We start from the raw sequence: 57,671 nt of genomic DNA, 5'->3' as shown, positions 1-57,671 counted from the left end.
GGACATGATAAAGGGCGAAATCGATCTGGCCCGAATGCAAGAGAGGATTCCCGCGTGAATCAAGTTTTGCTTACTGTTTCAGGCGTAATACCAGACAACCTTGAAGCTGAGATCGCTGCCGGTCGCCGTCCGCGCGCCGACTATCTCGAACTGGCTCGTCATTTTGAAGCCGATCTGATCGATTATCGGATCGCGCGCGCCACCAGTGGGCTGGTTGGCCGTCTCTTCGAGCGCATTGGCGGGCCTAACCTGCTGCTGGCCTGGGCCTGTTTTACCCGTCGTCATCATTACCAGGCAATCTTTACCGACGGCGAACAGGTAGGTCTGCCGCTGGCAGCGCTGCTCAAGTTCTTCAGCCCTAACCGCCGCCCACGCCACCTCATGATTACGCACATCCTCTCGGTGCCGAAAAAGATGATCTTTCTCGACCGATTCGGTGTTCATAGCCACATCGACCGCTTCATTGTCTATTCGACATGGCAACAACGCTTTATTACCGAACGCTGGCAGTTACCACAAGAGCGGGTGCCGTTTACACCCTTTATGGTTGATGACCAGTTCTTTCACCCACGCCATGCCCCGCCTCAACGCGCCTCGCGGCCACAGATCTGCGCTGTCGGTTTGGAACGGCGCGACTATCCAACCTTGCTCGAAGCCGTTCGCGGCCTTGCTGTTGATGTCGTTGTTGCCGCAGCCAGTCCCTGGTCGAAGCAACGCGACAGCACTCAGGGACAGGTCATCCCAACCAATGTGCGCGTGCAGAAGTTCAGTCAATATGAGTTGCGCCAGCTCTACAGCGATAGCGGGTTTCTGGTGATGCCACTCGAACCGGTTGAGTTTCAAGCCGGCGTCACTGCCATTCTCGAAGCGATGGCGATGGAACGGGCCGTGATCTGCACCCGCACTCCTGGTCAAACCGATGTGATAGTCGAGGGTGAAACTGGCTTGTATGTGCCACCACGCGACCCGATGGCATTACGTGCCGCTATTGAGCGACTGCTGGCCGAACCAGAAACCGCGACGCGCATGGGTAAGGCAGGCCGCCGGCTGGTCAGCGCGCATATGAACCTTGACCATTATGCGGCGCGCCTGACCGGGATCTTGCGCGAGACACTGGCCGAATCAAGCGTGGCCCGCGCCCCGGCGCAGTAGTAAGGAGTGACTCAGATGACGCTTGCCTGGCTTGTGCTCATTACTGTCTGCTGGATCGTTGGTGGCGCGCTGGCACTAATCGTCGCCTACCTGCTGCTACTGACTATTGCTGCGTTCTTTGCGCGCCGAACCACTCCGCTGCGCGATCAACCTGGCACCCGCTTTACCATTATGATCCCGGCCCACAACGAAGAGCGGTTGCTCCCCGATCTCCTGACTAATCTTAACCAGCTCGATTACCCGCGTCATCTTTACCAGATACACGTGGTGGCCGACAACTGCACTGACCGTACCGCCGCGGTTGCAACTGCTCACGGGGCCATTGCCCACGAGCGGTTTGATCCGGTGTTGCGAGGCAAAGGGTATGCGCTCGAATGGCTGTTGCAGCAGATTTGGGCCCGCAACGAACCAGGCGACGCCTTCGTCATTCTCGATGCCGATTCGGTGGTGTCAACCAACTTTCTACGGGTCATGGATGCCCGCCTCGCGCGCGGTGAGCGTGTCATCCAGGCCTACTATGCCGTGCGCCAGCCGGAAGGAGCCTGGAGCGCCGGCATTCGCGCCGTAGCCCTAATCGTACTGCACTATTTGCGTCCACTGGGTCGGATGGTACTGGGGGGATCGACCGGTTTGAAAGGCAACGGCATGGTCTTCGCAGCCGATATTCTGCGTCGCCATCGCTGGACAGCTTCGCTGACGGAAGACATTGAGTATCATATGACGCTCATCCTGGCCGGTGAACGGGCCATGTTTGCGCCTGACGCGATTGTCTGGGCCGAGATGCCCGACAACCTGCGCTCGGCGCAGAGCCAAAATGAGCGCTGGGAGCGGGGTCGCCTCGAGATGGTGCGTCGCTATGTGCCGCAACTGCTCCGCGAAGGCTGGCGCCGACGCAGTTTCTTGCTCATCGATGCCGCCATCGAGCAACTGATTCCACCCTTCTCGGTCGTAACCGGCGCCAGTGCCCTCGTTGCGCTGGCAGCGCTGATCGCGCGCGATCCGGCGACACTGGCCCTGGCCGGGTTCATCATCGGCGGACAAATCATTTACATTCTTAGCGGACTCTTCCTGGTTGGCGCGCCATGGTCGGTCTATCGCTCGTTGCTGTTTACTCCTTTCTATCTGGTCTGGAAGCTGTGGCTATATGCGCGCCTGCTGCTTGGTATCAAACCGCGCGATTGGATCCGCACGGCGCGCAACCGCGCCCCTGGTCGTAGATGATAGCAGGCCAACCGGTCAAGAACGTTATGGCTGGTCTCGCACCAGCCACTCGATTTGATCGATGTAATATTGTGGCACCAGATCGCTGCTCGTTTTGAGATAAAAGCCGGTGACGTAGGTATATTCTGGTTCGTAGATCAGATCGTCGAGCCAGACATAGATCTCGGCCCATTCACCCGGCGCAATTGCCCGATTCAAACCAAGAAAATAGAGTCGAGTTTCGGGGAAGAGCGGCTCGGTGCTGTTCGTAACACGACCTTCCAGGGTGACCGAATCGTCATCAGGCTGCCAGTACGGTACCCGATTGCTACCCACGACTGCAACCGTCATGGCATCATTTGCAATTGGTGTGTCACCACCACTCAAGCGAAACCGCAACGCCGCCACCTGATCGCGACGCAATTCGATCCCGCTATTCGGAGTTATGGTAAAGAAGAGAATGCCGGTACTTTCGCTGGGCGTAACAGCGATAGCTTCCCGCCCCAAAGCCACCACGCCGGTCTGGGTCAAGATCAGACTGTTCAAGAGAGCGCTGTTGTCTACGCTCCAACCTGCGCTCAACGCATCGCGGTAAACCGGCACAACCCGCAGGCTGCTGACCTCATTGGCGGCAATCGTGGTTGGAGTCGCGGTTGGACGCACCGGCAACGGCGCGCGGGTTGGCGGTGGCACAAATGGAGTCGCCGTTGGACGTTCCTGGAAGAAGGGGGCGATGGTAGGAGTTGGGACACCCGCTGCGGCAGTTTCAACCGACAAACGGCGGCTACAGCCGGTGAGCGTCATCAACACAAACAAGCAGAGGATGAAACTAACGAGCTGCGCGCGCATATGATCCTCATCTTAATGTATGTGCGGTAAGGGGCGAGCGTGAGAGTACTATCTCTCACTATTCAAACGCGCGGCAGGACGAATGGGTCGCAGCGTATGAAGGCGCGGGAGAGATAAGATCAACCGCGCGTTGAGGTTACTCAGGTTGCAATTTATCCTCACTGCTGATTGATCGAGCTGCCAGCAAGCGCCAACAGCGCAGTTGCTCGCGATACGCTATCCCGATGGTTGATTGTCGCGCTGAGCCTGAAACACCCGCCAGCGATAGACTAACGGCTCTTCGCCGGCGGCAATCTGTGGCAAAGCGTTAATCACGCCCATCATCGTGCCGACAAAGACCATGCTACCACCTTCCCAAGACATATCAACGTAAGCGTAGACAAAATGGGTGAAGATGTAGAGCGTCGCGGTGAGGGCAAACACGCGCAACTGGCCATGCGGCATGAGGCGAACCATTCGCGCGCCGTAGAGCATCGTCAATGCCAGCAACAGAATGAAGGCGAAGAAACCGATCACGCCGATCTTCATCCAAACCCACATGATGGAGTTATGAGTGATGTATTCCCACCATTCGAAAAAGCTAATATCGGGCATTGGCACAACCATATAAAACTTATTGCCAAACCCGATACCGGTTAACGGCGCGCTGCGAATGGTGAACATGATGTTGATATTCTCTAAATCACGATAAATATTCGAAGCAGCATCGCGAGCGCTCGGTTGACCGATCACCGAACGCACTGCGCGAGCCAGAATGCCGAGTGGGCCTTGATTGTTCCAGAAGACAACCAGGTAGGCGACAAATGCCGCAGCGCTGGTCGGGGCGATGAGAAAAAAAAGGCGACGATTTTCGAGGTAGAGCAACAAGACGATGAGACCGATGGCAATCCCCAGCGTGAGAAAACCGGCGCGGCGAAAATTTGCGATCAGGCTAAAGAGCACAAATGGCGCCATCAAGATCAGCGAGAAGCGCCGGGCAGCGCTATCGCGGTAGAGCCAGGCCGCAATTAAGAGCACAAAGAAGAAATTGAAGTGGATCGACATTGCATGCTCAGCAATGCGTTCGACGCCGGCGAGATCCCATTTCAGTACGTCGTGTACGTACCATACACCGGCCACACCTTTAGCAAACAAGGCCACCGTCGCCACCCAAAAGAGAGTATTGAGCTGTGACCGGGTCTCGATCAAATTGCCGGCCAGCAACAACATCAGCGGCAGGTAGAAGATTGCCCGCACTTCCCACAGCGCGATGACTCGATTGCCACCATTTGCCAGCCCATACGCCAGCCCAATAGCGTTGAAGAGCAGAAAGATTGTCGCCGGCCAGAAGAGAGGGCCAAAGTGGATCCGTGACAGGCGTCGTTCCGCCGCCACGCGCACAAACCAGACTACCAGCGTCCAGACGATCGTCAGCTCTTGAGGGCTGAAGGAGAACGAGTCGGACATATACATGATCGACTCGGGACTCGATAGATTTTTGGTAAACGGATACCAGGGATGGAGCGAGCGATCGCCGAACAAGGTCAAGCCAAGGATGGCGTAAAGACCGAAGCGAGGCTGGATGGCGGTAGCCACCAACACGCCGCCGAAGATTAGAAATGACAACACCGACTCGGGCGCCATCTGGCGACGTAACAGCAGCATCACCGCGCCGGTCAGCGCGCACACTGCCAGGAAGAGCAGCCACCAGCGCCGTTCGTTACGGCGAGCAACAGTAGCGGCGTCAGGATAGCGGGGAACCAACAGATCGAGCATAGGAATATCCGGCGCGCCGGTCAAATCAGGTTAAAGAAGTAGTACGCGGCTACGACCAGCGCACTTAAAGCAATCGCAATGAGAGCAACATCGCGCATGCGCCAGTGTGGCGTCAGTACACCAATGAACAAACAGATGACCAGAAAACCGACGAAGAATTTCATATTCTACTCCTGGGGGATCAGGCGATGAATCCAGCGGGGAGTAGCAATGTGCGCCTGATTGAGAATCACGCCCAATACCGGGACGTGTTGCAGGTCATTCAGCGCGCGTCGCACCTCTGTGACAGGAGTCACACCGTGACGGACAACCATAGCGTAGGCGGTTGCCAGCGCAGCCAGGGCCAGGGTATCACTCGTTTCGAGCACTGCCGGAAGATCGAGCAACACATAATCAAAGTGTGTGTTCAGGTGATCAAGTAAATTCCGTAACTCGGTGCCACGCGCCAGCAAGGGCCGCTGTTCGAGCGCGGCAACGCCGGCGGGCAATAACCGCAGACCGGCATAGTTAGTCGCCAGCAGCGTTTCATCGAGCGTCGCCTGTCCTCGCAACACATCGGCCACGCCTGGCAAGACCGGCAATGGCGGCGCCACCTCTTCCGGTTGAGCTGCTTTGCGCTTAGACTTGACCTCTGGCGTTGCCAGCGGCCTGAGATTAGCCAGCATACCCGGCGCCACCCAGTTGAGTTCGACAACGCACACCCGCTTGCCGGTATCGTGCGCCAGTGTGACAGCGCTGGCCAGGGTAATGCAGGTGACACCCTCATTGCGCAGAGCTGAGGTAAAACCGATCCGATTGGGCAAACGCTGTCCAACCAGCAGATCGGTCAACATGCGTCGCAACTGGCCGATCTGCTCACCGGCAAAAGCGCGACGCAGTGCGCCATCGGCGGTTTCGATCACCAACGGTGGATCAGCAACCGTCGTATTAGTCTTGTTTTTAAGCCATCCAAACATGACACGTCCTTACGGTAGATAATCGGTTTTGTCAGGTCGGTAGCAACCCAACCGTTTGACACCGGCTGCGTGGCTGCGGGAAGCAACAATTTTCATACCTGTGGTTGCAACGTTGGTTGATCCACTTCCACAGTCGCTGCCACCAGTGACGTTGACGGCACTACCTGCTGACTCAGCGGCACAATCGCCAGCAACGGCAGATTAAGGGCCTGTTGCACATCAACCGGGAAACGCAGGCTCCGATCGAGTAATGCGCCACCGCCGATCAGGCTGGCCGAAAGAAAAACACCAATCGCGACAAAGATGATCATATTCTTCACGAAGCCGGTGAGCGAAAACTCGGCTTTTTGCGGGATTTCGGGCTGGTCGATGATCTGGTAGGTCTGGCGGATCAAACTTTCATTCTTCACCAGCGCCAGACGAGCGCTCTCTTCGTTCTCTTGAGCGGCGCTCAATCGCTCTTCGGCTCGCGCCAATGCTGCCCGCAACTGATCAAGCTGGAACTGCTCACCAGGGGGACGCTCGCCACGCACCGGTTCGGGATTGGCGCTAAGGAAATCGATCAACGCCTGACGAGCCGAATCCACTTCGGACTGGTAGGGTGCGATCAGATCTTCAAAAAATCTTTGGGCAGCGACACTCTCTTGAAAATCGGTGTTCATCTTCCACTTGAGGTAGGTATCCATCGTTGCCACCACCAGTTGATACGAAAGCTCCGGATCATCGGTCGTGGCTCGAATCTCAACCAGTTTGTCGCCAAGTGGATTAATACTAACCTCTTCGCGGAAGAAGGTGAAGGTCTGCCACACCACTTCCGGGCCGCCAGCCATCAACGGCTCGAGTTTCGTCTGCTGGATCGCCGAGCGCACGAAGGCATTGGTCGCCAGCAACTCGTACAGCTCATTTGTTGTCGCCTGAGCCGGTGTTACCCACCACGAAGCGTCACTGTTCGATGAAGTCAGCGAGGCGAGCAGGCTATCTTTTTCGATGTAGATCTTGCCACTTGAGAGATATTCCGGCGGCAAGAGCAAGATATAACCGCCACCCAGGATCAATGCCAGCACGAATGGCGCCAGACTGAGGAAAGGGCGACGGAAAAAGCTTTCAAGCAGCCGCAGAATGATCAGGCGAACCATACTGCCAAATCCTCTCATAACTAAAAAGGTGGAGGTCGATTACATCGACCATCAACAACATCATACCAATAAATACTCTGCCATAGCGTGAATGCAAGCTTTTCAATTCGTCATTCACTTCGCGAACTGTTCAGAGATCCATCAACCAGCAATGACGCATCACAATGACCCATAACGCACAGCAGGCCTCGTTCATACCATTTGTCTACGACCTTCATTTCGGTTAACAGTTTCGTCAAACTAGATCCATCCTATAGCATCAACCGAACCGATCTGGCACAATAGAACCGGTCAATAAGCCATTGAGTGAGGTCAATGTGATGCCAAAACTACCCTTCAGCAAACTTTCCCGCATTATTGCCGAAGAGTCAGGCGCTCTGCAACCGCGCTTGTTACTCATTAACGGCATGTTGGGACTGCTGCCACGCTACGTTGCCGCGCGATTGCGTCCCCGTATACTGCGGTTGGCCGGGTTACCGATTGGCGACGGTACCATCATTATGGGCCCGCTCCGTCTACACGGCTACGGCCCGATCAGCAAGCGCCTGCGCATTGGCCGCAACTGTGTCATCAACACCGACTGCTTTTTTGATTTGAACGATTGCATCACCATTGCCGATCACGTTGGCATCGGCCATGAAGTGATGATCCTTACTGCGTCGCATGAGATGGGCCAGGCAGCGCATCGAGCCGGGCCGCTTACCACTGCGCCGGTCACCATCGAGAGCGGGGCATGGATCGGCGCGCGAGCGCTGATATTACCGGGTGTGCAGATTGGCGCCGGCAGCGTGGTAGCTGCCGGCAGCGTTGTTACGCGGACAGTGCCGGCCAATACGCTGGTTGGCGGAGTGCCGGCCAGGCCGATCCGTCAGCTCGATTAAGGATCTTCCGGTCACCGCAACACAATCGGCACCCAGTATTTAAGCGGTGAAAAGATCGTGACCGTCGTCCCGCGTTCAGACTGCTCTTTGGGATCGCCATTGCCATTGGGATCTGGATCAAGCCCGGGCAATGAAACGTCGGTAACAGTGACGTTACCCGAGCGCGCGCTCAGATTGACAATATTTTGGAATACTGTCGGTCCTGTTGGCGGGCGCACCCAAATGATCAAGCGCAACCGCGCGCGCTGACCCTCATCCAACACCTGATCGGAGGCCAGTAATTCCAGGTTTGTTCGCCCATCGAAGGCGGGATTGACCGTTAACGCAGTAAACCCACTTTCGGTCAACGCGCTGAGTTCAACCAATTCCCAATCTTCAGCAGCGGCAAACACCGTTGCCAGATCATCAACCGCTTGCAAGTCAGAGACCGGGTCAGCGCCGAGATTGCGGAAGGTTATCCAGTATTCAAGCCGAAAACCTTCCCGTCCGTCGCGAGTTTCAGCAACAGGTGGCAGCGCATATTTTGCCACACCCACACCACTGACACATTGTTTAAGATTGATCTGGGTCATGACAAAATCATCACCGAAGGAACTGTTTGTCAGACTATCGATCCGTAGCGTAATACTGGTCACACCACTCCCGGTGGTAAATGCGAATTGGATTAGCACCCACTGATCGGGCGTTTTTGGCACCACTGTTGTGCCGACCGAGACATTGTTGACGCGCAATTCGATGATCGGATCGGCGGCGCCATTTGCGCTCTTCACCGGGTCGAGCAGATTATCGAAATAGGCAAAGAAGTTGTACGTCGTATTCGGCGCAACCGTTACCGTCTGCTGCCACAACATAACCCGGCCATTGCCAGCTTCATAGTTCGCAACGCTTGGATTGGAATAGAAGTATGTATCAGTAGCCGGAACATCGCGCTGCGGATCGCCGGGAAATGGACGACCGTAAAGATAAGGATTGGTTTCAAAGGGTGGATACACCACCGACCCGGTCTGGATCGAAAATCCACCACCATTCGCATCATCAGGATAGACACCGGCGCCGCGATTGGTTAAGGCAGTGGTGAAGCCGACTGCGCCCTGGGCAAAATCACCGTTCTGCACCAGATTATCGCCGCCAACGATGGTGTTGACGGGGCAACCGCCTGCTCCGGGATCAAGGATCTCAGCGCGCGCCGGCTGGGCCGCGCTGAAACTGACAAGCACGATAACAGTCACTGTTATCAAATAAAGCCATCGCTGCGCCATAGTGCCTCCTGTGCGATCATGAGCTGGTGAAGGTCAGTAATGTGATAGCGAAAGGAGTAAACGTGAAGGGTTGTTCAAGTGGCACCGGCGACTCTGTCTGAACCAGCGAAACCGTTTCAGCCAGCAGATCATCCGCGCTGATGATGGTTGCCGATACCTGCCATGAACCTTCCGGCAAGCCGAATGTAGCCTCAAGTGGTTGTGCGGTCTTGTTAATTGCCAGCAGTGTCAATGTGCCGTCAGACCGACGGCCTGCATACAGACTCAACGTTTGCGCGGGATCGAACGGTGACTGCACCTCCAGCAGCTCATCACCGAAGCGACTCCAGAGCATCAGAGCGTAGTACGATGGGTTGGGGTCAAAGGTATCGGCGTCAAGCAAACCGTAATCGGTGCCATTGGCTGCGCGTCCATTTGCCAGATCCCATTGATTGGCGATGGCAACACCATGAGTGGCCATCTGGCCAATCGAATCGGCGATGAAGAGCAGATTAACTGCTCGCCGCATCAACTGGCCATTATCGAGATCTTGAAACGAGACCAGGTTGTATTCAGTGACCGCCACCGGCACTTGTCGGCCCACATGTTGTTCGAACGCGGCCCGCAGATCAGACATAATCGTGGCCCAGCTCCGCTGCGGTTGTAGCAATGCGCCGGCAGGGTTTTCTGGCGGTTGAAAAAACGGATAGTAGTGAACAACATAAAAATCGAGCTTCTCGCCGGCGCCGGCAATAACGCGATGCCCCCAATCTGTCCACTCATCAGGCTTTTCGATCCCAACGGCGCCAATCTGGATCGTTGGATCAACCGCCTTCATCGCATCGTAAAAGGCAAGATAGCCATCATAGGCAATGCCATTGACGGTAGCGCCGCGCAGATATTCATCGGCATCGCACGTCCAGACATCTTCCCAACCCCACTCTGAACAATTCGGGCCGACATCGCGCTTTGCGCCGTACACCTCATTACCAATCTCCCAATAGCGCACCGGAAACGGATCCGGACTAACCAGATCGGCGCGCAGCCGCGCCCAATAGCCAACCGTCTGCCAGTCGCGCCCGCGAGCATCAACGCCGATGATGCGGGTGTCATCAATCGATCCGTTAAAGAAGGCAACCAGCGCTGCTGCTTCCTGGGCTGAACCGTTGATTGAGACTGTCCAGATAATCTCGGCATTGACTGCGCGGGCAAAACGCAGGAAATCAGATGGTTTGGCAGCCCATGGCCAATAACAACCATCGCCACCAGTTTCGCAATCGGCCCAGGCATACGAATTACTCCAGCTACCGCCGGGCATTCGTAGCAAGGTTACACCTGCCTCGGCGGTGCGATTGATAAACGTCTCATCGCTCAGGCGATAGGGGTTCAACCATGCTGGCACATTCGTGCCGAGCAGGTACCGGCTGAAAGGACGGGCCTGCGCTGGATTGATCACGATGGTTGGGCGATTCGCATCATGTGGTGGAAGTCCAGGCGCAGTCGCCACGGTGGTTACAACAGGCTGAACGGTTGGTATCACCGTAGGAGCTGGCACAGTAGTCGGTGTATTACAGGCAGCCAGAAGCAGTGCCATTGATAGAGCGAAAACTCGTTTCAAAAAAATCATAAAAAAACCTCTGCAAACTGTATATGCCAATCTGAACACTCCGAGATAGTCTCACGCACGATACATGATGTGCGACATATCTGACAAATCAATGGTTATACTTCAGCGCCAACCTCTTCGAGCGGAAACAGCTTGCTGATGCAACAAACAGACGTAGCTAAGGATCGCCAAAATAACCTTTCGTTTAATTATTTCGGTCGTCAGGATGACAGTTTGCACGTACTGAGATCGAGGCAAGCGCCTGAGAGGGTTGCCACACTGGCCGCAAATACAGAGACAGAAGAAGCAGGTCGATTTCATAACAGAACGCCAGCTTGAGAAAGCTCTGGACAAAGGGACACGTAAGGGCGTGCAATAGATGGAGTCTGGAAATAACGATAGCCGGCTTTATTCTCAATTGCTCTACACTGAAACGGGTAGCCACTGCCGGACAACCGGTGCCTCAGCCTGTTACAGTCAGCGCGTATGGCGTGACATATTCTTAACCGGCAAGCAATCACCTGTAAGGTTTTTGTTCGCTTACTGGTATATAGTAAAGCGCAGAGAGTTTTAGGAGGTACCAGGATGATGAGCGCACCAGAATTATCACCACTTGACGAAAAGAGCCGACGCATGCTGGAAATTTTTGCCGAGCGCCGCTTTCAGCGCACCCGCGCAAACCAGCGCCTGCGATTCACCCTCTCACTATGGGTTATCCGCACCAAGTTGCTCGCTCGTCTCAAGCGGGTATTAGATGTTACCGTCGCCTCAATGGCGATTGTGCTGACTTCGCCGATTATGCTGATCACGGCAATTCTCATCAAGCTTGAGTCGCCGGGACCGGTGATTTTCAAGCAAGTGCGCGTCGGCAAAGACGGTGAACATTTCTATTGCTACAAGTTTCGTTCGATGTACGTTGATGCGGAACAGCGACAGCGCGAATTGCAGACCAAAAACGAAGCTGACGGTCCTGTCTTTAAAATGAAGCACGATCCAAGAGTGACGCGAGTAGGCCGCGTGATTCGCAAGCTGAGCATTGACGAATTGCCCCAACTCTTTAACGTATTGAAAGGTGAGATGAGCCTGGTTGGGCCCCGTCCGGCCCTGCCGAGTGAGGTAGCCCGCTATACCTACGAGCAACTGGGTCGCCTGCACGCAATTCCAGGGATTACCGGATTACAGCAGGTCTCAGGGCGAAGCGATCTCGACTTCAAGCGCTGGGTCGAACTTGATTTGCAATATATCGCCGAGCAGAGCATCTGGAAAGACATCGAAATCCTGTTGCGCACGATTCCGGCGGTGTTGTTGGGGCGTGGGGCATATTAAGGGTAGCAACCATGCGCAAACTGCTTGTCATTCTCGGTGTGCCGGTTGACAACCTGACGATGGCCGAAGCGCTTGATCGCTGCGACGAGTTTATTGCAGTGGGGCGAGCTACCGGTCGTCTACATCAGATTGCCACTGTTAATGCCGATTTCGTTGTCAATGCGCTGCATGATCCCGAACTGCGACGCATCCTGCAAGAAGCCGATATGGCGACAGCCGACGGCATGCCGCTCGTCTGGGCCTCACGCCTGCTCGGCGGACCACTGCCTGGCCGGGTAACCGGCGCCGACATGGTACCGGCGCTGGCCGAGCGCGCTGCCCAACGAGGGTATTCAATTTTCTTCCTGGGCGCGCGCGAAGGTGTCGCCGCCAAAGCTGCGGCTATTCTGCAAGAACGTTATCCCGGTTTGCGCGTGGCCGGCGTGTTGTCGCCGCCACCCGGATCGGTGCTGGATATGGATCGCTCAATCGTTGAAACCGTCAAAGCAGCCCGGCCAGACATTCTGCTGGTGGCGTTTGGCAACCCCAAACAAGAGAAGTGGATCAGAATGTACGCGCATGAATTGCGCGTGCCGATTGCGATTGGGGTCGGTGGCACATTTGATATGATCGTGGGAGTTACCAAACGGGCGCCGGTGTGGATGCAGCGAGTCGGCCTGGAATGGGTATACCGGTTAGCGCAAGAGCCGCGCCGATTGTGGAAACGGTACGTTCACGATTTCATCTACTTCGGGTACTTCTTTGCCCGACAATGGTGGGCAATGCAGCGGGGAAGAGCGCTCACCATTATTCCCACTGCTCCTGCCGCACCATCGGCTGCGCCGGAAGCTCCCGCTGTGCCGGAACCTCCCGCAGCATCATTGCCATGGCCTGTGCTGACCGTTGAGCCACGGCTCGAAGTCGCTAACCTGGAACCATTCACCGTTCGAGCCAATCAATTGTTGGAAGCACACCCTTTTTTGATCCTTGATCTAAGCGCAACCCGGTTTCTCGATAGCTCGGCCCTGGGCGCATTAGTCGCACTGGCCAAACGCGCCCGCACAAAGGGAGGCGACCTCTTCTTGCTCAATGTGCAAGAGCCTGTGCGGCAGATCCTTGATTTGCTCAAACTCAATCGCTTTTTTGAGCAATTTTCCGATCTAGCGGCAATTGCCGAATGGATGGAACGTCAACAACAACCAGCGCCAATCCAACCCGCGCCAACACTTTCCGGCTGGACGATCATCCCGGCGCCGCGAGTGTTCGACGCCACTACAGCGCCAGCACTGCTAGAGCAGACTGGCGCTGCGCTCGCCAGAGGTGAACAGGTCGTCATCGATTGTAGCCAGACAACATTTATGGCCAGCGCCGGAATGGCTGCACTGGTAAAACTCGACCGGTTGGCCCGTGAGCAGGGGAGCGCGCTACGTCTGGCCGGTTGCGCACACGATGTCTTGCGCACCCTCCAACTGGTACGCCTCGACCAGGTATTGGCGATCTTTCCCGATGTATCGGTGGCGACTGCTACGCCAACAAAGCCAGCTCCGATTGCAACTGAAGGGGGCTTAACTCGATGACCATTGCGTTGCTGATTGCGACTGCTGAAGAGCGTCATTTGCCGCCATTGACCGATGTCTTGCCGGATGTCTTGTTGCCGATCATTGATCGACCGGTCATGGCAGTTGCGGTCGAACTGCTGGCCAGGGCCGGTATCAAGCGCATTCTGATCGCGCTACACGAACAGAGCGCCCCCATTACGGCAGCCTTCGGCAGTGGCAAGCGATGGGGTGTTGATATTGAATATGTCACGTTACAAGAAGCCTGGGGTGATGGCGGCGCCTTGCGTTGGGCCGGGCCACTGATAAATGAAACCTGTCTGGTATGGCCGGGCAACGCGATTATCGACCTGCCAATTGAAACGGCGCTGGCACACCATCAGGCTCATGGCGGGCCACTCACGGTCATTACTCACCCGGCGCGCGAGTACGCCCACCCGGAGGCTGCTATTGCTGAAGATGGAACCCTGCGCGCCGTGTTGCCGGCTAAGAGCGATGGCAATGTTGTCACTCTCACCGGAGCCTACCTCATTGAACCGAGCTTGATCGCACAAATTCCGCTGCGCAAGCGATGCCAGATTGTCACCGATCTGTTACCGCACTTATTGGAACAACACATACCGATACACAACTTTACCTTTAGCGGCTACTGGAATCCTTTGACAACACTGGCCAGCTACCACGAAGCGCAGCAGGTCTTTTTGTACAGTGCCTACCGGACTGCCGACCCGACAGTCACCGATGGCCCGCGTGCCACCGTGCGATACCCTTCAATCCGGGGTCGCCAGATCGCACCCGGAGTATGGGTAGGACGCAATGACTCCATCCATCCCAGCGCGCGCATTGCGCCACCCCTCTACATTGGCGACAACTGCTGGATCGGGCGCGATGTTGAGCTTGGTCCGGGCACGGTAATCGGCGCCGACTGCATGATCGATGACGAAGCTACCGTAACAGCCAGCACCGTCTGGGCAGATACCTACATCGGTCAACTGGTCAATGTTGATCGGCGTATTGTTTACCCAGGCATGATCATCGATCCAGAGAGTGGTGAACAAACCGCAATTGTCGATCCGTTCCTGATCGGACGAGTCTCGGCAGCAACGGTGAATACAAACCGGCTGACCAGCGTTTTGAATCGGATCGGCGCCCTGCTCATCCTCATTGCGCTCAGCCCACTCTTTTTGTTCACCGGACTGCTGGCCGCGATCGGCAGCGGCGGTCGGCCACTCGTTCGGCTACCGCGCGTTGGCGAGCGCGTGACGCTGGCCAACGGGCAGACCACATTCCGCCCATTGAATCTCTGGCGCTGGCGCACCCGTCATGCCGATGGACGCCCGCTCTGGTTTGGGGCATGGCTCGAAGCCTGCGAATTTCACCGGTTACCAGAACTTTTGAATGTCATCAACGGCGATCTACACCTGGTCGGTATTAAACCACTCTCGCCCAACGAAGTCGAACTGTTGCACGAAGCGTGGCAGCAACGTCGCTATGAAGTTCCACCCGGCATAACCGGTTTATGGTACGTACAGGCCGCCGGTGATCTCGATTCTATTGTGGTTGCCGATGTATACTATAGTGCAACGCATACATGGCAAGATGACCTGAAGATACTGTTGCGCACACCGCGGGCCTGGTGGCATCGGATGAAGGCAACGAAAGTGACATCTGAGATCGGCGTAGCCGTAAAAGCCGACCTTGCGCCACCCAGGTAAAGATAACGAGGTGTGATCGGGGCAGTATCACCAGGTGCCTGGGTTAAAGGAGGATTATACCTATGGAAATCAAGCCGCGAACAGTCGGCAATGTGGCAGTGCTGGCGATTGAAGGTCGGTTCGACGCGAATACCGCGCCTCCCGTCCAGCACTGGCTTGAACAGGCAACTGCCACCCCTGGCGCGCGTGTTTTAGTCGATCTGACCGAAACCACCTTCGTCGACTCAACCGCGTTGGCGACGCTGGTATCGGCGATGAAACGCTGCCAGCAAGGGAAAGGTGAATTTGCGCTCTGCGGTTTGCGCCGACCAGTGTTAATGATTTTCGAACTGACCCGACTCGATAAAGCGTTCAACATCTTTGTTGATAGCGAGCATGCGCTTGCTGTTTTGAATGCCTGAGACCACAATGATGCTTGTTTCGTTGCTCAGCTCACAATACAACCGCATTCAGGCATTAGCCGAAGCATGGCTGGCGCAAGGCGCGCAGGCATTTGGAGTTTTTGAACAGGGACGGGCGCTTGCCTACTGGCCGGCTGGACAGCGACTGTTGCCAGCCGATCTCAGCGCAGCCATCTACTGTTACAACGAAGTCGTCGGCGAACTTCGTCTAAGCGGCATTCGGCACAAAGCAGCGCAACAACATCTGAAAGCCGAAGCTGAGCTTATCGGTTACATGTTGCAGCTCGAATACGAGTTGCAATGCATGACCGCCGATCTGGTTGCCAGTCAGGATCAACAACTCGCGCTCTACCGATTAACGCAGGCGATGCGCGATCTGGTAACAGTGCGTGAAACGTTGACGGCTGTTGTCCATGAAGCGCAGCGTATGTTGAGAGGGCGAGCCGGCTTTGCAACCTACGTGTCAACAAACGGTGGCGATCCGATCGTTGTGCAATCGGAAGAATCGAGGCTCAACGTCGAGACGATCTGGCGACTATTCTGGCAACTACAAACAGAAGATCGTCCGCTCTTACTCAGTGAAAATGATGGCGATCTGCGCCGGCCACCCGGCGTGCATAACCTGTTGGTGGTTCCAGTCCGGGTGCGGGGGATGGTAGTAGCCAGTATCGGGATCATGGATCGGGCAGAAGGTTTCGGCACTCCTGAGCTGAAACTTGGGCGAGCGCTCGCCGATCAGGCCAGCGCACAGATCGAGCGGATCTTACTCTACCAGGAGATGGTAGAACAGGCGCGTCTACGCAGCGAAATGGATCTCGCTCGACGAGTGCAAACCGATCTGCTTCCCCGCGTCCTGCCAGAGGTGACCGGTTTAGAGATCTTCGCCTATTCGCGTCCGGCATTACAGGTTGGCGGCGACTTTTTCGATTTCATCAACCTGCCCAACCATCCATTCATCTTTACCATCGGTGACGTGAGTGGGAAAGGCGTTTCGGCGGCGCTGTTAATGTCGATGACACGCACTGCCTTGCACAGCAAAGCGCAGTTTATGCCATCGCCGACACCGGCACTGGTGATGCGCCAATCCAATGAAGATCTCTACAACGATTTTACCCGGATCGGCGTCTTTGCAACTGTCTTTGTCGGTCAATACGAGGTCGAGCAACAGACTATCACATATGCCAATGCGGGTCACGCGCCGGTCATTTACCGACCGCGCAACGGTCGAGCTGAATTATTGCTGGCCGATAACACGGCTATCGGTATCCTGCCAACCAATCACTTTCAAAATCGTTCGCTCGCGATGGCAGCAGGTGATCTCTTGATCGTTGCCACCGACGGTTTCAGCGATGCCCGTAACGAACAAGATGAATTATTTGGCATCGAACGATTATTGAACGCGGTCGATGAACTGTCCAAGCTTTCAGCGCGCGAAATTGCCGATGGTTTGTTTGATGCAGTGGATCGATTCAGCGCGGGCCATCCGCAAGATGATGATCAAACGCTTATCGTGCTCAAAGGAGTAGAGCCGTGAGCAGGCAACCCAGCGAAGTGATCCGGCTGGATCTACCGGCCCGCCATTCCTATCTGCACCTGCTGAGTGAAACTATTGCCGAATTACTTCGGCAGGTAGGAGCAGACAATGAAACGTTGATATACAATGTGCAGTTGGCTGCGCATGAAGTCTGCACAAATATCGTCAGTCACGCTTATCGGAATCGGCGCGATGGCGAAGGACGCATTCATATCACCTTAACGCTCTACCCACAACCACCCCGCATCGAGATCGAATTGCACGATACGGGAGAGACGTTCGATCCAGAACTGGTGCCGCAACCCAACCTTAGCGAGGCCCAAATCCACGGCTATGGTTTGTTTCTCATTCGCCACTTGATGGATAAAGTCAGCTATACATCGCTTCCTGATGGAAATCGCTGGCACCTGGTCAAGCATTTAAGCTAAAGGAGACTCTGAACATGACCACGATCATGATCGTCGATGACTATATACCGAGCAACCGGTTGATGGGGTTCGTGCTCGAACAACACGGCTATAAAGTGGTTACTGCCATTGATGGCGAGCAGGCGTTGCGCCGACTCAACTCTGCGGAAGTCGCTCTTGTTGTCACCGATCTTACGATGCCGCGGATGGACGGGATTGAACTGGCTCGCGCAATTCGCGAGCATGAACGCTATGCCGACTTGCCAATCATTATGGTAACCGGCAGTGTCAAAGAGCAAGACGAGGTCAAAGCAGCCGGCGTTGGCGTCAACGCTTTTCTGACCAAGCCGGTTGACTCAGACGATCTGATTTGTGAAGTTGATCGGCTCTTGCGGCGCCGCGCGCCCAACCAAAAATTCGCTGCCAGGTGACTGTCTCGTTAGATGAAATCTATGCGTATTTCAGCATAGTTTCAACAAAGGATGATACGCTGCTGACATAAGCTGGTTATTCAGACAAAATGGGCAGCAACTGTATGGATATGTCGGCAGTCGATGTTGTGATTTCAACATATGGACGCGGCGCTGCTATCGACGCTACGATTCGCAGTCTCCGCCAGAACACGTATCCTCACTTTACGATCTGGGTGCTTGACCAAAGTGAAGACGATCGCACTGAACAGTGTGTTCGTCACCATGCGTTAGAAGACGAACGGATCTGTTATCTGCGGCAACCGATACGCGGTATATCGGCCACACGCAACGCCGGCGCTGCTCTGGGCCATGCGCCCTACATTCTGTTCACCAACGATGACTGTGTGCTCGATCCTGGCTGGATCGGCGGGTTAGTCGCGGAATTGCGCGACGAGCGGGTCTGGCTGGCCTTCGGGGCAGTATACCCGGGGCCACAAGAGATGAAGGTCAATGAATTGGTTTTGGGCACGTGCAATGGCTCGCGTCGTATTTTTCGCCACAATCGGTTTAATCTTGCCTTCGGTCACGGCCATAACATGGGCGCGCGGCGCAACGCTTTCGAACAGATGGGAGGATTTGATGAACTGATTGGCGCTGGCGCGCCATTAGGATCGTGGGAAGAGCGAGATCTAGGCTATCGGGTCTTGAAAAGCGGTGGCTGGATCGCCTTTACCCCACAGGCTATTGCCTATCATCACCACTGGCAGAACTGGCAAGGCGTTCGCCGCAGCTTTCGCGCTTACGGCATTGGCGCCGGCGCGGTTGCCGGTAAATACCTGCGCTGCGGTGACCTCGGTGGCCTGGTATTGTTGGGTGAATGGTTATTTAGCCAGGGATTGCGCCAGATTGCTTCGGGTGTGATCAAGTGGCATCGCCTAGATAAGATATTGCTGGGATTAGATCAACTGTATTACCCCTTTGTAGGTTTGCAAAAAGGCTGGAGTTATCAACTTAACCGCGAATTGTGTTGTTATATTGCGCCATTTCGCCTGACCGACCCATCACAGAGAGGAGTAGCGCCGTGAGCGCCCAAGGAGCGCCCAACCCCATAACGCCGCCACCCATTAGCGGGGCGCGGCTGGCCCGAAATGCAAGCGCGATGATGGCAGCTCAGTTGCTCACATGGGCAATGGCTTTTCTGGTTGCCATCTTTCAGCCACGCATCCTGGGGCCGCTCGCGATTGGTCAACTGTCCATTGCGTTGTCGATCTGGATGATTGCCGGCGTGTTGATCACGTTCGGTATGGACACACACCTGACCAAGGCGATTGCTCGTGAACCGCACCGCACCGGTGTATTGGTCGGCACCAGCCTCATTGTTCGGATCGGCTTGTGGGTGATTAGTTGCCTGGTCGTCTTTGGCTACGACCTCCTGGCCGGCAGTGCCGATCCAACGCAAATTGCCCTGATCTGGATTATCGGGCTGATGACCCTCTTTGCAACACTTAGCGGCGGCTTAATTGCGGCGCTGAATGGGCTAGAACAGGTACATTATGTCTCGCTGGTTACGGTTGTCAGCAAGCTGGCGCTGACAGTGTTGAGCCTGAGCCTGCTCTTCGCCGGATTCGATGTCATCTGGATCGGTTGGGCAAATGTGCTGGCTGCCCTGGTGGCACTCTTAGGCGATGCTTTTTTCCTTTTCCGCCAGCATCGACCGCGCTGGAGTTTCGATCTGGCAGCGGCACGAAGTATGCTGCTTGACTCAAAGCAGTATCTGGTGACGGCATTAACGCTGATGGTTTATCAGCAAATCGACCGGTTGTTTATCGCCCTCTTCGCCTCAACCGAAGCTGTGGGCTGGTATGGCACTGCCGTAAACCTGTTTGGCACCTTGATGTTCTTCCCGGTAGCGATTGGCACTGTCATCTTTCCGACATTCACGCGCCGCTTTGCTGCCGGGCAAGATTACCTCTCACAGGCGGCCCGGCCAATCTTCAACATTATGGTTGTGCTCAGCATGCCGATTGGGCTGGGGTTGCTGGCGCTAGCCGAACCGATCACGCTCCTTCTGTACGGCGATGCCTTTCGCCCAACCGGCGCTGTTCTCGCCGTGCTGGGATTGGTGCTGATCTGTACCTACCTGAATACGGTGCTCAGCCAGTTGCTGATTGCCGCCGAGCGCACTGCCATCCTCAACACGATTATGATTGTGGCGACGGTCGCAACGCTACCACTCGACTTTTTCCTGGTACCGTGGACTGATCGCGCCTTTGGCAACGGCGCGCTGGGTGGGGCGCTGGCATACACGATTACCGAGCTAGGCATTCTGATCGCGGCTATCAAGGCCTTACCCAAGGGCACATTTGGCGCTCAAAACTGGCGCACCGGTTTGCTGTCCGGCCTGGCCGGATTGGGTATGGCAGGATCGATCTGGTGGCTACGGACATCACCATTTTTCTTCCTGGCCGTGCCATTAGGCGCTGTTGTGTACATTGGTCTGGCGCTGGTATTGCGCGCGCTGCCCAACAATGATATGGCACTGGTGAAGGAAGCGCTGGTTAAAGTGCTGGAAAAGATACCCTTTGTGCGCCGCAAACTGACAGCAGTGCAACCTGAAGGATAACTACAGCGAGGCAAACCATGCCTACCATCGCGCTGTAGACTCTCAGCATTGTCGCGCAGAGCGCCGTCAATCTTTCCGACTCTAACTATCAGTGTCTCGCTCACAGCACTTCATGCCCGCTCAAGCCGGGTTTCTCAGCACACGCCAGAACATACCTACCATCACGATACGGCCTATCATCGTCATCGCGAAAAGCACTGCCAGCCCCTGCAATGCCACCGGCCCTACCATCAGCGTCACGCCGGCAGCAGCCTGACCTAATGCGCCACCAACCAGGGATGCGACCAACGTGCCAAGACCGGTGATCAGGCTGTAGATCGCCACTGCTGCGCCGCGTTGAGCGACCGGCGCCCGCTCCATCAACAAATTGCCCAACCCTTGATTGACACCCGGCCAGAAGACGCCAGAAAAGATCGAGGTTAACCAGAGCGGCACAATATTGTCAGGAGTAGAGAGGATCCAGCCCAATGGCAACGGTACGGTTCCAAGCACACACGCGGTGATCACCGGACGGTAACCGTAGCGATCCATCAGCCAGCCAACCAGCGGTGAAAAGAAGAGCGCAACTGCACTGGTTACAACACCGGTCAACGCCAGCAGTGAAAAATCAAGCTGAAGCGCGGTCAAGCCGTAGGCGTTGAAAAAAGGCGCCGCGATACCGGTAACCAGTGCCCAGGCGGTAGACAGCACGGTAAAGTGCAGAAATGAAGGATTGCGTAACGGATCCAACAACAACGAACTCATCCCGTTCCAGGGACGAGGGGTGAGAGGTGGTTCTGGTTGACGCGCAATCAACCAGGCTGCGCCAAATGCGGCCAGTGCTGCTACCCCAAAGATGAGCGCATAACCTTGCGCTTCAGCGCCTCTGGCGCGAAAATGGTCAAGCGCGAGACCGGCGGCAAAGACACTGATCATAGCCGAGATCCCACCGACAGTATTGCGAACACCGAAATAACTGCCCCGCCGGTTGGCCGGCACCAGATCGCTCATCCAGCTTATCCAGGCATTGCCCGCCATACCGTTAAGACCGTAGGAAAAACCGAGCGCGATGAAGAAGATGGTCAGTTGCCACGCCGATGGCCAACCGGTAAACGGCAGACAGAGCAACAAGGCCCACACCAGCCGACCGACCAGCGCCGAGTAGAGCACTATCGCGCGTCGGTTGGCAAACCGCGCTTCAAGATAGGCGCTGAGAAACTGAAAGAGCTGACCGATAAACGGCAGCGCTGCCAGCAAGCCAAGCTGAAAATTGTTTGCGCCAAGTAACAGCGCAAAGCCGCTGAGAAAAACACTGCCGCCGACGGCCCCGGTAATACTGATATGAACATTGGCGATGGCGCCTTCCCAGATTGAGATGATCATGCCGCGGCGCGCTTCAGAGGGTAACAATGGCGCCATTGTGGCCGGATCTGCGGCGGAGCGTTCAGACGCAACTGTGGCAAGACGAGAAGTACTGGTACTGGTCATGATGCAAACCTCATTCAGACATTAGCGGGGTTGAATTGCGTTGCGAGACAGGCGAAGAAGCGATCCTTCCGGTTTCAACAACCTTACAAAACACATGCATTACCCCAACGATGCACGTTTCAGCAGAACCAGTATGCTATAATCAGGTAACTTACGGATCTGTCTTAAGATTGAGAATGTTTGCGCCGGGAGATTGGTTATTATGAACGTCATAGACTTCCTCTTCGTTGTGCTCTTCTTCGGCGCGCTAGCGGCAGGTTTTTTTCAGGGAACAGTGCGGATTCTACTGATCATCCTCTCGTTCTACCTCAGTACCGTCCTGGCCAGTCTGTACTACCAGAGCCTGGCTAACGTCTTCGTGCGCGAATTGGGCGGCGAGCGCTTCGTCAGTCAATATGTAGCTTTCGCGCTTATTCACCTGCTTTGTTTCATCGTGCTGACATTTGTCGGTATCTACACCTTCCGCTACGCGCAAATACCACACCACTTTGAAATGATTGATCGGATCATCGGCGCTGCGCTCGGCCTTATCATCGGCGGTCTGGCGCTTGGATTGGCCGCAGTGCTGCTCTGGAATCTCTTTATTGTGCGTGGTTTTGCCAATATCGAGTATCCGATAACGCGCTGGCTCGGCGGCCAGATCGGCACCTCATTGATGTTGCGTTTTTTCGCCAATGCTGTCTTGCCTGGCCTGTACGACTTAGTAGACCCGGTGCTCCCTGACGCCGCGCGCATTATTTTTAAGGTACAGTGATCAACCTTCCGGCTGATGACAACACCCGCGCACTGGTGGTAGGCTGAGCGAGGCAACCATTGGTTTAAACGGTACGAGTATGTCTATCCCGGAATCATCCCTGCACACGCTCGAGTTCGACGCCATTCGCGAGCGTCTGGCCCGTCATACTGCGTTTTCAGCGGCGCGTGAACTGGCTTTAAGTCTGACTCCGGCCACCGATCTGGCTGAGGTGCGCCGGCGCCAGGCCCTTACCGCCGAGTCGCGTCTGCTGCTGGAAGAGTGGCCGGAGATCAGCATCGGCGGGGCACGTGACGTTCGCCGGGCCGCGCAACACGCGGCGCGGGGTGGCATCCTTGATGGCACAACACTGCGTGACATCGCAGCAACCTTGCAAAGTGCCGTTCTGTTGCGCCAGCGTCTTGGCCGGCTCGACGCGCGCTTCCCGCATCTCATTGAGCTAGGAAGCAGTCTACCCGCCCTGCCTCACCTGATCGAGGCTATTGAGCGAGCCATCGCTGATGATGGACAGGTGCTGGATAGCGCCAGCCCGACGCTGGCCCGCCTGCGACACGAGGTACGCATTGCGTTCAATCGCTTGCAAGAGCGATTGCAGAGTATGATCCACTCCAGCGCGCTGGCCGATGCGCTGCAAGAGCCGATCATCACCGTGCGGAATGGTCGCTACGTCATCCCGGTCAAAGCCAGCCATCGACGTGAAGTGCGCGGCCTCGTGCATGACCAGTCGGGTTCAGGCGCAACCCTCTACATCGAGCCGATGGCAATCGTCGAACTGAATAATCGCTGGCGCGAGTTGCAATCCGCTGAAGCGGAAGAGGTGCAGCGCATTTTGGGCGAGCTATCAGATCAGGTGGGGGCGGCGGTGAGCGCAATTACAAGCGCTGTCAACCTGCTGGCTGCAATCGATCTGGCTTTCGCTATGGCCCGCTATGCAATCGCTACCCGCAGTATTGCCCCGGAGATCGTCGATTGGCGACCCGACGATCCGCCACCGGTTGAACCGCCACTGCGCCTGACACGCGCCCGCCACCCACTCTTGCCAGCCGAGACGGTCGTGCCCATTGATATCTGGTTGGGTGGCGAGTTTTCTGTCCTCTTAATTACCGGTCCCAATACCGGCGGCAAGACGGTGGCACTCAAAACGACCGGCCTGCTGGCTCTGATGGCGCAGGCTGGAATGCAGATACCAGCCGACCAGCCCTCTCGGCTGCCGGTATTTCTGTATATTTTCGCCGACATCGGCGACGAGCAGAGCATCGAACAGAGCCTGAGCACCTTCTCTTCGCATATGGCGAATATTATCCGGGTCTTGCAGACGTTGACGGCGGCGCAAGATCTGCCACCGGTGGCCGATGATCAAGCGCTCTTTGACTATCGCCGACCGGCAGCGCTAGTGCTGTTTGACGAACTGGGCGCTGGAACTGATCCGGTTGAGGGCGCGGCTTTGGCGCGGGCAATTATCGGACGGCTGTTAGAACTAGGTGTGCTCGCGGTAGCCACCACCCATTACGCCGAGCTGAAGGCATTTGCCTACTCAACGCCGGGTGTGCAAAACGCTTCGGTCGAATTTGATGTCGAGACTCTGGCGCCGACGTACCGTTTGAGTATCGGCATCCCTGGCCGCTCGAACGCGCTGGCCATTGCCGCGCGCCTGGGGCTGGATCCGGCATTGATTGAGCAGGCGCGTTCGTTTATCGACCGCAAAGAGGCGCAAGTCGAAGACCTGCTGGCTGGGATCCAGCGCGAGCGCGATGCGGCAGCGGCGGCATTGCAACGAGCCGAAGAGCTGCGCGCCGACGCTGAAAAGTACCGCAATCGACTGGCCGCCGAACAGCAGGCCTTTGCCGCCGAACGGGAAGCGGCCCTGGTCGCTGCCCGTCAGGAGATTGAAGCCGAACTACGCGAAGCGCGCCAGCAGTTGCGCCGGTTACGCGAAGAATACCGCTCGGTGAACATCTCGCGGCAGTGGCTGGAAGAAGCCGAAAAACGCCTGGCCGCCGCCACCGAGCAGGCGCAACAGGTGACCGAACGTTTGCGCCAAAAGCATGCGCCGGCCACCCCGCCCCCCCCCGCTGAACGTCCGTTGCAGGTGGGCGACCCGGTACAGGTAACGTCAATCGGTCTCAACGGCGAGATTGTGGCGATTGATGAAGAAGACGACACCGCTACTGTGCAGGTAGGTGGGTTTCGGATGACGGTGAAGCTGGCCGAACTGAAGCGCGTCAAAGCAAAAGTGGAAGATGAGCGCCGTTATACGCCACCCGAACGCAGTGTCACATTGCCTGCCGTCGCTGACGTGTCGATGAGCTTCGATATGCGTGGTTGGCGCGCTGCCGAAGTGAGCGACCGCCTCGACCGCTACCTTAACGAGGCCTATCTGGCCGGTCTCCGCCAGGTTCGCCTGATTCACGGCAAAGGCACCGGCGCGCTACGCCAGATTGTGCGCGATATACTGGCTACGCATCCGCTGGTAACATCATTCAGCAGCGGTGGACGCGATGGCGGCGATGGCGTGACAATTGCCACGCTGGTGGAGCGGTAAGCGCCGGCCAGAGGTCAATAAAACGCGTCGTGACGGAATGCAACTGATGCGCAACGTTTACGTTGTCGCTCACAAACTCGCCAGGACAATTCGTTAGAGCAGCGAACGTTCCACTGTTCACGTTCGCCCTGACGGTCTTGCAACCTGCCACAGCCCTCGTTACAATAGCAATTGTTCATTCTGCCCCGTCAGAGAATATCTATGAGCGAATCAACCATTCTGGAACAAATACTGGCCCACAAACGGATCGAAGTGCGTCGCCAGCAGGCAAAGATTCCGCTTGCGGCACTCCAGGACAAGATTCACCGCGCTCCGCCAGCGCGTGATTTTGCGGCGGCGCTGCGCCGAGCGCCGGCAACTGCGCTGATCGCTGAAGTGAAGAAAGCTTCACCTAGCCGCGGTGTCTTGCTGGCTAATTTCGATCATCTGGCCCTGGCGCGCGCGTATGTCGCCAATGGCGCTGCCGCAATCTCGGTGCTGACCGATCAACGCTTCTTCCAGGGCAGTCTGACCTATCTGGCCGGCATCCGCGCTTTGCCAGAGGTAGAAGCAAGCGGAACGCCACTGCTGCGCAAAGATTTCATCATCGACCCGTATCAGGTATACGAGGCCCGCGCTTACGGCGCCGACGCGATCTTGCTCATCGTGGCAGCGCTCGATGATCTGACTCTGGCCGAACTCTTTGCGCTTACCGGTGAACTTGGGATGCAGGCATTGATCGAGGTGCATACCACTGCTGAACTGGAACGAACGCTACGCCTGCAACCGCCGATCATCGGCGTCAATAATCGCGATTTGCACCGGTTTTTGACCGATCGAACGACGACCAAAGCGATTGCCGAACGCCTGCCTGCTGAGCCGCAACGTCCACTGCTGGTAAGCGAGAGCGGAATCTTCTCGCCCGAACATGTGGCTGAAGTGCGTGCTTACGGCGCCGATGCTATTCTGGTTGGCGAGGCATTGGTTACAGCTCCTGACATTGGCGCACACGCGCGGGCATTGGCGAACGCTTGAGCGGACGAGCCAACGCAGGAAGGTATCGGATCAAAAAAACCTGACAGTAACTTTGGATCTTGCTGTCTGACATCAAGGAAGGTCTGTTGTGCAACAGTGCCCTACCTGCAAGCATATCATTACTGGTACCGAACGATTCTGTCCTGTTTGCGGTCAAGCATTAGCCGTTGTCGCCTGGCAACCAGCCCCGGCGGTAGAGACGACGATACCGGTGATGCCGGCGCAGAATAGCCGCCTGGCAATTGCCAGCCTGGTCTGTGGAATTGTCGCCTGGATACTCTTCTTCGTCCCGTTGTTGCTGGCAGTGCCGGCCATCATCTGTGGGCATCTAGGTCATGGCGCAGTGAAACGCAGCAATGGCGCGATCAGCGGCGGCGGTCTGGCATTGACAGGACTGATACTCGGATACGCCCACCTCGCACTGACAGGTGTAGCCCTTTGCATCGGCGCGCTGATCCTGGCGCTAACCGTGTAGAAGTTTTAATGGCTAGAAGCCGCCAGGAGGGCTTTAAGGTTCTGTCGATAGAACTACATCTATCCACAGCCCTTGCGCGCATTTCCTTGCAACCAACCAAAATAAACGGGGTGACTGCCTTGCAGTCACCCCGCGAACGTCAACGGTGCTTACCGCAGGCTGCGGCGCATCACCATTCCACCGAGCGCAACCAGCGCCAGCGCCATCAGAGCGAGCGCCGCCAGCGGTAATGTTTCACCACTGGTCGTTGGCAGTGCCGCCGGCGCCGCAGTGGTCGCCGGCGCGGTCACCGCAAGCTGCGGTGTGATGCTGGCTACAAAATTCGTAGCAAAGACGCTGTAGATTTGGCCGGCGTCCACGCGTGTGCCTGGCAGATCGATCACTACCGCGCTGCCACCAGCCGGAGTCACCTGAAGATCATACGTGCCGGCGTCAACCTCAAGATAGCCGCTCGCATCGGGGAAAGCCAGATTGCTAATCAGCGTAGCGCCACTCGCCAGCTTCACATCAACCGCCGGCGCATCAGGCGAGAAGTGATAGACACGCACCTTTGCCTTGCCAGCCGCAGGCGCACTCAGATCGTCAACGATCACCTGTGGGCGAATGCTGGCTACCGGGCCAACCGCTGCAATCGTATAAGCGCGGCCAGCTTCGATTGTCACATTGGCATCGATCACCGCTGAACCTGCGCCAGCACCCGTTGGCGCCACCTGCACCCGGTATGTTCCCGCCGGCAGATCGAGGTAGGGGCTGGCAGCAAAGAAGCCAACATTGGTCAGAGCGGCATTGCCGTTAACAAAGACATCAACCGCCGGCGCGTCGGGTGAAGCGTGAATGACACGAACCTTGGCCGAACCACTCTGGGCGAAGGCAGCCGGCACAACCAGCAAAGCGAACAACAGAGCCGCAGTGAGAGCAATCGACAGCTTGCGAATCACGGAACATTCCTCCCTACTGATATAAACGGTTCCTCTTGCACCGGAATTGGCAGCTATTTGCAAACTTCTTGCACAATTTCCGGCTTCATCTCTCTTTACGCGCGGGAGGAACGAGTGGATGTATCGAGCCAACAATTTCAACTATTCAGAACTAAAGATATGGCGACCGGCAGAAATAGTGTGGTGATGGGCAGACCTGCTCAGTGCGTGCAGGGCATAGCGAGACTGATGGCGCGGCAACCGGGGTACGGCACCGCGCCCGGCCTTAATCGGCATGGGCCTGACTGCCCCAGAACATTGCATCTTGCTCGGCACGCAACTGATCACTCAGCCGCCCGGCTGGCAGACGAACATCAGCGTAAGTGATGATCCCGTCTTTGGGAATATCGCGGAGCAGGGTGCAGCCTTCGGCCAACCCGATTGGCAGCAGACGTTCAGCCTGGACGACATCAGCATTCTCGGCCAGTCCGTAGGTCATGTATCCGCCAAGACCGTCGATAACTTGCCCGGCCTTGAGATCGGTCTTAGCAGCAGTAATAACTTCGACTGCAGGTCGGCCAGCCGCTGCCAGTACGGTATCGCCAAACAGAGCTGCCCGCGCAATCGAGTTCGGCACTTCAAAGTGGCAGAGGTGATAAGGGGTATAGAAGAGGTAGAGCGGCCCTTGACCAAGCTTGTACAGATGGAGATAGTGTTGCATGCGCGGATGATCGTGAGTGCCGAGCACAAACACTCCCGGCCCTGGCGTGGCGCCAACGACGTAATCAACGATGCCAGGCCCAGAGAGTAGTTCTTCCAGCGGATAGAGTTGATGCACAACGTCAGACAGCGGCGTTCCAGAAGGCACCGTTGGCCCGAACATACCGCGACGCGCTACCCGCATACCGGTAGCATTGGCCACAACCGCCTGCTCGAACGAGATTTTGGTGCCATCGGCGAAGCTGGTCACCATATACGGATTTTGCCCCCACTGACGGGCGAAGTTAGCCTGGGTGGTCGGATTACGGTACGGGTCATGCAAGCCCTTAATATTGCCGCACAGCACCGGCTTCACCCCCAACCCGCGCACAAAGCGATAGAGGTTCATCGTCACGCCAGGCTGATCGCCATCAGAGAGGGTGAAGATGACGCTGTGGCGGCGGGCATACACCTGCAAGATAGCGCCGAGAGTGCCGTCAAGTTCAGCATTCATTGTCACGACATGTTTGCCATGACGCATGGCAGCTAATGCCACCTGCGCGCCAAATTCTACCGCGCCGGTCACCTCCAGGATGACATCGATCCCATCGGCAGCGCAGAGGAGTAAGGCATCGTCGGTCACTGCCGGCGCGCCGGCGGTGAGGGCAGCATCGAGCGCCGTAGTCGAGTCAACGCGGCGAATTGCCTCGACCGGCACATCTGCTTCGGTGTAGGCCTGAATCGCCCGGTCAAGTGTGCGGTTGGCAATCGCTACGAGCCGCATGCCCTGAGTGTAGCGAATAATCTGGAGCGCGATCCCCCGCGCCATGAAACCGGCGCCAACCATGCCAACCCGAATCGGGCGCCCTTCGGCTTCAGCGCGAACCAGTGCGGTATCAACGAGTATCATATCGGTGCCTTTACGTATTGTCTTTGGTTGTGTTGCCGGGAACGATCCTGTAGCGATCCGGTTGCTTGCTGATTGGATTCCATTGGGCCGCAAAAGATAAAAGGGATCAGGCAACTGGAAAAGCCTTTTCCTCCCACACGATATGGGTGAAATGACAGAAGATCGCAACTATACGCTGAAGGTATTAGCTCAGGTGTATATCGTAGGATGCCAGGCGTTACCAGAATTCACTACTACCCACATTCTATTGTTCGGTAACTGTTGCGCGCGACAATCGCGCGCAACACCGCTATGCCAGATCGCTCCGGTAGCGTCTGCGCATCACTTCCCTGATCGCTAATAACACTGGCTCCAGTATTACCCGTTAAACAACGGCCAGCGCCTGTCTTTCTCGCTCATCTCGGTCACCGGTAGCGGCCATTCGATCCCGAAAGCCGGATCATCGAACCGCACACCTCCCTCAGCAGATGGCGTGTAGTACTGAGAGACCTGATAAAACACCTCAGTCTCATCTTCCAGAGTCTGGAAACCGTGGGCGAAACCTTCGGGCACATAGAGCGCCAGGCGGTTGGCCGCAGTCAGTTTGACCCCAATCCACCGCTTGTAGGTTGGAGACTCAGGCCGCAGGTCGATAATCACATCGTAGATCGCGCCGCGAATACAGCGCACCAGTTTGGTTTCAGCGTAAGGAGCGTGCTGAAAGTGCATTCCGCGCAAGGTACCGGCCAGCCGATTGTACGAAAGATTCATCTGCACTACCCGGTCAACCAGGCCGTGCTCGGCGAATTCATCTTTGGCCCAGACCCGCGCAAAGAAACCTCGATTATCCTCGCGCGGCTCCAGCTCGATGATGTACGCATCTTTCAACTCAGTAGGAAGAAACCGCATTGTCTAACTCCTCCAGAATAGCTCGGCGTCAAGCTGATTGGTCGCGATCAGATGGCGCAACATCTTAAGGCGGGTATAGGGTGGCGCCTCGAAGATTTCGCGCGTCATGCCGATCCGTTCAAACACAGCGCGTAGTTGCCGAGCGCCGGCAACAGCGTCATACCGGCAGGCAAAACCGGGCAGACGAGTGGCAATTTTGGTGAAGTCAACCCGGTAGCTCCGATTATCGCCATCGTTGCGACCGAAGGTCAACTCGCACCCGGGAAAGACCTCGGCGACAATCTCAGCAATCTCGCGCACACGGTAATTGTACCGGCTATCGCCGACGTTGAAAACCTGGTTGTGGATGGCATCGCGTGGCGCTTCCAATGCGCACGCTACAGCTTGCGCAATATCGAGAATATGCACCAGCGGTCGCCAGGGCGTGCCATCGCTGGTCATCGCAATCTTCCCGGTTGTCCATGCCAACCCGGCCAGATTGTTTAAGACCACATCGAACCGCTGTCGCGGCGATGGCCCGAAGGCAGTTGCGTTACGCAGAAAGACCGGTGAGAAGTCATCATCGGCCATCTGAGCCAGATCGCGTTCGACGAGCACCTTGCATTCAGCATAGGCAGTCTGCGGGTTAACAGCCGACTCTTCGGTTTTGATTTCACCTTCAACACCGATCCCGTAAACCGAGCACGACGACATATAGACGAAACGGGTGACACCGGCAGCTTTGGCAGCCTGAGCCAGCCGCACGCTGCCTTGATGGTTGATCTGGAAGGTCAGATCACGGTTGAGTTGACCGAGCGGATCATTCGACAGCTCAGCCATATGAACGATAGCGTCAAAGCCGACCAGGTCTTCCGCAGTTAACCGACGAATATCTTGCACTATCAACTGCGGTTGGCGCTGACCGCTGTGATAGAGCCAGCCGCTCTCGTAGTAGCCGGTATCGACTCCTACCACCTCATGGCCGCGTTCCATCAGGTAGGGAGCAGTGACGATGCCGATGTAACCGCCGCTACCGGTGAGGAGAACTTTCATGCCTGGACTCCTGTGCAGTATATCTGAATGAGATCATTTGACATCAAGCAGGTCACGAGCTGCATTTCCGCCGGCCTGCTCCGGTCGCTTCGGCGCTTACCAGATCTTCCACGGGGCATTACCGCTCTGCCACAAGCCTTCAAGATAGTTCTTGTCGCGCAGAGTATCCATCGGATGCCAGAAACCGTGGTGGCGATAAGCGGCTAATTGACCGCTCCGGGCCAACTGTTCGAGCGGTTCACGCTCCCACACAGTCTCATCACCGGCAATGAGATCGAACGCTGCCGGTTCAACGACGAAGAAACCACCATTGATGTAGGCGCCATCACCGCTCGGTTTCTCTTTGAAGCTATCGATTAAGGTCTGATCTTCACCCAGCGTAAAGGCGCCAAAACGACCTGGCGGCTGAACGGCGGTCAGGGTGACAGTGACGCCTTGTTCGCGATGATAGGCGATCAGCGCGCCAATATCGACATCGCTGACGCCGTCGCCATAGGTGAGGCAAAATGTCTCGTTACCGATATATGGTTGGATGCGCTTGATCCGACCTCCCGTCATCGTGGCTTCGCCGGTATCGACCAGCGTCACCTGCCACGGTTCGATCTGAGTTTGATGGACGGTCATCTGGTTAGCGCGCATATCAAAGGTCACATCGGCATGATGCAGGTAGTAGTTGGCAAAATACTCCTTAATCATATGGCCTTTGTAGCCGCAGCAAATGATGAACTCGTTGATGCCGTGAGCCGAATAGATCTTCATGATGTGCCAGAGGATCGGCTTACCGCCTATCTCGACCATCGGTTTAGGGCGGATTGCGCTCTCTTCGCTAATCCGAGTGCCGTAGCCGCCAGCCAGGATGACCGCTTTCATACTCAGATCATGCCTCCCGTGAAATTAGAGTTCGCCACGTCGTTGCAACTCTTGCCGAAACCAGGGAATGGTCTGTTCCAGCCCTTCGCGCAGGGTAACTTTTGGCTCCCAATTGAGAATGCGGCGCGCCTTGCTGATGTCAGGCTGGCGCACCTGTGGATCGTCTTTCGTGCGGAGATCGCGGTAGACAACGCCGGCTTTATTGCCAGTTATTTCGTTGACGATCTGGGCAAACTCGGCAATCGTGAACTCGCCTGGATTGCCGATATTGACCGGCTCAACTTCATCGCTGAAGAGCAGACGGTAGACGCCCTCTACGAGATCAGAGACGTATTGGAACGATCGAGTCTGGCTACCGTCACCGTAAATTGTCAGCGGTTCACCACGCAGAGCTTGCGAGATGAAATTCGGTACGACTCGCCCATCGCGCAGACGCATGCGCGGGCCGTAGGTATTGAAAATGCGCACAATCCGCGTCTCGACGCCGTGGTAGGTATGGTACGCCATCGTCATCGCCTCGGCGAACCGCTTGGCTTCATCGTATACACCACGCGGCCCGACCGGATTGACGTGACCATAGTAGCTTTCCGGCTGCGGATGCACCTGCGGATCGCCGTAGACTTCCGAGGTTGAGGCGAGCAAGAAGCGCGCTCCTTTTGCCCGCGCCAGGCCGAGCGCCTTGTGAGTGCCCAGCGCGCCGACTTTGAGCGTTTGAATCGGTAGTTCGAGATAGTCAATTGGCGATGCCGGCGAAGCAAAGTGCAACACGGCGTCAATCGGGCCATCGATATAGATATAGTTCGTCACATCGTGATGAATGAACAGGAAGCGGGGGTGACCGGCCAGGTGTGCGATGTTATCGGTGCTGCCTGTGATCAGGTTATCCATCGCGATCACCGTGTGTCCCTCGGCTAGAAAACGGTCGCACAGATGGGAACCGAGAAACCCTGCTCCGCCGGTAATTAGCACGCGCATAACTGATTTCTCCTTTCAGCTTGCATAGTAGTCGGTATTTGTGAAGGTCTGATGAATCTCTGACTGAGATTTTTTAAACTGTCTCAGCCGCACTCTCCCAGTAATGCTTATGGTGTTGACGGTAGAAGGCAATGGTAAGCGCCAAACCGGTACGCAGATCGATGCGCGGTTGCCAGCCTAGCAGGCTGCGGATCCGACGATCATCGGCGTAGTAATCGCCAATATCGATCGGCTTGCGGTCGGCAGGGTAAGGAATGATCTCAAAACTGCCTCCACCGGCGACTTCGACGGTAAGCGCGGCCAGATCGCGCAGGCTGATCACTTCCAGCCCGCCCAGATTAAAAATTTGTCCTGCGGCAGCCGGATGGACGGCGGCCAACAACATCGCTTCCACACAATCGTCAATGTAGGTAAAATCGCGCACTTGGGTGCCATCGCCCCAGACCTGGATCGGTTTGCCTTCAATGACCTGTCGGATCCAGATACCGAGAAAGGTCTGGCGCGCATCCTTCACGCGCATGCGCGGGCCGTAGGTATTGGTCAAGCGCAAGGCGCAGGATCGAATGCCGTAGACGTTGTTGTAGAGGATGTGATACCACTCGCCAGCCATCTTGTTGATACCGTTCACATCAACCGGATGCAACAGATGCCGTTCGTCAACCGGCAGATAGTCAGGTTTGCCGTAAATCTGGCGAGTGGAAGCGTAAACAATCGTAATCCGAGGGTTGTTCTTGCGGCAAGCCTCGAGAATAGAGAGTTGCGCCCGGCAATTGATATCCAGATCGATATACGGATTGCGCATCGAGTCGAGATGACTGGTCTGACCGGCTAGATTGAACAGGAAATCCTGCCCTTGCACCAGATAGTTCATCGAGTATTCATCACGCACATCGGCGATGTTGACACGCACTCGTTCCTCAATCCCGGCGATATTGTAGAGATTGCCACCGTATTCGGGAATCAGTGAGTCGATTAATGTCACCTGTGCGCCAAGTTCGACCAGGCGACGAGCCAGGTTTGAGCCGATAAAACCCAGCCCGCCAGTAATCAGCACGCGCGCGCCCGCAAAGGTTTGCCCGTTGATCATACCAATCCCATTCGTATGGTTTTAGCGACAAGCGCCACCTCATCGGCGCTCAATTCAGGGTACATCGGCAACGAGAGGATTCGTCCGGCCAACTCTTCGGTCACCGGCAGACTGCCCGCCCGATAGCCGAGATTGGCGTAGGCTGGCTGGAGATGGGTTGGGACGGGGTAGTGAATATCGCACCCGATACCGTGGGCAAGCAGGTGTTCGCGCAGGCGGTCGCGCGTCGCCCGATCGGGCAGCGTGATCACGTAGAGATGGTAGACGTGACCGGGTTCGTCGGCGGGCAAACCGAGCGGCAGATCGGTCAGCGCAGCGGCATACCAGCCGGCTCGCTCGCGTCGCGCAGCATTGGCAGCGGCGAGGCGAGTTAATTTCACCCGCAAGAGCGCAGCCTGTAACTCATCAAGTCGTGAGTTGCGCCCGCCGCTTTCGGTAGTGTAATACTTCCGCTCCCAGCCGTACATCCGCAAGCGGCGCAGACGTTCGGCCATAAAAGCGTCGTTAGTCACGACTGCCCCCCCATCGCCGAGCGCACCCAGGTTCTTGCTCGGGTAGAAACTGAACGCTGCCAGGTGCCCCCACTGACCGGCCATGCGTGGTTGACCGGCATTATCCAGACACCAGGCGCCGTGGGCCTGCGCCGCATCCTCGATGACGATGAGGCCGTGTTGTTCAGCTATCGCCATAATTGCCGGCATCGCAGCCAGCCGACCAAACAGATGCACCGGAATGACCGCTCTGGTGCGTGGCGTAATCGCGGCAGCCAGCGCCGCTGGATCTATATTCTGCGTCACCGGATCGACATCGACCAGCACCGGCTGTGCCCCGGCCTGCAAAATAGCCGCCACGTCGTACATACAGGCGTTGGCGACCGTAATCACTTCGTCACCAGATTCGATGCCGGCGGCAACCAGCGCCAGATAGAGCGCTTCAGCGCCGCTGGCAACGCCGATACAGTGATCAACGCCGCAGAGCGCAGCAAATTCGCGCTCGAAGGCGCTAACCTCCGTGCCCAGAATGTACCAGCCACTCTCGATCACCCGGCTGGCTGCGGCGAGCAATTCGGCTTGCAACGCTTGATGGCTCCGTTGCAAGTCACCAAACGGCACTCGCCATTGTATGTTCATACTGGCCTCCTTGAAATGAGCGAATACGCCAATACACGAGTCACGCCCGGCAGAGCGCAATCGTGTCTAGCGGTACTATAGCGTAATAGTACCTGATCCGTGTTGCGCGCCGCCAGGGTATACGATACAGTAGAACCATCAATACCAATCAGAAAGGAGGTGAAATGCTGATGATGGCAATCCAATTAGCAATCTTGCTGATAACGGGAAGACAATACCGCGAGCGCGGACAAGGCCTGGCCGAATATGGATTGATCATTACTCTTATCGCACTAGTTTGTGTTGCAGCTATTAGCGCAGTTGGTGGCTCTCTGTCTGATATGTTCAATACGGTCAGGGCAATCTTCCCGAACTAGGATCCGGGTTCATTTCACCGTCCAAACGCAAAGATGTAAAGACTTAAGCGAGCAAGCCTGAAACCTGCATTCTCAGCTTTACATCTTTGCGTTTGCCTCAACTATTCTTCAGCCACTTGCGCCAGCCGCGCCCGATCAAGCACGATGACTCGTCCTCGCTCCAGTTTCACCAGCCCTTCTTCCGCCATGCGGCGCAAAGCGCGCCCGGCAATTTCACGCACGGTACCGGTGCGCTCGGCCAGTTCTTGCTGCGTAACCTCGGCGGCGCCTTCGGCAGCTTCGGCCAGCAATAACCGCGCCAATCGCGCTCGCACCGAACGAAAGGCCAGATCTTCAACCAGCGTGACCAGTTCGCGCAATTGACCGGCCAGATCCGAGAGCGCCGCCAACGCCAGATCGGGATGATTACGAATGAGTGCCAGTAAGTCTTCGCGGGCCAGTAACAGACAGGTGACGTGACTCATCGCGCGCGCCGTTGCCGGGCTTAGCCCACCATCAAAGATCGGTACCGCATTGAAATATTCACCGGCCCTAACCATTGCCAATACCTGTTCACGGCCATCTGGCGCAGTGCGTGCCAGCCGGACACGCCCGCGCGTCACAAAAAAGATTGCCTGCGCCGGCTCATCTTCGCGTATGATATGCTGACCAGGTCGATAGTGACATATCTTCACGCGCCGGGCAGTTTCGGACAGTGTTGCCTCATCGAGGCTGGCAAACAACGGGAAGGCGCGCAGATCGGCGATGGTCATCGAGTCTCTCACAATGGTAAAAAACTTTATTAGCGCCTGAAGCGGGTGCTTCGATCACCATTATAGATACTTTTATGCTTCACAAAGTCACTCTATCTGATCGAGCAACGCTTGCCTACCTCGATACCGGTAACGGTCTGCCAGTCTTGCTGATCCACGGCTTTACCGACACAGCGCGCAGCTATATGGAGTTACTGATTGATGAACTGCGCCACGATCATCGCGTGATCGCGCCTGATCTATGCGGTGGCGTCAGCCGGCCACCCAATCGCGCCTTCCCTCTCGATTTTTACCGGCGAGATGCCGCCGATATGGCCAAACTGCTCGCCACCATTCAGCCGGGGCCGGTCGTCGCAATCGGATTTAGTGATGGCGCCGAGAGCGCGCTGGTGCTGGCAGCGCGTTATCCCAACCTCTTGCGCGGAGTCGTGGCCTGGGGAGTATCTGGCGTGATCAGTTAGTTAATGGTGGAGACGGCGCGCGCCTGGCTGCCGGTGTCAGCCTGGAACAAAGGACGCGCCGCCTGGCGGCAAGAGATTATCGACTGGCACGGAGCAGAACAACTTGAACCGATGATCGCAGGTTGGGTGCAGGCAGCGCAGGCGATTGCCGCCGCCGATGGCGACATCTGCCCTGGCCTGGCGCCGCAGATCCGATGTCCGACGCTATTGATCAACGGCGATGGCGAACAAAACCTCCCGGAAGATGTGCAACGGCTGGCAGCCACCATCCCCAACTGTCGCCTCGAGTTTGTCGCCCGCAGCGGTCACAGCATCCAAAACGATCAACCGGAGGTCTTGATCCGGTTGATCCGTCAGTTTTTAGCCGGTTTATCGCCGTCGTGAACTAAATCGGTATCCTCTCAGAATTCGTTTCTCCGGTTCCTTTATGGTTGCGCTACCAGCCGATACACACCGCCAGCCCGATCCAGCAGGTAGATGTCACCCTCTTCATCCACACCGAACGAGGTGGTCTGAATGCTTAAACGCGCGACCAGCGTATTGCGCCATTCGTTGCCGTCAGACCACAGTGCCCAGAGATTGCCGGTGCAGAAGTCGGCGTAGAAATAGACCCCGATCAGCGCCGGCTGGCGCGTGCCCCGGTAGACCTCACCACCCGTAACCGAACAACCGCCACCGGCGCTATTGTGATTGTAGACCGCTACCGGCAACACCAGACCATCCGGTTTACAATCAGCCGGTCGGTAACATTGCGCGCCTTCCATAATTCGCCAGCCATAGTTGAGACCGGGCGCGTCAACCGGCGCAACATTCACCTCTTCCCAGGCATTTTGCCCCACGTCGGCAATGAAGAGCCTGCCGGTAACCGGATCAAAAGCAAAACGCCATGGGTTGCGCAGGCCATAAGCCCAGATCTCCGGCAACGCATCGGTCTGGCCGTTGAAAGGATTGTCCGACGGAATCGCATACGGCTGACCGCGATCAACATCGATCCGCAGCAATTTACCCAACAGCGTATCGAGCCGTTGCCCGGCATCGAGCGGATCGCCAGCGCCACCGCCATCACCGGTGCCAATGTAGAGATAACCATCAGGTCCAAACAGCAACAGACCTCCATTGTGATTGGCAGCCGGTTGCTCGATCCGCAACAGTTCACGCGCGCTACCCGGATCAGCTCGATCAGGATCGGCGCTGACCCGATATTCGGCAACGACCGTGTCGCCGCCGGTATCGGTGTAGTTAACGAAGAACCGACCATTGACGGCAAATTGTGGATGAAACGCGATACTCAACAGCCCCTGCTCGTTCCCGCGTGACCCAACCCGATCGCGCAGATCGAGAAACGGAGTTTCCAGACGCTGCCCATCACGCAAAATCCACACTCGACCGGCCTGCTCGACCACGAACAGGCGGCCACTCCCGTCACCGGCATGGGTAATATGCGTGGGACGAGTAAAACCGGTGGCGATTCGTTCGAGCGCATAGGTAAGCGCAGCCGGATCAACATCAGCCACCGGTGCAGTCGGCGAGGGCAGGGGTGCCAGTGTCGTAGCAGTGACAACCGGTGTCGCTACCGGTATCACGGTTGGCACTGCGGTCGGCGGCGCTGCAGTCGGGGTCACGATTGGAGCGGTAGCCGGTAAAGGCGGCGCATCAACGGGATTGCTGGCAACAGAGGCACAGGCAGTTAAGCCGAGCAAACAGACTCCGATGATCAAGCGTAGCATGCGACTCCTGTCTAGCGTGGGGAACTGATCACTTCATATGTGATTCTTACCACACCTTGGCGTCGCTCTGCCACATTCAGGCATCGCTTCGAGCCGGCCAGATAGCCAGTGATCGGCCTAGCCGCTGCCATTCTTTGCCTGCAAAAACCGCGTCACCAGTCCTGGTAAATTGGCCAGCGGCCCGGTGCGCACTCGCGTCGGCGGCAGCGAGTCGAGGAACCGCTGACCATACTTCTTGGTCAGCAACCGCCGGTCGAGCACCACCACGATCCCGCGATCTTCGCGTGAACGGATCAGGCGACCAAAACCTTGCTTGAAGCGCAGAATACTCTGCGGCACGCTGTATTCGTTGAACGGGTCAGCAAACAACTCGCTACGCGCCGCCACAATTGGGTCACTCGGCACGGCAAACGGCAGCTTGGTGATGACCAGCACTGACAGCGCATCACCAACCACATCCACCCCTTCCCAAAAGCTGTTGGTGCCGAGCAAGACCGAGCGGGGAAACTCTTTCAACCGATCAACTAACGCGCGTCGCGAGCCATCAATTCCCTGCGCCATCACGCCAATCCCGCGATCTTCGAGCTGATCTTGAATGGCGGCATATGTCTGGCGCAGCGCATTTGCTGCTGTAAACAGCGCCAGCATCCTGCCGCCCGATGCCAGCGCCAGATCGACAATTGCCTGTTCGATCATCTGCTGATACCCGCGCTGGTTAGGTTCGGGAATATCGTTGGGAATGTATACCAGCGCCTGCTGGGCATAATCGAACGGCGAATCAAGCAGCAGTTCGCCGCATTCGTCTAGCCCGATTCGACTTTTAACAAAACTAAACTCGCCGGCGATACTGAGCGTCGCCGAAGCAAGAACGCTGGTCTGTTTCTGGGCAAAGAGCTGACTCTGCAAAATCTCAGCCACACTCAACGGCGCGGCAGTAAGGGTCAGGGTATCGCGCTGACGGTCATAGCTCAGCCAGCAAATACTATCATCGTCGCCAAAGATCACGTGGCCGCCACGCACCCGCGCATCGGTTGCAAACCGGCGTAGCACTTCCACCCTCAACAACACATCGTCAAGATCACCGCTCGCCTCGTTCAGCTCACGCGCGTGATCTTCGATAACCGCCAGTTCATGACCAAGTGCAGCCAGCATATCGCTCAAATTTTGCCAGGCTTGCTCGATCGGCTGCCATTCCGGTCGCTGGCGCACACCTTTAGTCAGACGAATTCGGGGATCGTACTGGCCCGACTCGGCATCAAGCTGCGCAAAGCGCGTCAGCAGATTAAAGCATTCATAGACCGCAGTGCGCGCCCGGATCAAGGTTGGTCGCATGCGTTCAATCGCGCCGGTAATGCGCTCACCGGCAGCTCCACCCCCACCCAACTCGGTCAGCACTGCCGGCAATTCACTCAGCAGACCGCTCACCACCTGCGCGCCGCCGGTTTGAAAGAGGTCATCGAGAAACTTGAGCATCCCGGCCTGATCGAGATTGAAACTGAGCTGATCGGTCGCGACATCCTCAAGGTTATGCGCCTCATCGATAATGAGATGATCGTAAGGCGGCAAGACTTGCGACGCCGCAGCCAGATCGGCAATCAGCAGCGCGTGGTTAACCACGACGAGATGAGCCGATTCGGCTGCGCGGCGAGCGCGGAAGAAGTAGCATTCACGGAAATGCGGGCAACGCGCCCCGATGCACGTCTCGACCGAGACACTGACCTTATTCCAGGCCGCCTGTTCACGCTCAACCAGCGGTAATTCAGCGCGGTCACCGCTGGCGGTAGTAGGTAGCCAGAGCTGAATCTTGAGCAGCGCGCGCACCTCTTCCGCAGTGAGGCTCTCGCTGCGGCGTAGCTCGTGGTAGCGCTTAAGACAAAGGTAATTACTGCGCCCTTTGAGCAAAGCCGCGCGAAAACCCGGCAAACCGGCAGCAGCGAAAATGCGCTGTAAATCGGGAATATCCTTGTGGTAAAGCTGATCTTGTAGATTGATGGTATTTGTCGAAACGACCACCCGCTCACCGCGCTGGATCGCAAAGATAGTAGCTGGGGCCAGATATGCCATGCTCTTGCCGGTACCGGTGCCGGCTTCAACGATCAGTGGTTTGCTTTGGTTGAAAGCGGCAGCGACAGCGCGGGCCATCTCAACCTGCGGCGGGCGCGGTTCGTAGCCGGGAAAAGCGCGGGCAAACGGCCCATCGGGACTGAAGAACTGCGCGATCGTATCGAGATCGAGTGGGCGGGAATCACCGGTCGGACGCAGCGGCGACGGCTCAGGAGCCAGGGCATCATTCGTTTCGGCGGGAGCGGCAATCGGTTCCAGGAAGGCATTGCGCGCCTTCTGACGCAGCGCCTCTTCAAACAGATCGCGCAACGGCAAACCGATCTTACCCATCAACCGCACCATCTCACCCAGTGTCGCCAGATCGAGGTGCAGCATGCGTTCAGTCAACGCCATGAAGAGGCGCGCCGTCGCTTCAGCATCGTGCAGCGCGCGATGCGCGTCAGGATGGGGAATACCGAGACGAGCCGTCAGCGCCGAAAGTTTATAACTTGCGACCTGCGGCAACAACAGGGTCGCCAGCTCGAAGGTGTCATACACCGGCTGGTTGAAATGCATCCCCTGCGCCCGCAGCATCGCCAGATCGAAACCAATTGAATGACCGACAATTGGGCGGTTGCCAATAAACCGGGCCAGGTCAGCGCCAATCTCGTTGAAGGAAGGAGCTTGCGCCAGCGCCGCCGGATCGATCCCGGTCAGACGGGTTATCTTGAGCGGCACCGATTGGCGCGGACGCACCAGCCGCTCAAAACGGTCGAGAATCTCATTGCCGCGAAAAGTGACCGCCGCAACTTCGATGATCTCATCGAGGCCGCTCTGCAAGCCGGTAGTTTCAACATCAATCGCAACGTAGATACGGTTATTCATGCGCAGATCACCCGTGTGCCGGTATTGGCGAGCGCCGACCGATTTCTCATCATTGTAGCATGAGGCCGACGCGCTGCTGCGTCATTACGGCGGCCAAACGGTATCGCCTGCGCCACGAAACCTTTAAGTCGTCTACCACCTCGCCACCTTCGTCCCGGCGCATGTGAAGCCGGGTCATCATGACCGCAAAAACGGTGTCACCTGCGCAACAAATGCTTCCGGTTGTTCATCTTGCACCAGCAAGCTGGCCCGATTGATTGTTACCACCTTCGTCTCAGGGCGCGCGCGAACAAAATTACTGGCCAGACGCAGCGGGCTGATTGTCGATTCACTGCCCCACACCAGTAAAACAGGTATCGTCAGAGCCGCGAAAGGAGCGGCAATGTCGCAGTTGAGCAATCCGCTGAGAAAGCAGATCGGCGCGTAATAAGCGCCTGGCCGACGACAGGTGTAATAGAAACCATCAATTCGTTCGCGCGTAACATTGGCCGGATCGGCATATGACTGCTGGGTTAGAAACCAGCGAATACTGGCGCGCGAGGTCAGCAACCGGTAGATGAGTTGACCGAAAGGGCTGCGCAACATCTGATAGACGGTGTAAGCCGCCAGACCGGGGCCGCGATCGAGCTGACCGATTCCGGTCGGACAGACCAACACCAGGCGTCTTACCAGCTCTGGCCGGCGCGCCACAGCCATCACTGCGTAGGCGGCGCCGAGTGAGCTGGCAATCAGCGCGATTGGTTCGCCAATCCGCTCAATGGCAGCAACGATCAGATCGACATAGATCGCGGCTCGATAACGCCACGGTGGCCGACTCGAGTTGCCATAACCGACCAGATCGATGGCATGCACCGCAAAATGCTGGCTAAGCCGCTGAAATGGCTCACGCATCTCGAACACTGACGCAGCAGCATTGATGCTATGGATCAAGAGGACGGGTTGACCGGCGCCGGAGTGGTAGGTAGCAATCTGTTGATCGCGCCAACAGAACCAGGTCGGTGATACCGGCAAGAGCGGCAGCGGTGTCGCGCTCATCATAGGGAGTTCCTGTTCATTAATACGCGCATAAACCCGGCTGTAACAGAGTGAGTTCTAGCGCTATTATGCGATTGAATCAAATGAAATGCAATGATATGTTTTATATGCAAAGACTGAAACGCCGCGTGAGACGCGGTATAATAAATTTCGTGAGCGTTGCGATAGACAACAGCTTCACGCATGAAAAACATCCACACGGTGGGGAATTGAGCGCGCAAGTAGCAGGGTGCTATTTGCCTGACTGAGAAGACAGCCGACGCTACTAAACCCGTAACACTGACAGGCATGTAGGTACACGACCGGTCTTCACCCCAATACCAGAGCACTCAAACCGCCGTTCAGGCCGAGAAAACTGCCGGCGCTGATACATCTGCAACACCGGCTGTCACAAGCGCGACCGGTTTTAGCTCCTGATGCTGGAATACTGCAACCGCCGTCCGGGTAAAGTGATCTGTTCGATGACTCAGTGAAGGAAAGCCAGTATGTCTTTGCCGTCTTCACCCATCCGCTTTGCCGCGGCTCCACTCGATGAGTACGCCGGCAAAGTAACATACGGTCTCGCGTATGTAGGTGGCCTGTTAGTGCTGCCCCAATTCTTCGCCTACCTTGCCAACCTGCGCTGGAGCGGCTTGCAGGTACCGTTAGGGCTGGCGGCGGCGTTAGCCTTGTTCTTGTTGTTGAGCTACGCCTTTCAGCCTAAGGCGTATCGGATTGATCCCGATCGGCTGGTGATCGAACGGCGCTGGGCGCCGGCAATCCGCATCCCGTTTGAGCAGATCAGTGGTGTCTCAACAGCGACTGCGCTGGCCGATATGCCACGCTTTGGATTGCGGTTTGCATTCAATGCCGGCGTCTTCGGCTACCAGGGCCCATTTCGACTCGACCCGTATGGCCGGGTTACCCTCTTCGCTACCAATCGCCAGCGTCTGGTCGCCATTGCCCGCTACGACGCACCGGTCGTGATCATCAGTCCTGATCGGCCTCGCGATTTCATTGCGGCGCTCAACGAACAGCGGCTGGCTTCGGCGACACGGCAAATGCACGAGTCAATGGAGGTTAGCAATGCGCTTTAACGCTCTCAATCAACTCTCCCTACGCTGCCGTTACGAGCAATTTATCCCTGGCGCGTTGCACGCCGACGGACGACGATACCTGCCACAAATTGTTGTCACGCCACTCGCCGCCGGACCAAACACGGCCCCGTCCACCCGACTCTGGCTGGTTGATCGCCACCATCGCGCCGACCCGACAATGGCCGGACAGAACGTTATCGTTCGCCTGCTTTGCGCGCTGAGCGTCATTCAGCTACAGACTTCTCCTTTTCGAGCCGGTTTCGCGCCACCGCCAAATGTTGCCCCAGAAACCCCTCTCAGTGAACCCATCGTTTATGGGCGTGTCGCCGATGTGTTGACCTGGGAAGTGCAGCGCGAGCATCTTCCTTTTGAAACACTCTACACCGAGCTGGTTATCAGCCTGAGCGACGAGGCAACGATTGGTCTGCGCACCACCCTGAGCGCCCCGCGCATTGCCGATCTGATCGGTTGTGAGCGCCTGATGACAGGTCATTGGATCGAGGCGCGGCGGTCACGGATCGATATTTTGATGATGGAAGCTGACACGGTGACCGCTTAAACGGTAGGATAGATACTTCTCTCACCCGCTCTTACGCCACGGGTGAGAGGAGAACTACATCGCGATGAACTCCGATCCGTGTTCCGCCAGGGGAAGATTGTACCCTTCAGCAGTAAAAAGGGGGTAAGCGGAACATTGCCACTTTGATCAGGCGACCTGCCGCCAGGCCAGCCGACGCCGCTGCCTCACCCGGTTGTAATACCCCATCAACTCAGCCATCACGCTTGGCCACGAGCGCCGCTCGGCAGCGGCCCGACCGGCCAAACCCTGCGCGACCCGGCGGGTATCATCGGCCAGCAATTCGCGCAGGCGAGCGCGGAGATCACTGGCGACACCAGGAGTAAAGAGATAACCGGTCTGACCAGGTTGCACCAGATCGAGCGCGCCGCCTGCGCGCGCCGCTACGACTGGCAAAGCTGAAGCCATCGCCTCCTGGATCACCTGCCCAAAGGTATCGGTGTCGGAGGGAAAGACAAATGCATCGGCGCTGGCATAAGCCGTGGCCAGCATATCACCTTTCAAATAACCGGTGAAATGCACCGGCAGACCAGCGCAACGCCGTTGCAACTCGGCCCGGAAGGGGCCATCACCAACAATCACCAGCCGGGTATCGGGGAGGCCGCGGATCGCTTCCGGTAATAATTCGACTCGTTTCTCCGCTGCAACTCGCCCGACGTAGAGCACAATTCGCTCGTCAGGGCGAGCGCCAATCGCCGCGCGCCACGCTTCGCTACGATAGCGAGGATGGAAACGTTCAATATCAACACCGCGCCCCCAGATCTGGAGACGACGGAAACCGGCTGCTCGTAGTAAGTTTAGCGTAAAGCGCGAGGGGCACAGGTTGATTCGACAACGATTGTGGATCCAGCGTAGCCAGGCATTAACGCCATGTTGCAGAAAACCAAAACCGTAATGGCGACTGTACGCGCCGAAGTCAGTATGATACGAGGCGATCAAAGGTAGACCGAGACGGCGCACTATCCCAGGAACGATTGCGCCCAACACCACCGGCCCAACCAGATGCACCACATCAGGCCGAAAACTGCGCAACCGGGCAGTCAAACCGGGTTGCGGCGGCGTCAATTTTACTTCCGGATACAGTGGTAGCGGCATCCCACTCAACGGTACAACCTCAGCGCCGGCATAACTTTCCGGCCCACCTTGTGGCGCAAACAATACCGCTTCGTGCCCGGTATGCTGCAAATATTCGAGCAGGCGACAAAGCGTAGTGGTTACGCCGTTGACATCGGGCAAAAAGGTTTCAGCAATGAGCGCCACTCGCATGCCGGTTACTCCAGACGAAAATAACATATTTTCTGGTCTACTGTACACTGGCAGGATTAAGCCGGTATGCGCTTCAGGTTAAGCGTAGGCTAACCGATCATAAAATTGTGGCGATCGGTGAGATTGTTCACATCACCGGTTACGACAACCCGGTATAATGAAGAGTGGTGATTGCTGGCATCAGATTCGCCGGTCGGCGGGAAGATCGTAAATTTGTTTCCCGCCGTCATTGTAAAAACCATACTCTGTGCCCACTATCGCCATCTATATCAGGAGAGCGAGCCATGACCGACGCCAACGTCACGAGCCGCACTGCATGTCATCAACGGCTGGCAACCCTCTTTCACGCCGGAGAGCTGGTCTGGATCGAATCGGAAGAGTATAGCGAAAATGACCTGTTTTGGCGCGTAACATTACTCTGTCGAAATGCATCTGGTCAATGGGAGCGCCGACGTTATCGCTACGACACGCTGAGCGCAGCCCTCTTTTTCATGGGAGCAACTCCGGTAAGTGATGAAGAAGCGGCGCGCATCCGCCGCGCCGCGCGACAATTACGCGCCACTACTGCGCTAGAAGAGAGGACTGTATGACGCCACAACCAATCGATTCGCCTGGCCGGTTCGGCAAGCGAGGCCTGATCACGCTCGGCGCGATCGGCATTCTGGCGCTGCTAATCTTGCTCGCTTTGAGTCTCGATCCCGGCGAGCAGACTCGTTTTCTGACCGGCGGCAGCGTGCTGGTGCTGGCCCTCCCCGCCTTTCTGGCCGGTGTGCTCAGCTTTTTGTCACCCTGTACTCTGCCCATCCTGCCAGCCTATTTCGCGTTCACTTTTCAGGCTAGCGGCCACGGGCGGGCGCGCGTAGCCGCTATGGGCATCGCGTTTTTCTTAGGTCTGGCGACCACAATGACGCTGCTCGGCGCGAGCGCCACTGCGCTCAGCGGCCTGCTCTTCGCCAACCGCAGCGCGCTCACCTTTTGGGGCGGTCTGATTATTATCGGTTTCGGTCTCATGGGTATGTTCGGCAAAGGATTCGCCGGCCCACAATTGCAAGAACGTCCGGCAGCCACCTTCGCTGGTTCCTATCTTTATGGCGCAACGTTTGCCCTGGGATGGACGGCGTGCGTCGGCCCGATTCTGGGCGCGCTGCTGACTCTCCTGGCCGCCACCAGCGATGTCGCGATCATTCAGGGCGCCGTGCTGGCGTTCATCTATTCGCTAGGCCTGGGATTACCGCTCATTCTGATCGCAACCTTCTTCCAGCGCCTGGGCACCGGCTCGCGAGCCTGGAAGCTGCTGCGCGGGCGTGGCTTCACCGTCAATCTATTTGGGCGCGAATTCTTCTTCCATACTACCAGCCTGCTTAGTGGCGCGTTGATGGTCGCAATGGGCCTACTCCTGGCGACCGGGCGGTTGGAGTGGATTTCGCAGCAAGCCAATGCCACTCCGATGGCGCAATGGTGGGTGGAAATTGAAGCGGCAATTGGCCGACTCTTTGGCCTCTGAGGATTTATGACCGATACACCAATTCACGCTGCCGGTTGTGTAGTGCTGGCCCGTGACCAGACGGGCCGCCTTCTGGTTTTATTGATCCAGGATCAGCAGGGCGTCTGGACCCTGCCCAAAGGCCATGTTGACGATGGTGAAAGTGACGAACAGGCAGCAGTGCGCGAAGTGGCTGAAGAGACAGGTATCAAGTGCGAGATTGCCGAACGCCTCGATCGGGTCATCTATCCAGTGTATCGGCGCGGTCGCTGGCGTGACAAGCAGGTAACTTTCTTTCTGGCCAGCGCTACGCCTGAGCCACCGGTGCCGGCGCTTGCCGAAGGGATCCGGGCAGCATCCTGGGTGCCGCTCGACGAAGCTCCCCGTCAGGTCGGCTATCGTCAGTTACGCGCGCTGCTCCAGCGCGTAGCTCGTCGTCTCGGCTACGCAAAATGACGATTGAGCCAGCGCTGACAAGAGCCGCTATCAGACTGACACCATTCCGCCACGACGGTCAGACGCCTGCGGCTCGGCGACAACAATCGATCGATCGGCGCAGAGCGCGATGACTGGCGGGTTTTGGCGCTTTCCCTGGCCTACCCCTTCGCAATCAACAGGCAGACATGCTATAATGCAGCATACGGCGCGCTGACATATGAGCGCCTTCATTGACTCTCTGCGCCTCGATTGCGGCGCAAAGCGATTTGTGTTAAGGATACCACCGTGAAAGTTACGACCGCAAAACTGCCAAAGAGTCTCGTCTCATTGCAGATTGAAATCGACCGGGATCAATTCGAGCGTGGCCTTGATCAGGCGGCGCGCCGTCTGTCACAGAAGTTTCCTATTCACGGCTTTCGTCCCGGTAAAGCGCCCCGCTTTATTATTGAACGCACCTTTGGGCGCGCTGCGTTGATCGAAGAGGCGACTGAAGACCTGATTAATAACGCTTACAAGAAAGCGATTCAGCAAGAACAGATCGAGGTCGTTGGCCCGCCCACCCTCGAACGAATCGATTCGCTCGAACCGTTCATCTTTACCGTCAATGTGCCGGTGCCGCCGACGGTTGAACTCCCTGATTATCGCGGCATTCGCGCGCCGTTCCAGGTCGCACCGGTCACCGACGAAATGGTTGAACTTGAGCTTGAACAGTTGCGCGAAAAGCACATTACCCTGCAAGAACTCGACGAACCGCGTCCGGCTCAGCAAGGTGATCGGGTACAGGTCCGGCTCATCACCAGGGTAGAGAATGAAGAGGACACTACCGCTGAGACTGCTGAAACGGAAACCGCTCAGGACGAAGCGGCAACCAAACCTGATGGTGATGATGAAACAGAGAGCGAAGGCTCAGAAGAATATCTCGATCTTGAGCCAAATCGATTGGTTGATGAGCTATATGAAGGGTTGATCGGGATGAAAGTTGGCGACAAGAAAGAGATTGTCGCCATCATGCCCGCTGACCACGCCGAAGAGTCGATCCGCGGCAAGCGGGTCACGTTCAAAGTTGAGGTTTTAGGCATTCAGAAACGGATCGTGCCGGCCTGGGAAGAGCTGCCGACGCTCGAGAATTTTGCTGGCACCCTCGAAGAACTGAAAGCAAAAGTGCGCGCCGACCTCGAAGAGGCCGAGCGCCGTCGCGCCGAGCAGGCGTTACTGAACTCTTATCTCGAGCAGCTTATCGAGCAAACCAGCTTCGATATTCCGGACGTGATGATCCGCGAACTGGCTCACTCGATGCTGCACGATCAAGAGCAGCAATTTGCCCGCTATGGCATCACGCTCGAGCAGGTGTTGCAGTACCGCGGCCTTACCCACGATCAGGCCGTTGAGGAGTTGTTGCCTGAAGCGGAAAAGCAAACCAAAGTGACCCTTGCTCTGAGCGAGGTGATCAAACGGGAAGGGTTGGCAGTCCTCGATGAAGAGATCGAGGCTGAGATTGAACAAATTCTTACTGGTTACGAGGAAGAGCGCCGACCGCAGCTCCGCGAGATGCTGCAAACCCAATTGCGCTCTTCGGTAGCAAATGTCGTCCTTGATAAGAAATTGCGCGCTCGCCTCGCCGAGATTGCGCGCGGCGAGCTAGATGATGCGCCGTCTACGGCGCCAATAACGACTGAATCAACCCCGGCGGATGAACCATCCAGCCGTTCAAGCGATGATGCGTGAGGAGAACGATATGACCTGGTCAACTCGATCTGGCTATGATTGGCGTAGCATGCCAGGCCCGGAATGGCTCTCACAGCGACCGGAATTGCTCATTCCAATGGTCATTGAGAGTACCAGCCGCGGCGAACGCGCTTTTGACATCTATTCACGATTGCTGAAAGAGCGGATTGTGATCCTGGGCACGCCGATTGACGACCAGATTGCCAATCTCATTGTCGCTCAGTTGCTCTTCCTTGAGAGCGAAGACCCTGATCGCGATATCTGGCTCTACATCAACAGTCCGGGAGGCTCGGTCACTGCCGGTCTCGGCATTTACGACACGATGCACCACATCCGCCCCGATGTGGCAACAGTCTGCGTCGGTATGGCCGGTAGTATGGCAACTCCCATCCTGGCCGGTGGGGCGAAAGGAAAGCGGTACAGCTTGCCACACTCAACCATCCACATGCACCCGGCTGGTGGTGGCGCGCGTGGATATGCGCCTGACGTTGAGATCATGGCGCGTGAGTTGTTGCGATTGCAACAAGTAGTGCGTGAATTGCTGGCGAAAGATACCGGCCAACCGATCGAGCGCATCGCCAAAGACTTCGATCGCGACCTGTTTATGACGCCAGAACAGGCCAAGGAGTACGGTATTATTGACGAGATCCTCATCCGTGAGGATAACAAAAAGTAATGACGCCCGGGCGCGCGCAACTACCTGCGCTCGCCCGCTCGTCTGGAGAACTCCCCATGACTCGTACCCGCAATACTAGCCGTGATCCGTATGCCTGCTCATTCTGCGGGCGCGGACAGGATGAAGTGCAACGTCTGATCGCCGGTCCTGGCAATGTTTTCATTTGCGATGAGTGTGTGGCACTGTGCAGCGCAATCATTGCCGAAGAAAGCGATCAGAAGGCGCCAACTGCGCGACGCGCGTCGTCTACTGGCCCTGCTCGCCTGCCAACACCGCGCAAATTGCGCGAAAAGCTCGATCAGTATGTGATCGGGCAGGATCGGGCCAAAGTGGCGCTATCAGTGGCAGTGTATAACCATTACAAGCGGGTGCGAGCCGGCGCCCGGATCGATGATGTCGAGATTAGCAAGAGCAACATCCTGCTGATCGGGCCAACCGGCAGTGGCAAGACCCTGCTGGCGCAGACGATGGCTCGCATCCTCGATGTGCCATTTGCAATCGCCGACGCCACAGCACTGACCGAAGCTGGCTACGTTGGCGAAGATGTCGAAAATATCCTTCTGCGCCTGATCCAGGCTGCCGATGGCGATGTCGAACGCGCCCAGACAGGCATTATCTATATCGATGAGATCGATAAGATTGCTCGCAAGTCGGATAATCCGTCAATTACGCGCGATGTGTCAGGTGAAGGCGTGCAGCAGGCGCTGCTTAAGATCCTGGAAGGCGGCGTCGCGCACGTGCCACCGTTGCCAGGTCGCAAACATCCGCAGCAGGAATATATCCCGTTTGATACGACCAATGTGCTGTTTATCTGCGGCGGCGCGTTTGAAGGTATCACTAACATCATCGCGAAACGGTTGCGCGGTAAGCAGTTGCTCGGCTTCGGGAGCAATCCGGTCAAGCCGGTCGATGAAGAGGGCGCATTGCTGGCTCAGATCACACCCGACGATTTGATGCACTTTGGCTTCATTCCTGAATTTGTCGGTCGTCTACCGGTCATTGTGGCGCTCGAACCATTGAGCCGCGAGGCGATGCTGCGGATCTTGACTGAGCCGCGCAATGCGATTATCAAGCAATATCAGAAGCTGTTTGCGCTCGATCATTGTGAGCTGGAATTTACTCCTGATAGCCTGGAAGCGATCGTGGATCGGGCAATGAGCGCTCGCACCGGCGCTCGCGCTCTGCGCAGTATTGTCGAAGAGGTGTTGCTTGAGGTGATGTTCGAGATCCCTTCGCAAGAACATATCGGGCGCTGTATCGTCAATGCAGAAGTGATTCAGGGTCGTGGCCGCCCGATTCTGGTGCCGCGAGCCGAGTATCGCCGCCGACTCGATGAGGCGGTGTAAGGATTGGTTGCGAGGTTTCAGCCTCTGCTAGCAAGCCGCGTAGCAATGCGGCAGGTCAGGCATATACTCCGGTAATGTTCAAGGTGAACGCCATCAGGCGCGGATGAACAAAACCTATGTCACTGTTCCACCGCACATCACAACGAGCTGCCGATCAACCGCCACCGAAACGCCGAATTCTGGTCGCCGATGATGATCCTTCCATCGGTCGCCTCATTCAAACTGCGCTTCCTGCCCAGCAATATGAGACGGTGGTTGTCGCCAACGGTATAGAGGCGTTGGAAGCCTTTGACCGCGGTCAGTTTGATCTCGTCTTCCTCGATGTGATGATGCCGTTCGTTGATGGCTTCGATGCCTGCGAGCGGATTCGCGCCAAGAGTGATGTGCCAATCGTGATCATCACAGCGCGCGATGGCACCGATGACGTGGTGCAGGGCTTCCGGCGCGGCGCCGATGAATACATTACCAAACCTTTCAAGGTCGCTGAGTTTGTGGCTCGGGTCGAGGCGATTTTGCGTCGGGTTGACATGCAAAAGTCGCGCACGGCGCCAACGTTTGTGCAGGTCGGCGATCTGGCAATCGACGCCATCGCTCACAAAGTGTCAGTGCGTGGCGCCGAAGTTAAACTGACGCCAATGGAATTTGAATTGCTCTATTTCCTCGCCGCGAATGCCGGTCAGGTCTTTACCCGCGAGGTGCTGTACCGCGAGGTCTGGGGCTACGAATATATCGGTGAAACCAATCTGGTCGATGTGTGTGTGCGCCGGTTGCGCGAAAAGGTCGAGGTCGAGCCGTCGAAACCGAAGCTGATCCTGACAGTGCGCGGAGTTGGTTATAAGCTCGAGCGATCATCATCAGGGTGAGTGAACCCATTTGCGCCTGGTCGCAGATAGCCGTTTGCGCCAGATTGATGCTCCACTCTGCCGATCTGCGCGTCGGTGCGCGTTCATGTGATAGTGTCTAACGCAGGAATTGCCCATGTCGTCACAGGTGTTTGTTTCCCGGCATCCGCTGGTTCAACACAAACTGGCGCTGCTGCGCAGTAAATGGACCGAACCAAAGAAGTTTCGCGAGCTGGTGCGCGAGATTGCACAGTTGCTCTTCTACGAAGCAACCCAAGACCTGGCTCTGGCCCCATTGACGGTTGAAACGCCACTTGCCAATTGTGCCGGCTACGAAGTGGCCGAGCGAATCGGCATCATCCCGATCTTGCGCGCCGGTCTGGGCATGGCCGAAGCAATCGTTGATATTCTCCCCACAGTACACGTCTGGCATCTTGGCCTTTACCGCGACCACGAAACGTTGCAGCCAGTCACGTATTACAACAAGCTACCGAGCAAGCCGGATATCGACCTCACAATCATTGTGGATCCGATGCTGGCTACCGGTGGATCGGCGGTGGCCGCAGTTGATATTCTCAAGCAGTGGGGCGCCCAACGCATCAAGTTCCTCGGTTTGATTGCCGCGCCAGAAGGCGTGCGCGCTTTGACTACAGCCCATCCTGACGTGCAGATTCATCTCGCCGCGATTGACAGCCACCTCAACGAGCGTGGATACATTGTGCCGGGATTGGGCGATGCCGGCGATCGCCAGTTCGGCACAGGCTAAAGAGGTCGTCTCGGTCTGGCAGCCGAATGGCTGCCCCAAATGCGAAATCCGACACTACAACCGCCGCGCGCCGGAAAATCGAAGAGATGACGCAGATGCCGTGAACGCCGTATGCGCTGGTATCGAGTTGCTACCAGACCAATACCAGCAGTGAGTTCACGAACTGAGATAGAACGACGATTGCATGCTTGTTACGCTGGCCTTGCTGGGCGTCTCGCTTATTGCCTTTTCCGTTACTGCGCTGCTGACACCACCACTGATCCGGTTGGCGCGCCACGAGGGATGGGTAGCCAAACCCGGCCCGCGGCACATTCATCGTGAGCCAACGCCGATCGTTGGCGGGTTGGCTATGATTGCAGGCCTGGTCGTAGCCCTCCTTGCAAGTCTGGCCTTCGAGGCGCTCGATCCGACGTTGCGTCGCTCGCCATTTGAGCATCTCCGAATCGGTTTACTGCTCATCGGCATTGCTATCATCGCCCTGATTAGCCTGTTCGATGATCTTTACGATCTGCCGGCTCTGCCGCGCCTCGCCGTTCATGTCGTCGCCGCTCTGGTGGCCGTTGGCCCCTATCTATGGGATCACTCGCTCTATCCCGACGCTCTCGGTCAACCGACAGAGGCGCTTGGAATCATCCTCACGGCGTTCAACTTTCCCTTTGTCGATCAGATTCACCTGCACAACCTGAGTCCATGGCTGGCTATCGCCGCAACTATCTTCTGGATTGTCGGGATACAGAATATGGTGAACTGGATCGATGGCCTTGATGGCCTGGCAGCAGGCGTAACGCTCATTGCTGGAATGGTGCTGGCGTTACACACGCTCACCCTCGAACCGCCACAGTTGACTGTTGCCATGCTCCCACTGGCGCTCAGCGGGGCATGCGCAGCATTTCTGATCTACAACTCGCATCCTGCTCGCATCTTTATGGGTGATGTGGGCGCGATGACAATTGGCTATACCCTCGGTATCTGCGCCATTATCGGCGGCGCCAAGCTGGCAACGGTCTTGCTGGTGCTGGGGGTGCCGATTGTCGATATGGCCTGGCTCATCCTCACCCGCACCCTGCACGGTCGGTCAGCAGCGCAAGCCGGACGCGACCATCTGCATCACCGTCTGCTCGATCTTGGCCTGAGTCAACGGCAAGTAGTGGCCTGTTACTACGCGCTCAGCGTTGCGTTCGGCTCAATCGGGTTGCTCGATTTCTTTACTCCGCTAATGAAGCTGATGACACTCCTGATCCTCGGCGGGATCGTCCTGGTCGGATTGCTGGTATTGCAGCCAAAACAGGCCACGGCATAAGCCGGTATGCAAAAAACTTCTTCCCGCGCCTCGATACATCAGTCTCCAGTCGCTTGATCATCTTGCCACCCGGCCTATCATAAGAGATGTGACCGGGAACTCACCCTCGACACTCAGACGGCGAAATGAGCTGGTACCGTTTCGCCATATGTTCCAGACAGGCAACGCCCATGCGAGGTTTTCTAACACTCGTTATTGTGCTCTGCCTGATCAGCGTCGATCACGCAGGACACCTTGCGCAACCGGTGACCAACCGCACATTTCATCACTTTGCGCGACCCGCTCCGCCTACTCGTCCTGGGCCAACGATAGAACCTTTTGTGCGCCCCGATTTCGCCGCTCGAATGCGCCGTTTACGCGATGCAATGCTGGCAGCAGCGGCCCGGCACAATCATCCACAGCTTTCAGGATTGAGCGACCGCGAATTTGCCGTTGTGATGGCAACAATTCTCTACAACGAAAATTTTGGCTGGGCAGAAGAGCTGGCGCCATCATTGCGGATGGTGACACCGCTATACCAGGTTGCCCAACAATACGCCAACCTGAGCGGTATCGGCATGAACTTCAGCGTCTGGCCTGCCAATTTGCGACCTTCAGTCGCGGCAGAGATCCTGTCCGGCGAAGTGCCTTTGGCCGACGGACGAGTGCTGCATGTGCGGCTGCGAGTTGAGGGCAGTCAAATTGATCCGTCGCGGTACCACTCACAGCCGGAGTTGTTTGCTGCCATCACCGCCGAAATCAGCCACGACGAACTGGCAATCAACTACCTGGCTGCCAACCTCGAACGCGGGATTCTGCGCGCCGCGATTGAAAACCAGCCCATCTCATGGCGGACTCTGGCCGCATGGCATAACCAGGGGATCGTTGATCCGGTCGCGATTCGGGATAATCCTACCGCGCGTGACTATGTGCGCCGCGCTGCTGCCTACCTGCCTCTGGCGCGCGCGTTATTCACCTCAAATAGTCAGACCAACATGCGAGCAATATGAAGCGGCGCAACATTACCACTCAAACTCGCGGTTCGCCCTGCGCAACTTTTGTCAATATCGCAGCGTCATACTGGCAGCGACGAGAGATCAGCGTAAGCGAAAGGATATGACAATGTACGGGAACAATGGCAACGGCCCGCGTCAATCGTATGTCCTCATCGGCGGCTATCCGGTCAAGCCGATCTACCTTATTATTCTGGGAGTGATCGTTTTTGGATTGCTGGTCTACTTTCTGCTGCGCTTCTTTAACATCGGTCTCACCATGCACTTTAGCGCATTTGCCGGCATTCTGTTACTCATCGCCAATCTCCGCGAGCTGTTAGGAGCCGGTTATACCCAACGCGGCAGCACTGCTCTACTCAACACACTGGTCGGTGGCGGCCTGATCTTCGCCTGGCTGGCCCAGTTCTTTGTGCTGTTCTGGTTACCCGCGTTGCTGGCAGTCGGTATTGCAACCCCGCTTGTGCTCAACCGCTCAGGCGCCTACACTATCTATCTGACCACAGCTCAGCAGGCTGTTGAACGGGTACGCCGCACGATGGTGCGCTAAAGACGACAGCGGGAATCGAGGAGAAACTTCGGTAGATCTGTTCGGAGCGAAGGGACAGACGGGATGGCGTCTGCCGCAGCATCGAATCTGATCGATGATCAAGAATGGGGCGCAGCAATGCTGCGCCCCGCTGCATGAGTTACATACTGTTGCGCGCAAGGGCAACGCGCAGAGCGCGTCATCACTTGCCCTGCCCTATCTTCTACGGATAAATGCGATACAACTGGCGCGGGAACGGGATCGTTTCGCGAATGTGGCGCGTGCCGGTAATCCAGGCTACTACTCGCTCGATCCCCATGCCAAAGCCACTGTGCGGCACCGTTCCGTAACGACGCAGATCAAGATACCACTCATAATCTTCGCGGCGCAGACCATGCTCGCGAATCCGCTGTTCGAGCAAGGTCAGGTCGTGGATGCGTTGCGATCCGCCGATGATCTCACCATACCCTTCTGGCGCAAGCAGGTCGGCGCAGAGGGCCACTTCCGGTCGATTGGGATCGGGCTGCATGTAAAACGCCTTTACCGCTGATGGGAAGCGTTCGACAAAGACCGGTCGATCAAACTTTGAGGCTATCAATGTCTCATGCGGCGCGCCAAAGTCTTCGCCCCACGGCAGTGGATCGGCACCCTCAACTTCACCCTGATGATTGGCAATCAACTCAAGCGCCTGATCGTAAGTGATCCGCGGGAACGGCGGTATCACCTGTTCGAGCAGTGTCGTATCGCGTTCGAGCACTTTAAGATCCTCACGCCGCCGGTCGAGCACGCGAGCCACAATGGCGCTGACAAACTGCTCTTGCAACCGCATATTATCTTCGTGATCGGCAAACGCCACCTCTGGTTCAATCATCCAAAACTCGGTCAGGTGACGGCGCGTTTTGCTCTTTTCGGCCCGGAAGGTCGGCCCAAAGCAGTACACCCGTCCAAACGCCATCATTCCCGCTTCCACATAGAGCTGACCGGTCTGGGCAAGGTATGCCTTGCCTAGATCGAAATAGTCAGTGGCAAACAAATTGGTTGTGCCTTCGGCGGCGGTTGCGGTGAGGATGGGGGTATCGAAACGCACAAACCCCTGTTCATTCAGCCACTCCTGCGCAGCGGCGATCACTTCCGCCCGAATTCGGAGAATGGCATGCTGCTTCGCCGAACGCACCCAGAGATGGCGATGCTCCATCAAAAACTCAACCCCATGCTCTTTGGGAGTAATTGGATACTCGTGGCTCGAACCGATCAACTCGATCTCGGTCACATCAAGCTCATAGCCACCTGGCGCGCGTTCGTCAGCGCGCACGCTACCGGTAATCCGGCATGAACTCTCTTGAGTCAACGCCTGCGCGGTAGCAAACGTGGCCTCACTCACATTCTTTTTAAAAGTCACACACTGAATTGTGCCGCTTCCATCACGCAGCAAAATGAAAATCAGCTTGCCCTTCTCGGTTTTGTGATAGACCCATCCAGCCAGGGTTACTTGCTGACCCACATAGCGGGCAATGGTCGCAACGGTTGCGGTCGGCAACAGCGACATAGACGCTCCTTATCGTTTCACAGCGTGGTTGCAGGCAATCATAAGACTTCACCGGGTGTTGTGCGCCAGTAGAGATCATTGAGCAGATTTTGAGGGAACGCATCAGATCGGCGCGCCTGCATGATTGTATCTCTTTATGGCGTCAGTATGCCACGACTCAGGATAGCTGGCAAATTGACAGTAACCGTTCGTTATCTGATAATGCTGATTGAAGCCCCATAGAACAACACCGAGCGGTTCACAAGGGCGAATCCGGGTTCGCGATTGATGCAGGCACGAAGGAAACGGTGATGAAAACAGTTGTTCAGCACTGGTATACTCATCCAACGGTACGCGCGGCGCTGGCCGACCTTGCCGATTATCGTC

Annotated in this window: 54 protein-coding genes and 1 pseudogene (1 of these 55 running past the window's edge); 32 read left to right on the top strand and 23 right to left on the bottom strand. The window is 56.7% G+C overall.

Translation table 11 applies throughout. The features are described 5' to 3' along the window. The 3 genes in view from Q0650_RS13125 to Q0650_RS13115 are tightly spaced (at most 15 nt apart) and all read left to right on the top strand, a layout consistent with a single transcriptional unit that may run on beyond the window. On the top strand, window positions 1–58 hold the 3' portion of the coding sequence (locus Q0650_RS13125; RefSeq protein ID WP_298819662.1) for a glycosyltransferase family 4 protein. The gene continues 1,067 nt to the left of window position 1, outside the view; 58 of the gene's 1,125 nt are visible here — the last part of the coding sequence; its start codon lies beyond the left edge, outside the window; it ends in the stop codon at window positions 56–58. Then, entirely contained in the window at window positions 55–1,152 is a 1,098-nt protein-coding gene (locus tag Q0650_RS13120; RefSeq protein ID WP_298819660.1) for a glycosyltransferase family 4 protein, read from the top strand. The genes Q0650_RS13125 and Q0650_RS13120 overlap by 4 nt, the downstream gene beginning before the upstream one ends. A 15-nt stretch (window positions 1,153–1,167) precedes the next feature. Further along, complete coding sequence (locus Q0650_RS13115) at window positions 1,168–2,373, top strand: glycosyltransferase family 2 protein (RefSeq protein ID WP_298819659.1); 1,206 nt, start codon at window positions 1,168–1,170, stop codon at window positions 2,371–2,373. Window positions 2,374–2,397: 24 nt separating this feature from the next. Here Q0650_RS13115 and Q0650_RS13110 read toward each other — a convergent pair whose 3' ends face one another. The 5 genes from Q0650_RS13110 to Q0650_RS13090 form a co-directional block, all read right to left on the bottom strand. Beyond that, window positions 2,398–3,201, bottom strand: coding sequence for a hypothetical protein (locus Q0650_RS13110; RefSeq protein ID WP_298819657.1), 804 nt, complete (start codon window positions 3,199–3,201; stop codon window positions 2,398–2,400). Window positions 3,202–3,417: 216 nt separating this feature from the next. Continuing rightward, a complete protein-coding gene (locus Q0650_RS13105; protein WP_298819655.1) occupies window positions 3,418–4,956 on the bottom strand; it encodes an O-antigen ligase in 1,539 nt (512 codons plus the stop codon). A 20-nt stretch (window positions 4,957–4,976) separates the two neighbouring features. Then, the gene (locus Q0650_RS13100; RefSeq protein ID WP_298819653.1) at window positions 4,977–5,120 is read right to left on the bottom strand and encodes a hypothetical protein; all 144 of its coding nucleotides are present in this window, start codon (window positions 5,118–5,120) and stop codon (window positions 4,977–4,979) included. A gap of 3 nt (window positions 5,121–5,123) precedes the next feature. Further along, on the bottom strand, window positions 5,124–5,912 hold the full coding sequence (locus Q0650_RS13095) for a CpsD/CapB family tyrosine-protein kinase (protein ID WP_298819651.1): 789 nt from the start codon (window positions 5,910–5,912) through the stop codon (window positions 5,124–5,126). A gap of 92 nt (window positions 5,913–6,004) precedes the next feature. Continuing rightward, window positions 6,005–7,048, bottom strand: a complete 1,044-nt coding sequence (locus tag Q0650_RS13090) for a lipopolysaccharide biosynthesis protein (RefSeq protein ID WP_298819650.1) — start codon at window positions 7,046–7,048, stop codon at window positions 6,005–6,007. A gap of 320 nt (window positions 7,049–7,368) precedes the next feature. Between Q0650_RS13090 and Q0650_RS13085 the strand changes: the two genes are divergently transcribed. Next, entirely contained in the window at window positions 7,369–7,929 is a 561-nt protein-coding gene (locus Q0650_RS13085) for a DapH/DapD/GlmU-related protein (protein WP_298819676.1), read from the top strand. 11 nt (window positions 7,930–7,940) lie between these two features. Here the strand turns inward: Q0650_RS13085 and Q0650_RS13080 are convergent, their stop codons facing one another. Together Q0650_RS13080 and Q0650_RS13075 are read right to left on the bottom strand one after the other, a co-directional pair. Continuing rightward, complete coding sequence (locus Q0650_RS13080; RefSeq protein ID WP_298819647.1) at window positions 7,941–9,188, bottom strand: hypothetical protein; 1,248 nt, start codon at window positions 9,186–9,188, stop codon at window positions 7,941–7,943. Between the two features lie 16 nt (window positions 9,189–9,204). Continuing rightward, complete coding sequence (locus tag Q0650_RS13075; RefSeq protein ID WP_298819645.1) at window positions 9,205–10,761, bottom strand: alpha-L-arabinofuranosidase; 1,557 nt, start codon at window positions 10,759–10,761, stop codon at window positions 9,205–9,207. A 597-nt stretch (window positions 10,762–11,358) separates the two neighbouring features. On the opposite strand from Q0650_RS13075, the gene Q0650_RS13070 reads away from it, so the two are divergent. The 9 genes from Q0650_RS13070 (at window position 11,359) to Q0650_RS13030 (ending at window position 20,727) form a co-directional block, all read left to right on the top strand. After that, on the top strand, window positions 11,359–12,099 hold the full coding sequence (locus Q0650_RS13070; RefSeq protein ID WP_298819643.1) for a sugar transferase: 741 nt from the start codon (window positions 11,359–11,361) through the stop codon (window positions 12,097–12,099). Between the two features lie 11 nt (window positions 12,100–12,110). After that, a complete protein-coding gene (locus Q0650_RS13065) occupies window positions 12,111–13,655 on the top strand; it encodes a WecB/TagA/CpsF family glycosyltransferase (RefSeq protein WP_298819642.1) in 1,545 nt (514 codons plus the stop codon). Beyond that, window positions 13,652–15,349 (top strand): sugar transferase, encoded by a 1,698-nt coding sequence (locus tag Q0650_RS13060; RefSeq protein ID WP_298819640.1) that lies wholly within the window; start codon window positions 13,652–13,654, stop codon window positions 15,347–15,349. The genes Q0650_RS13065 and Q0650_RS13060 overlap by 4 nt, the downstream gene beginning before the upstream one ends. Before the next feature lie 62 nt (window positions 15,350–15,411). After that, window positions 15,412–15,750 carry an STAS domain-containing protein gene (locus Q0650_RS13055; protein WP_298819638.1) on the top strand — a complete coding sequence of 113 codons (339 nt, stop codon included), beginning with the start codon at window positions 15,412–15,414 and terminating at the stop codon, window positions 15,748–15,750. A gap of 7 nt (window positions 15,751–15,757) precedes the next feature. Continuing rightward, entirely contained in the window at window positions 15,758–17,284 is a 1,527-nt protein-coding gene (locus tag Q0650_RS13050) for a PP2C family protein-serine/threonine phosphatase (RefSeq protein WP_298819637.1), read from the top strand. Beyond that, entirely contained in the window at window positions 17,281–17,712 is a 432-nt protein-coding gene (locus Q0650_RS13045) for an ATP-binding protein (RefSeq protein ID WP_298819635.1), read from the top strand. The genes Q0650_RS13050 and Q0650_RS13045 overlap by 4 nt, the downstream gene beginning before the upstream one ends. Window positions 17,713–17,726: 14 nt before the next feature. Beyond that, window positions 17,727–18,122 (top strand): response regulator, encoded by a 396-nt coding sequence (locus tag Q0650_RS13040; protein WP_298819633.1) that lies wholly within the window; start codon window positions 17,727–17,729, stop codon window positions 18,120–18,122. Window positions 18,123–18,226: 104 nt separating this feature from the next. After that, the gene (locus tag Q0650_RS13035; protein WP_298819631.1) at window positions 18,227–19,189 is read left to right on the top strand and encodes a glycosyltransferase family 2 protein; all 963 of its coding nucleotides are present in this window, start codon (window positions 18,227–18,229) and stop codon (window positions 19,187–19,189) included. Beyond that, window positions 19,186–20,727, top strand: a complete 1,542-nt coding sequence (locus tag Q0650_RS13030) for a flippase (protein WP_298819629.1) — start codon at window positions 19,186–19,188, stop codon at window positions 20,725–20,727. The genes Q0650_RS13035 and Q0650_RS13030 overlap by 4 nt, the downstream gene beginning before the upstream one ends. Before the next feature lie 120 nt (window positions 20,728–20,847). Here the strand turns inward: Q0650_RS13030 and Q0650_RS13025 are convergent, their stop codons facing one another. Next, the gene (locus tag Q0650_RS13025) at window positions 20,848–22,194 is read right to left on the bottom strand and encodes an MFS transporter (RefSeq protein ID WP_298819627.1); all 1,347 of its coding nucleotides are present in this window, start codon (window positions 22,192–22,194) and stop codon (window positions 20,848–20,850) included. Window positions 22,195–22,396: 202 nt separating this feature from the next. Between Q0650_RS13025 and Q0650_RS13020 the strand changes: the two genes are divergently transcribed. From Q0650_RS13020 to Q0650_RS13005, 4 genes are all read left to right on the top strand, one after another. Next, window positions 22,397–22,948 carry a CvpA family protein gene (locus Q0650_RS13020; RefSeq protein WP_298819625.1) on the top strand — a complete coding sequence of 184 codons (552 nt, stop codon included), beginning with the start codon at window positions 22,397–22,399 and terminating at the stop codon, window positions 22,946–22,948. Window positions 22,949–23,027: 79 nt separating this feature from the next. Then, on the top strand, window positions 23,028–25,490 hold the full coding sequence (locus Q0650_RS13015; protein WP_298819624.1) for an endonuclease MutS2: 2,463 nt from the start codon (window positions 23,028–23,030) through the stop codon (window positions 25,488–25,490). 201 nt (window positions 25,491–25,691) lie between these two features. Beyond that, the gene (gene trpC, locus Q0650_RS13010) at window positions 25,692–26,504 is read left to right on the top strand and encodes an indole-3-glycerol phosphate synthase TrpC (protein ID WP_298819621.1); all 813 of its coding nucleotides are present in this window, start codon (window positions 25,692–25,694) and stop codon (window positions 26,502–26,504) included. Between the two features lie 88 nt (window positions 26,505–26,592). Then, window positions 26,593–26,979: a DUF4190 domain-containing protein gene (locus tag Q0650_RS13005; RefSeq protein ID WP_298819618.1), complete on the top strand. Its 387-nt coding sequence runs from the start codon at window positions 26,593–26,595 to the stop codon at window positions 26,977–26,979. Window positions 26,980–27,128: 149 nt separating this feature from the next. Here Q0650_RS13005 and Q0650_RS13000 read toward each other — a convergent pair whose 3' ends face one another. The 8 genes from Q0650_RS13000 to Q0650_RS12965 all read right to left on the bottom strand — a co-directional run bounded on the left by Q0650_RS13000 (window position 27,129) and on the right by Q0650_RS12965 (window position 35,487). Further along, a complete protein-coding gene (locus tag Q0650_RS13000) occupies window positions 27,129–27,917 on the bottom strand; it encodes a DUF4397 domain-containing protein (RefSeq protein WP_298819616.1) in 789 nt (262 codons plus the stop codon). Window positions 27,918–28,182: 265 nt separating this feature from the next. Next, a complete protein-coding gene (locus Q0650_RS12995; protein WP_298819614.1) occupies window positions 28,183–29,505 on the bottom strand; it encodes an NAD(P)H-dependent oxidoreductase in 1,323 nt (440 codons plus the stop codon). A gap of 357 nt (window positions 29,506–29,862) precedes the next feature. Beyond that, complete coding sequence (gene rfbC, locus Q0650_RS12990; protein ID WP_298819612.1) at window positions 29,863–30,393, bottom strand: dTDP-4-dehydrorhamnose 3,5-epimerase; 531 nt, start codon at window positions 30,391–30,393, stop codon at window positions 29,863–29,865. A gap of 3 nt (window positions 30,394–30,396) precedes the next feature. Further along, entirely contained in the window at window positions 30,397–31,425 is a 1,029-nt protein-coding gene (locus tag Q0650_RS12985) for an NAD(P)-dependent oxidoreductase (RefSeq protein WP_298819610.1), read from the bottom strand. Window positions 31,426–31,521: 96 nt separating this feature from the next. Further along, the gene (rfbF, locus tag Q0650_RS12980) at window positions 31,522–32,295 is read right to left on the bottom strand and encodes a glucose-1-phosphate cytidylyltransferase (protein WP_298819608.1); all 774 of its coding nucleotides are present in this window, start codon (window positions 32,293–32,295) and stop codon (window positions 31,522–31,524) included. A gap of 24 nt (window positions 32,296–32,319) precedes the next feature. Then, entirely contained in the window at window positions 32,320–33,270 is a 951-nt protein-coding gene (locus tag Q0650_RS12975; RefSeq protein ID WP_298819606.1) for a UDP-glucuronic acid decarboxylase family protein, read from the bottom strand. A gap of 73 nt (window positions 33,271–33,343) precedes the next feature. Then, on the bottom strand, window positions 33,344–34,357 hold the full coding sequence (locus tag Q0650_RS12970; RefSeq protein WP_298819604.1) for an NAD-dependent epimerase/dehydratase family protein: 1,014 nt from the start codon (window positions 34,355–34,357) through the stop codon (window positions 33,344–33,346). Beyond that, on the bottom strand, window positions 34,354–35,487 hold the full coding sequence (locus Q0650_RS12965; RefSeq protein ID WP_298819602.1) for a DegT/DnrJ/EryC1/StrS aminotransferase family protein: 1,134 nt from the start codon (window positions 35,485–35,487) through the stop codon (window positions 34,354–34,356). Before Q0650_RS12965 ends, Q0650_RS12970 begins: the two co-directional genes overlap by 4 nt. A gap of 164 nt (window positions 35,488–35,651) precedes the next feature. Here Q0650_RS12965 and Q0650_RS12960 point away from each other — a divergent pair, with 164 nt between their 5' ends. Further along, window positions 35,652–35,843 (top strand): Flp family type IVb pilin, encoded by a 192-nt coding sequence (locus tag Q0650_RS12960; protein WP_298819601.1) that lies wholly within the window; start codon window positions 35,652–35,654, stop codon window positions 35,841–35,843. A gap of 101 nt (window positions 35,844–35,944) precedes the next feature. Here Q0650_RS12960 and Q0650_RS12955 read toward each other — a convergent pair whose 3' ends face one another. After that, on the bottom strand, window positions 35,945–36,595 hold the full coding sequence (locus Q0650_RS12955) for a Crp/Fnr family transcriptional regulator (protein WP_298819600.1): 651 nt from the start codon (window positions 36,593–36,595) through the stop codon (window positions 35,945–35,947). A gap of 74 nt (window positions 36,596–36,669) precedes the next feature. Between Q0650_RS12955 and Q0650_RS18855 the strand changes: the two are divergent. Next, window positions 36,670–37,440: pseudogene (locus Q0650_RS18855) on the top strand (alpha/beta fold hydrolase). A gap of 41 nt (window positions 37,441–37,481) precedes the next feature. Here the strand turns inward: Q0650_RS18855 and Q0650_RS12940 are convergent. From Q0650_RS12940 to Q0650_RS12930, 3 genes are all read right to left on the bottom strand, one after another. After that, window positions 37,482–38,783, bottom strand: coding sequence for a sorbosone dehydrogenase family protein (locus Q0650_RS12940; protein WP_298819597.1), 1,302 nt, complete (start codon window positions 38,781–38,783; stop codon window positions 37,482–37,484). 117 nt (window positions 38,784–38,900) lie between these two features. Further along, window positions 38,901–41,711 carry a helicase C-terminal domain-containing protein gene (locus Q0650_RS12935; RefSeq protein ID WP_298819596.1) on the bottom strand — a complete coding sequence of 937 codons (2,811 nt, stop codon included), beginning with the start codon at window positions 41,709–41,711 and terminating at the stop codon, window positions 38,901–38,903. A gap of 177 nt (window positions 41,712–41,888) precedes the next feature. After that, window positions 41,889–42,749, bottom strand: coding sequence for an alpha/beta fold hydrolase (locus Q0650_RS12930; protein WP_298819595.1), 861 nt, complete (start codon window positions 42,747–42,749; stop codon window positions 41,889–41,891). Window positions 42,750–43,231: 482 nt separating this feature from the next. On the opposite strand from Q0650_RS12930, the gene Q0650_RS12925 reads away from it, so the two are divergent. Both Q0650_RS12925 and Q0650_RS12920 read left to right on the top strand, forming a co-directional pair. After that, window positions 43,232–43,822 (top strand): PH domain-containing protein, encoded by a 591-nt coding sequence (locus tag Q0650_RS12925; protein WP_298819594.1) that lies wholly within the window; start codon window positions 43,232–43,234, stop codon window positions 43,820–43,822. Beyond that, window positions 43,812–44,381, top strand: a complete 570-nt coding sequence (locus Q0650_RS12920) for a hypothetical protein (protein ID WP_298819593.1) — start codon at window positions 43,812–43,814, stop codon at window positions 44,379–44,381. The genes Q0650_RS12925 and Q0650_RS12920 overlap by 11 nt, the downstream gene beginning before the upstream one ends. Before the next feature lie 147 nt (window positions 44,382–44,528). Here Q0650_RS12920 and Q0650_RS12915 read toward each other — a convergent pair whose 3' ends face one another. Both Q0650_RS12915 and Q0650_RS12910 read right to left on the bottom strand, forming a co-directional pair. Then, window positions 44,529–45,665 carry a glycosyltransferase family 1 protein gene (locus Q0650_RS12915; RefSeq protein ID WP_298819592.1) on the bottom strand — a complete coding sequence of 379 codons (1,137 nt, stop codon included), beginning with the start codon at window positions 45,663–45,665 and terminating at the stop codon, window positions 44,529–44,531. A gap of 89 nt (window positions 45,666–45,754) precedes the next feature. Further along, window positions 45,755–45,895 carry a hypothetical protein gene (locus Q0650_RS12910; protein ID WP_298819591.1) on the bottom strand — a complete coding sequence of 47 codons (141 nt, stop codon included), beginning with the start codon at window positions 45,893–45,895 and terminating at the stop codon, window positions 45,755–45,757. A gap of 54 nt (window positions 45,896–45,949) precedes the next feature. Here Q0650_RS12910 and Q0650_RS12905 point away from each other — a divergent pair, with 54 nt between their 5' ends. The 11 genes from Q0650_RS12905 (at window position 45,950) to Q0650_RS12855 (ending at window position 55,780) form a co-directional block, all read left to right on the top strand. Continuing rightward, a complete protein-coding gene (locus Q0650_RS12905) occupies window positions 45,950–46,255 on the top strand; it encodes a hypothetical protein (protein ID WP_298819590.1) in 306 nt (101 codons plus the stop codon). Next, window positions 46,252–47,169, top strand: coding sequence for a cytochrome c biogenesis CcdA family protein (locus tag Q0650_RS12900; protein WP_298819588.1), 918 nt, complete (start codon window positions 46,252–46,254; stop codon window positions 47,167–47,169). The genes Q0650_RS12905 and Q0650_RS12900 overlap by 4 nt, the downstream gene beginning before the upstream one ends. Window positions 47,170–47,175: 6 nt before the next feature. Continuing rightward, window positions 47,176–47,604 (top strand): NUDIX hydrolase, encoded by a 429-nt coding sequence (locus Q0650_RS12895; protein ID WP_298819586.1) that lies wholly within the window; start codon window positions 47,176–47,178, stop codon window positions 47,602–47,604. Window positions 47,605–47,871: 267 nt separating this feature from the next. Beyond that, the gene (tig, locus tag Q0650_RS12890) at window positions 47,872–49,311 is read left to right on the top strand and encodes a trigger factor (protein ID WP_298819584.1); all 1,440 of its coding nucleotides are present in this window, start codon (window positions 47,872–47,874) and stop codon (window positions 49,309–49,311) included. A gap of 10 nt (window positions 49,312–49,321) precedes the next feature. Continuing rightward, window positions 49,322–49,987: an ATP-dependent Clp protease proteolytic subunit gene (locus Q0650_RS12885; RefSeq protein WP_298819583.1), complete on the top strand. Its 666-nt coding sequence runs from the start codon at window positions 49,322–49,324 to the stop codon at window positions 49,985–49,987. Between the two features lie 56 nt (window positions 49,988–50,043). After that, the gene (gene clpX / locus Q0650_RS12880) at window positions 50,044–51,333 is read left to right on the top strand and encodes an ATP-dependent Clp protease ATP-binding subunit ClpX (RefSeq protein ID WP_298819582.1); all 1,290 of its coding nucleotides are present in this window, start codon (window positions 50,044–50,046) and stop codon (window positions 51,331–51,333) included. A gap of 116 nt (window positions 51,334–51,449) precedes the next feature. Then, the gene (locus tag Q0650_RS12875) at window positions 51,450–52,196 is read left to right on the top strand and encodes a response regulator transcription factor (protein ID WP_298819580.1); all 747 of its coding nucleotides are present in this window, start codon (window positions 51,450–51,452) and stop codon (window positions 52,194–52,196) included. Window positions 52,197–52,311: 115 nt separating this feature from the next. Beyond that, entirely contained in the window at window positions 52,312–52,941 is a 630-nt protein-coding gene (upp, locus tag Q0650_RS12870) for a uracil phosphoribosyltransferase (protein ID WP_298819578.1), read from the top strand. A gap of 184 nt (window positions 52,942–53,125) precedes the next feature. Then, on the top strand, window positions 53,126–54,241 hold the full coding sequence (locus tag Q0650_RS12865) for a glycosyltransferase family 4 protein (RefSeq protein ID WP_298819576.1): 1,116 nt from the start codon (window positions 53,126–53,128) through the stop codon (window positions 54,239–54,241). 170 nt (window positions 54,242–54,411) lie between these two features. Next, the gene (locus Q0650_RS12860) at window positions 54,412–55,230 is read left to right on the top strand and encodes a hypothetical protein (RefSeq protein WP_298819574.1); all 819 of its coding nucleotides are present in this window, start codon (window positions 54,412–54,414) and stop codon (window positions 55,228–55,230) included. A 112-nt stretch (window positions 55,231–55,342) separates the two neighbouring features. After that, window positions 55,343–55,780, top strand: coding sequence for a hypothetical protein (locus tag Q0650_RS12855; RefSeq protein WP_298819572.1), 438 nt, complete (start codon window positions 55,343–55,345; stop codon window positions 55,778–55,780). A 202-nt stretch (window positions 55,781–55,982) separates the two neighbouring features. Here Q0650_RS12855 and asnS read toward each other — a convergent pair whose 3' ends face one another. Continuing rightward, complete coding sequence (gene asnS / locus Q0650_RS12850; RefSeq protein WP_298819568.1) at window positions 55,983–57,305, bottom strand: asparagine--tRNA ligase; 1,323 nt, start codon at window positions 57,303–57,305, stop codon at window positions 55,983–55,985. Window positions 57,306–57,671: the final 366 nt, after the last annotated feature.

Origin of the sequence: uncultured Chloroflexus sp., assembly GCF_937129525.1 — a bacterium.
Classification (GTDB): domain Bacteria; phylum Chloroflexota; class Chloroflexia; order Chloroflexales; family Chloroflexaceae; genus Chloroflexus.
The sequence above is the reverse complement of the archived record's forward strand: the minus strand, read 5'-3'. Positions and strand labels throughout refer to the sequence as shown.

Excerpts from the sequence above, each read along its gene's own strand:
- Q0650_RS13115 (WP_298819659.1), top strand. The coding sequence starts at position 1,168 with ATGACGCTTGCCTGGCTTGTGCTCATTACTGTCTGCTGGATCGTTGGT.
- Q0650_RS13110 (WP_298819657.1), bottom strand. The coding sequence starts at position 3,201 with ATGCGCGCGCAGCTCGTTAGTTTCATCCTCTGCTTGTTTGTGTTGATG.
- Q0650_RS13105 (WP_298819655.1), bottom strand. The coding sequence starts at position 4,956 with ATGCTCGATCTGTTGGTTCCCCGCTATCCTGACGCCGCTACTGTTGCT.
- Q0650_RS13100 (WP_298819653.1), bottom strand. The coding sequence starts at position 5,120 with ATGAAATTCTTCGTCGGTTTTCTGGTCATCTGTTTGTTCATTGGTGTA.
- Q0650_RS13095 (WP_298819651.1), bottom strand. The coding sequence starts at position 5,912 with ATGTTTGGATGGCTTAAAAACAAGACTAATACGACGGTTGCTGATCCA.
- Q0650_RS13090 (WP_298819650.1), bottom strand. The coding sequence starts at position 7,048 with ATGGTTCGCCTGATCATTCTGCGGCTGCTTGAAAGCTTTTTCCGTCGC.
- Q0650_RS13085 (WP_298819676.1), top strand. The coding sequence starts at position 7,369 with ATGCCAAAACTACCCTTCAGCAAACTTTCCCGCATTATTGCCGAAGAG.
- Q0650_RS13080 (WP_298819647.1), bottom strand. The coding sequence starts at position 9,188 with ATGGCGCAGCGATGGCTTTATTTGATAACAGTGACTGTTATCGTGCTT.
- Q0650_RS13075 (WP_298819645.1), bottom strand. The coding sequence starts at position 10,761 with ATGGCACTGCTTCTGGCTGCCTGTAATACACCGACTACTGTGCCAGCT.
- Q0650_RS13070 (WP_298819643.1), top strand. The coding sequence starts at position 11,359 with ATGATGAGCGCACCAGAATTATCACCACTTGACGAAAAGAGCCGACGC.
- Q0650_RS13065 (WP_298819642.1), top strand. The coding sequence starts at position 12,111 with ATGCGCAAACTGCTTGTCATTCTCGGTGTGCCGGTTGACAACCTGACG.
- Q0650_RS13060 (WP_298819640.1), top strand. The coding sequence starts at position 13,652 with ATGACCATTGCGTTGCTGATTGCGACTGCTGAAGAGCGTCATTTGCCG.
- Q0650_RS13055 (WP_298819638.1), top strand. The coding sequence starts at position 15,412 with ATGGAAATCAAGCCGCGAACAGTCGGCAATGTGGCAGTGCTGGCGATT.
- Q0650_RS13050 (WP_298819637.1), top strand. The coding sequence starts at position 15,758 with ATGATGCTTGTTTCGTTGCTCAGCTCACAATACAACCGCATTCAGGCA.
- Q0650_RS13040 (WP_298819633.1), top strand. The coding sequence starts at position 17,727 with ATGACCACGATCATGATCGTCGATGACTATATACCGAGCAACCGGTTG.
- Q0650_RS13035 (WP_298819631.1), top strand. The coding sequence starts at position 18,227 with ATGGATATGTCGGCAGTCGATGTTGTGATTTCAACATATGGACGCGGC.
- Q0650_RS13025 (WP_298819627.1), bottom strand. The coding sequence starts at position 22,194 with ATGACCAGTACCAGTACTTCTCGTCTTGCCACAGTTGCGTCTGAACGC.
- Q0650_RS13020 (WP_298819625.1), top strand. The coding sequence starts at position 22,397 with ATGAACGTCATAGACTTCCTCTTCGTTGTGCTCTTCTTCGGCGCGCTA.
- Q0650_RS13015 (WP_298819624.1), top strand. The coding sequence starts at position 23,028 with ATGTCTATCCCGGAATCATCCCTGCACACGCTCGAGTTCGACGCCATT.
- trpC (WP_298819621.1), top strand. The coding sequence starts at position 25,692 with ATGAGCGAATCAACCATTCTGGAACAAATACTGGCCCACAAACGGATC.
- Q0650_RS12995 (WP_298819614.1), bottom strand. The coding sequence starts at position 29,505 with ATGATACTCGTTGATACCGCACTGGTTCGCGCTGAAGCCGAAGGGCGC.
- rfbC (WP_298819612.1), bottom strand. The coding sequence starts at position 30,393 with ATGCGGTTTCTTCCTACTGAGTTGAAAGATGCGTACATCATCGAGCTG.
- Q0650_RS12985 (WP_298819610.1), bottom strand. The coding sequence starts at position 31,425 with ATGAAAGTTCTCCTCACCGGTAGCGGCGGTTACATCGGCATCGTCACT.
- rfbF (WP_298819608.1), bottom strand. The coding sequence starts at position 32,295 with ATGAAAGCGGTCATCCTGGCTGGCGGCTACGGCACTCGGATTAGCGAA.
- Q0650_RS12975 (WP_298819606.1), bottom strand. The coding sequence starts at position 33,270 with ATGCGCGTGCTAATTACCGGCGGAGCAGGGTTTCTCGGTTCCCATCTG.
- Q0650_RS12970 (WP_298819604.1), bottom strand. The coding sequence starts at position 34,357 with ATGATCAACGGGCAAACCTTTGCGGGCGCGCGCGTGCTGATTACTGGC.
- Q0650_RS12965 (WP_298819602.1), bottom strand. The coding sequence starts at position 35,487 with ATGAACATACAATGGCGAGTGCCGTTTGGTGACTTGCAACGGAGCCAT.
- Q0650_RS12960 (WP_298819601.1), top strand. The coding sequence starts at position 35,652 with ATGCTGATGATGGCAATCCAATTAGCAATCTTGCTGATAACGGGAAGA.
- Q0650_RS12955 (WP_298819600.1), bottom strand. The coding sequence starts at position 36,595 with ATGACCATCGCCGATCTGCGCGCCTTCCCGTTGTTTGCCAGCCTCGAT.
- Q0650_RS12940 (WP_298819597.1), bottom strand. The coding sequence starts at position 38,783 with ATGCTACGCTTGATCATCGGAGTCTGTTTGCTCGGCTTAACTGCCTGT.
- Q0650_RS12935 (WP_298819596.1), bottom strand. The coding sequence starts at position 41,711 with ATGAATAACCGTATCTACGTTGCGATTGATGTTGAAACTACCGGCTTG.
- Q0650_RS12930 (WP_298819595.1), bottom strand. The coding sequence starts at position 42,749 with ATGATGAGCGCGACACCGCTGCCGCTCTTGCCGGTATCACCGACCTGG.
- Q0650_RS12925 (WP_298819594.1), top strand. The coding sequence starts at position 43,232 with ATGTCTTTGCCGTCTTCACCCATCCGCTTTGCCGCGGCTCCACTCGAT.
- Q0650_RS12920 (WP_298819593.1), top strand. The coding sequence starts at position 43,812 with ATGCGCTTTAACGCTCTCAATCAACTCTCCCTACGCTGCCGTTACGAG.
- Q0650_RS12915 (WP_298819592.1), bottom strand. The coding sequence starts at position 45,665 with ATGCGAGTGGCGCTCATTGCTGAAACCTTTTTGCCCGATGTCAACGGC.
- Q0650_RS12910 (WP_298819591.1), bottom strand. The coding sequence starts at position 45,895 with ATGACGGCGGGAAACAAATTTACGATCTTCCCGCCGACCGGCGAATCT.
- Q0650_RS12905 (WP_298819590.1), top strand. The coding sequence starts at position 45,950 with ATGACCGACGCCAACGTCACGAGCCGCACTGCATGTCATCAACGGCTG.
- Q0650_RS12900 (WP_298819588.1), top strand. The coding sequence starts at position 46,252 with ATGACGCCACAACCAATCGATTCGCCTGGCCGGTTCGGCAAGCGAGGC.
- Q0650_RS12895 (WP_298819586.1), top strand. The coding sequence starts at position 47,176 with ATGACCGATACACCAATTCACGCTGCCGGTTGTGTAGTGCTGGCCCGT.
- Q0650_RS12885 (WP_298819583.1), top strand. The coding sequence starts at position 49,322 with ATGACCTGGTCAACTCGATCTGGCTATGATTGGCGTAGCATGCCAGGC.
- clpX (WP_298819582.1), top strand. The coding sequence starts at position 50,044 with ATGACTCGTACCCGCAATACTAGCCGTGATCCGTATGCCTGCTCATTC.
- Q0650_RS12875 (WP_298819580.1), top strand. The coding sequence starts at position 51,450 with ATGTCACTGTTCCACCGCACATCACAACGAGCTGCCGATCAACCGCCA.
- upp (WP_298819578.1), top strand. The coding sequence starts at position 52,312 with ATGTCGTCACAGGTGTTTGTTTCCCGGCATCCGCTGGTTCAACACAAA.
- Q0650_RS12865 (WP_298819576.1), top strand. The coding sequence starts at position 53,126 with ATGCTTGTTACGCTGGCCTTGCTGGGCGTCTCGCTTATTGCCTTTTCC.
- Q0650_RS12860 (WP_298819574.1), top strand. The coding sequence starts at position 54,412 with ATGCGAGGTTTTCTAACACTCGTTATTGTGCTCTGCCTGATCAGCGTC.
- Q0650_RS12855 (WP_298819572.1), top strand. The coding sequence starts at position 55,343 with ATGTACGGGAACAATGGCAACGGCCCGCGTCAATCGTATGTCCTCATC.
- asnS (WP_298819568.1), bottom strand. The coding sequence starts at position 57,305 with ATGTCGCTGTTGCCGACCGCAACCGTTGCGACCATTGCCCGCTATGTG.